The sequence below is a fragment of the Paraburkholderia sp. BR10882 genome (assembly GCF_040948855.1).
Lineage (GTDB): Bacteria > Pseudomonadota > Gammaproteobacteria > Burkholderiales > Burkholderiaceae > Paraburkholderia > Paraburkholderia nodosa_A.
This window is the reverse complement of record NZ_JBFPKP010000002.1, coordinates 170,560-227,477: the sequence shown is the minus strand read 5'-3', so window position 1 is coordinate 227,477 and position 56,918 is coordinate 170,560. Positions and strand designations below refer to the sequence as shown.

At 62.6% G+C, this 56,918-nt stretch carries 50 protein-coding genes and 5 pseudogenes (2 of these 55 only partly in view); 33 read left to right on the top strand and 22 right to left on the bottom strand.

The annotated features are described in order from the left end of the window. The 8 genes in view from AB3X99_RS06000 to AB3X99_RS05965 are tightly spaced (at most 44 nt apart) and all read left to right on the top strand, a layout consistent with a single transcriptional unit that may run on beyond the window. On the top strand, positions 1–476 hold the 3' portion of the coding sequence (locus tag AB3X99_RS06000; protein WP_368616390.1) for a microcin C ABC transporter permease YejB. Its footprint begins 580 nt before the window's first position; 476 of the gene's 1,056 nt are visible here — the last part of the coding sequence; the start codon falls outside the window, past its left edge; the stop codon is at positions 474–476. After that, the gene (locus AB3X99_RS05995) at positions 430–1,542 is read left to right on the top strand and encodes an ABC transporter permease (protein ID WP_069261315.1); all 1,113 of its coding nucleotides are present in this window, start codon (positions 430–432) and stop codon (positions 1,540–1,542) included. The genes AB3X99_RS06000 and AB3X99_RS05995 overlap by 47 nt, the downstream gene beginning before the upstream one ends. After that, positions 1,542–3,173 carry an ABC transporter ATP-binding protein gene (locus AB3X99_RS05990; protein WP_368616389.1) on the top strand — a complete coding sequence of 544 codons (1,632 nt, stop codon included), beginning with the start codon at positions 1,542–1,544 and terminating at the stop codon, positions 3,171–3,173. Before AB3X99_RS05995 ends, AB3X99_RS05990 begins: the two co-directional genes overlap by 1 nt. Beyond that, positions 3,170–4,606, top strand: coding sequence for a TldD/PmbA family protein (locus AB3X99_RS05985; RefSeq protein WP_368616388.1), 1,437 nt, complete (start codon positions 3,170–3,172; stop codon positions 4,604–4,606). Before AB3X99_RS05990 ends, AB3X99_RS05985 begins: the two co-directional genes overlap by 4 nt. Next, on the top strand, positions 4,606–5,967 hold the full coding sequence (locus tag AB3X99_RS05980) for a metallopeptidase TldD-related protein (RefSeq protein ID WP_368616387.1): 1,362 nt from the start codon (positions 4,606–4,608) through the stop codon (positions 5,965–5,967). The genes AB3X99_RS05985 and AB3X99_RS05980 overlap by 1 nt, the downstream gene beginning before the upstream one ends. A 44-nt stretch (positions 5,968–6,011) precedes the next feature. After that, a complete protein-coding gene (locus tag AB3X99_RS05975; protein ID WP_368616386.1) occupies positions 6,012–6,539 on the top strand; it encodes a GNAT family N-acetyltransferase in 528 nt (175 codons plus the stop codon). A gap of 5 nt (positions 6,540–6,544) precedes the next feature. Further along, positions 6,545–7,102: a GNAT family N-acetyltransferase gene (locus AB3X99_RS05970; protein ID WP_069261310.1), complete on the top strand. Its 558-nt coding sequence runs from the start codon at positions 6,545–6,547 to the stop codon at positions 7,100–7,102. Positions 7,103–7,118: 16 nt separating this feature from the next. Then, entirely contained in the window at positions 7,119–10,271 is a 3,153-nt protein-coding gene (locus tag AB3X99_RS05965) for a multidrug efflux RND transporter permease subunit (protein WP_368616385.1), read from the top strand. Positions 10,272–10,343: 72 nt separating this feature from the next. Here AB3X99_RS05965 and AB3X99_RS05960 read toward each other — a convergent pair whose 3' ends face one another. Beyond that, on the bottom strand, positions 10,344–10,916 hold the full coding sequence (locus AB3X99_RS05960) for a cupin domain-containing protein (RefSeq protein ID WP_069261308.1): 573 nt from the start codon (positions 10,914–10,916) through the stop codon (positions 10,344–10,346). Between the two features lie 1,201 nt (positions 10,917–12,117). After that, positions 12,118–13,080 carry an NmrA/HSCARG family protein gene (locus AB3X99_RS05955; RefSeq protein WP_368616384.1) on the bottom strand — a complete coding sequence of 321 codons (963 nt, stop codon included), beginning with the start codon at positions 13,078–13,080 and terminating at the stop codon, positions 12,118–12,120. Positions 13,081–13,219: 139 nt separating this feature from the next. Between AB3X99_RS05955 and AB3X99_RS05950 the strand changes: the two genes are divergently transcribed. Further along, positions 13,220–13,570, top strand: a complete 351-nt coding sequence (locus AB3X99_RS05950; RefSeq protein WP_256094432.1) for a helix-turn-helix domain-containing protein — start codon at positions 13,220–13,222, stop codon at positions 13,568–13,570. Positions 13,571–13,715: 145 nt separating this feature from the next. On the opposite strand, the pseudogene AB3X99_RS05945 reads toward AB3X99_RS05950, so the two are convergent. The 6 genes and pseudogenes from AB3X99_RS05945 to AB3X99_RS05920 form a co-directional block, all read right to left on the bottom strand. Beyond that, positions 13,716–13,919 (bottom strand): annotated as a pseudogene (locus tag AB3X99_RS05945) (molybdopterin-dependent oxidoreductase); the annotation flags it as partial. A gap of 104 nt (positions 13,920–14,023) precedes the next feature. Then, the gene (locus AB3X99_RS05940; RefSeq protein ID WP_368616383.1) at positions 14,024–15,742 is read right to left on the bottom strand and encodes an ABC transporter substrate-binding protein; all 1,719 of its coding nucleotides are present in this window, start codon (positions 15,740–15,742) and stop codon (positions 14,024–14,026) included. Positions 15,743–15,906: 164 nt separating this feature from the next. After that, the gene (locus tag AB3X99_RS05935; protein ID WP_368616382.1) at positions 15,907–16,866 is read right to left on the bottom strand and encodes an ABC transporter permease; all 960 of its coding nucleotides are present in this window, start codon (positions 16,864–16,866) and stop codon (positions 15,907–15,909) included. Continuing rightward, positions 16,859–17,887, bottom strand: coding sequence for an ABC transporter permease (locus tag AB3X99_RS05930; protein ID WP_342947049.1), 1,029 nt, complete (start codon positions 17,885–17,887; stop codon positions 16,859–16,861). The genes AB3X99_RS05935 and AB3X99_RS05930 overlap by 8 nt, the downstream gene beginning before the upstream one ends. Further along, positions 17,884–19,497, bottom strand: coding sequence for a sugar ABC transporter ATP-binding protein (locus AB3X99_RS05925; protein WP_368616381.1), 1,614 nt, complete (start codon positions 19,495–19,497; stop codon positions 17,884–17,886). The genes AB3X99_RS05930 and AB3X99_RS05925 overlap by 4 nt, the downstream gene beginning before the upstream one ends. Further along, positions 19,494–20,516: a sugar ABC transporter substrate-binding protein gene (locus AB3X99_RS05920; RefSeq protein ID WP_368616380.1), complete on the bottom strand. Its 1,023-nt coding sequence runs from the start codon at positions 20,514–20,516 to the stop codon at positions 19,494–19,496. Before AB3X99_RS05920 ends, AB3X99_RS05925 begins: the two co-directional genes overlap by 4 nt. 885 nt (positions 20,517–21,401) lie before the next feature. Between AB3X99_RS05920 and AB3X99_RS05915 the strand changes: the two genes are divergently transcribed. From AB3X99_RS05915 to AB3X99_RS05905, 3 genes are read left to right on the top strand one after another with little or no spacing between them, the layout of a single operon-like run. After that, positions 21,402–22,340, top strand: a complete 939-nt coding sequence (locus AB3X99_RS05915; RefSeq protein ID WP_342920198.1) for an aliphatic sulfonate ABC transporter substrate-binding protein — start codon at positions 21,402–21,404, stop codon at positions 22,338–22,340. Between the two features lie 17 nt (positions 22,341–22,357). After that, on the top strand, positions 22,358–23,269 hold the full coding sequence (locus AB3X99_RS05910; protein WP_368616379.1) for an ABC transporter permease: 912 nt from the start codon (positions 22,358–22,360) through the stop codon (positions 23,267–23,269). Beyond that, positions 23,266–24,051: an ABC transporter ATP-binding protein gene (locus AB3X99_RS05905; RefSeq protein WP_368616378.1), complete on the top strand. Its 786-nt coding sequence runs from the start codon at positions 23,266–23,268 to the stop codon at positions 24,049–24,051. Before AB3X99_RS05910 ends, AB3X99_RS05905 begins: the two co-directional genes overlap by 4 nt. Positions 24,052–24,263: 212 nt before the next feature. On the opposite strand, the gene AB3X99_RS05900 is transcribed toward AB3X99_RS05905, so the two are convergent. Then, entirely contained in the window at positions 24,264–24,410 is a 147-nt protein-coding gene (locus tag AB3X99_RS05900) for a hypothetical protein (RefSeq protein WP_176732800.1), read from the bottom strand. After that, positions 24,407–25,132 carry a FadR/GntR family transcriptional regulator gene (locus tag AB3X99_RS05895; protein ID WP_069261270.1) on the bottom strand — a complete coding sequence of 242 codons (726 nt, stop codon included), beginning with the start codon at positions 25,130–25,132 and terminating at the stop codon, positions 24,407–24,409. Before AB3X99_RS05895 ends, AB3X99_RS05900 begins: the two co-directional genes overlap by 4 nt. Before the next feature lie 231 nt (positions 25,133–25,363). Between AB3X99_RS05895 and AB3X99_RS05890 the strand changes: the two genes are divergently transcribed. From AB3X99_RS05890 to AB3X99_RS05845, 10 genes and pseudogenes are all read left to right on the top strand, one after another. Continuing rightward, complete coding sequence (locus AB3X99_RS05890; protein WP_368616377.1) at positions 25,364–26,914, top strand: sugar ABC transporter ATP-binding protein; 1,551 nt, start codon at positions 25,364–25,366, stop codon at positions 26,912–26,914. Continuing rightward, positions 26,907–27,938 carry an ABC transporter permease gene (locus tag AB3X99_RS05885; RefSeq protein WP_069261268.1) on the top strand — a complete coding sequence of 344 codons (1,032 nt, stop codon included), beginning with the start codon at positions 26,907–26,909 and terminating at the stop codon, positions 27,936–27,938. Before AB3X99_RS05890 ends, AB3X99_RS05885 begins: the two co-directional genes overlap by 8 nt. 53 nt (positions 27,939–27,991) lie before the next feature. Beyond that, positions 27,992–28,939, top strand: a complete 948-nt coding sequence (locus AB3X99_RS05880) for an ABC transporter substrate-binding protein (RefSeq protein WP_342947057.1) — start codon at positions 27,992–27,994, stop codon at positions 28,937–28,939. 82 nt (positions 28,940–29,021) lie between these two features. Continuing rightward, on the top strand, positions 29,022–30,038 hold the full coding sequence (locus AB3X99_RS05875) for an aldo/keto reductase (RefSeq protein WP_368616376.1): 1,017 nt from the start codon (positions 29,022–29,024) through the stop codon (positions 30,036–30,038). Between the two features lie 134 nt (positions 30,039–30,172). Beyond that, positions 30,173–31,183, top strand: a complete 1,011-nt coding sequence (locus AB3X99_RS05870; protein ID WP_342947059.1) for a zinc-binding alcohol dehydrogenase family protein — start codon at positions 30,173–30,175, stop codon at positions 31,181–31,183. 31 nt (positions 31,184–31,214) lie between these two features. After that, entirely contained in the window at positions 31,215–32,375 is a 1,161-nt protein-coding gene (locus AB3X99_RS05865; protein WP_368616375.1) for a mannitol dehydrogenase family protein, read from the top strand. Beyond that, positions 32,372–33,898, top strand: a complete 1,527-nt coding sequence (locus AB3X99_RS05860; protein ID WP_368616374.1) for a UxaA family hydrolase — start codon at positions 32,372–32,374, stop codon at positions 33,896–33,898. Before AB3X99_RS05865 ends, AB3X99_RS05860 begins: the two co-directional genes overlap by 4 nt. Before the next feature lie 207 nt (positions 33,899–34,105). Continuing rightward, positions 34,106–34,444, top strand: a complete 339-nt coding sequence (locus AB3X99_RS05855) for an L-rhamnose mutarotase (RefSeq protein ID WP_368616717.1) — start codon at positions 34,106–34,108, stop codon at positions 34,442–34,444. Between the two features lie 595 nt (positions 34,445–35,039). Then, the gene (locus AB3X99_RS05850) at positions 35,040–36,245 is read left to right on the top strand and encodes an alginate lyase family protein (RefSeq protein ID WP_083244963.1); all 1,206 of its coding nucleotides are present in this window, start codon (positions 35,040–35,042) and stop codon (positions 36,243–36,245) included. A 98-nt stretch (positions 36,246–36,343) separates the two neighbouring features. Next, positions 36,344–36,418: pseudogene (locus tag AB3X99_RS05845) on the top strand (adenylate/guanylate cyclase domain-containing protein); the annotation flags it as partial. 115 nt (positions 36,419–36,533) lie between these two features. Here the strand turns inward: AB3X99_RS05845 and AB3X99_RS05840 are convergent. Beyond that, positions 36,534–36,698 (bottom strand): annotated as a pseudogene (locus AB3X99_RS05840) (phenol degradation protein meta); the annotation flags it as partial. Positions 36,699–36,738: 40 nt separating this feature from the next. Further along, a pseudogene (locus AB3X99_RS05835) lies at positions 36,739–37,161 on the bottom strand (flavin reductase family protein); the annotation flags it as partial. A gap of 355 nt (positions 37,162–37,516) precedes the next feature. Here AB3X99_RS05835 and AB3X99_RS05830 point away from each other — a divergent pair. Together AB3X99_RS05830 and AB3X99_RS05825 are read left to right on the top strand one after the other, a co-directional pair. After that, positions 37,517–38,230, top strand: a complete 714-nt coding sequence (locus tag AB3X99_RS05830; RefSeq protein ID WP_368616373.1) for a DUF4396 domain-containing protein — start codon at positions 37,517–37,519, stop codon at positions 38,228–38,230. A 166-nt stretch (positions 38,231–38,396) separates the two neighbouring features. Then, the gene (locus AB3X99_RS05825) at positions 38,397–39,407 is read left to right on the top strand and encodes an alpha/beta hydrolase family protein (RefSeq protein WP_368616372.1); all 1,011 of its coding nucleotides are present in this window, start codon (positions 38,397–38,399) and stop codon (positions 39,405–39,407) included. Positions 39,408–39,463: 56 nt separating this feature from the next. Here the strand turns inward: AB3X99_RS05825 and AB3X99_RS05820 are convergent, their stop codons facing one another. The 4 genes and pseudogenes from AB3X99_RS05820 to AB3X99_RS05805 all read right to left on the bottom strand — a co-directional run. Beyond that, entirely contained in the window at positions 39,464–39,664 is a 201-nt protein-coding gene (locus tag AB3X99_RS05820) for a DUF1289 domain-containing protein (RefSeq protein ID WP_342947065.1), read from the bottom strand. 3 nt (positions 39,665–39,667) lie between these two features. Further along, the gene (gene dmeF / locus AB3X99_RS05815) at positions 39,668–40,951 is read right to left on the bottom strand and encodes a CDF family Co(II)/Ni(II) efflux transporter DmeF (RefSeq protein WP_368616371.1); all 1,284 of its coding nucleotides are present in this window, start codon (positions 40,949–40,951) and stop codon (positions 39,668–39,670) included. A 7-nt stretch (positions 40,952–40,958) separates the two neighbouring features. Next, positions 40,959–41,231 (bottom strand): metal/formaldehyde-sensitive transcriptional repressor, encoded by a 273-nt coding sequence (locus AB3X99_RS05810; RefSeq protein ID WP_368603373.1) that lies wholly within the window; start codon positions 41,229–41,231, stop codon positions 40,959–40,961. Positions 41,232–41,372: 141 nt separating this feature from the next. Beyond that, positions 41,373–41,495 (bottom strand): annotated as a pseudogene (locus AB3X99_RS05805) (glyoxalase); the annotation flags it as partial. A 193-nt stretch (positions 41,496–41,688) separates the two neighbouring features. Between AB3X99_RS05805 and AB3X99_RS05800 the strand changes: the two are divergent. Next, complete coding sequence (locus tag AB3X99_RS05800) at positions 41,689–42,132, top strand: hypothetical protein (protein ID WP_368603374.1); 444 nt, start codon at positions 41,689–41,691, stop codon at positions 42,130–42,132. Positions 42,133–42,419: 287 nt separating this feature from the next. Here AB3X99_RS05800 and AB3X99_RS05795 read toward each other — a convergent pair whose 3' ends face one another. Both AB3X99_RS05795 and AB3X99_RS05790 read right to left on the bottom strand, forming a co-directional pair. Beyond that, positions 42,420–42,692, bottom strand: coding sequence for a hypothetical protein (locus AB3X99_RS05795; protein ID WP_368616370.1), 273 nt, complete (start codon positions 42,690–42,692; stop codon positions 42,420–42,422). An 803-nt stretch (positions 42,693–43,495) separates the two neighbouring features. Beyond that, positions 43,496–45,025: a CHAD domain-containing protein gene (locus AB3X99_RS05790; RefSeq protein ID WP_368616716.1), complete on the bottom strand. Its 1,530-nt coding sequence runs from the start codon at positions 45,023–45,025 to the stop codon at positions 43,496–43,498. A gap of 302 nt (positions 45,026–45,327) precedes the next feature. On the opposite strand from AB3X99_RS05790, the gene AB3X99_RS05785 reads away from it, so the two are divergent. Next, the gene (locus AB3X99_RS05785; RefSeq protein WP_342947184.1) at positions 45,328–45,531 is read left to right on the top strand and encodes a hypothetical protein; all 204 of its coding nucleotides are present in this window, start codon (positions 45,328–45,330) and stop codon (positions 45,529–45,531) included. Between the two features lie 214 nt (positions 45,532–45,745). On the opposite strand, the gene AB3X99_RS05780 is transcribed toward AB3X99_RS05785, so the two are convergent. Genes AB3X99_RS05780 through AB3X99_RS05770 form a run of 3 tightly spaced genes read right to left on the bottom strand, consistent with a single transcriptional unit; the run spans position 45,746 to position 48,695 of the window. Further along, the gene (locus AB3X99_RS05780; RefSeq protein ID WP_368616369.1) at positions 45,746–46,687 is read right to left on the bottom strand and encodes an electron transfer flavoprotein subunit alpha/FixB family protein; all 942 of its coding nucleotides are present in this window, start codon (positions 46,685–46,687) and stop codon (positions 45,746–45,748) included. 2 nt (positions 46,688–46,689) lie between these two features. Beyond that, positions 46,690–47,463 (bottom strand): electron transfer flavoprotein subunit alpha, encoded by a 774-nt coding sequence (locus tag AB3X99_RS05775; protein WP_368616368.1) that lies wholly within the window; start codon positions 47,461–47,463, stop codon positions 46,690–46,692. Positions 47,464–47,507: 44 nt separating this feature from the next. Further along, a complete protein-coding gene (locus tag AB3X99_RS05770) occupies positions 47,508–48,695 on the bottom strand; it encodes an NAD(P)/FAD-dependent oxidoreductase (RefSeq protein WP_368616367.1) in 1,188 nt (395 codons plus the stop codon). Positions 48,696–48,878: 183 nt separating this feature from the next. On the opposite strand from AB3X99_RS05770, the gene AB3X99_RS05765 reads away from it, so the two are divergent. After that, entirely contained in the window at positions 48,879–49,844 is a 966-nt protein-coding gene (locus tag AB3X99_RS05765; RefSeq protein ID WP_342947072.1) for a LysR family transcriptional regulator, read from the top strand. Between the two features lie 314 nt (positions 49,845–50,158). Here AB3X99_RS05765 and AB3X99_RS05760 read toward each other — a convergent pair whose 3' ends face one another. Then, entirely contained in the window at positions 50,159–50,761 is a 603-nt protein-coding gene (locus AB3X99_RS05760; RefSeq protein WP_368616366.1) for a helix-turn-helix domain-containing protein, read from the bottom strand. A 258-nt stretch (positions 50,762–51,019) separates the two neighbouring features. On the opposite strand from AB3X99_RS05760, the gene glnT reads away from it, so the two are divergent. The 6 genes from glnT to AB3X99_RS05730 form a co-directional block, all read left to right on the top strand. Then, entirely contained in the window at positions 51,020–52,408 is a 1,389-nt protein-coding gene (gene glnT, locus AB3X99_RS05755; protein WP_368616365.1) for a type III glutamate--ammonia ligase, read from the top strand. 12 nt (positions 52,409–52,420) lie between these two features. Then, on the top strand, positions 52,421–53,329 hold the full coding sequence (locus AB3X99_RS05750) for a class II glutamine amidotransferase (RefSeq protein ID WP_368603380.1): 909 nt from the start codon (positions 52,421–52,423) through the stop codon (positions 53,327–53,329). Beyond that, positions 53,317–54,006 (top strand): protein glxC, encoded by a 690-nt coding sequence (locus AB3X99_RS05745; RefSeq protein ID WP_342947074.1) that lies wholly within the window; start codon positions 53,317–53,319, stop codon positions 54,004–54,006. Before AB3X99_RS05750 ends, AB3X99_RS05745 begins: the two co-directional genes overlap by 13 nt. A gap of 26 nt (positions 54,007–54,032) precedes the next feature. Then, positions 54,033–55,394, top strand: a complete 1,362-nt coding sequence (locus tag AB3X99_RS05740) for an FMN-binding glutamate synthase family protein (protein WP_069266158.1) — start codon at positions 54,033–54,035, stop codon at positions 55,392–55,394. Between the two features lie 77 nt (positions 55,395–55,471). Continuing rightward, positions 55,472–56,905 carry an APC family permease gene (locus tag AB3X99_RS05735; protein ID WP_069266157.1) on the top strand — a complete coding sequence of 478 codons (1,434 nt, stop codon included), beginning with the start codon at positions 55,472–55,474 and terminating at the stop codon, positions 56,903–56,905. After that, a protein-coding gene (locus tag AB3X99_RS05730) for a bifunctional protein-serine/threonine kinase/phosphatase (protein ID WP_368616364.1) crosses the window boundary here: on the top strand, positions 56,906–56,918 show its start. Its footprint extends 1,805 nt past the window's final position; 13 of the gene's 1,818 nt are visible here — the first part of the coding sequence; it begins with the start codon at positions 56,906–56,908; its stop codon lies off the right edge, out of view. It begins immediately after the preceding gene.

Sequence of the window (56,918 nt, the reverse complement as noted above, 5' to 3'; positions counted from 1 at the left end):
CCGATGACTTCGCTGACCTGAGCCTCGCGGGCAAGGTGCTCGACTACCTGTGGCACATCGTCCTGCCGGTAACGGCCTCCGTGGTCGGCAACTTCGCGATCGTCACGATTCTCACGAAGAACACGTTCCTCGAAGAGATCGGCCGCCAGTATGTGCTGACCGCGCGGGCAAAAGGCGCGCCCGAGCGCGATGTGCTGTGGAAGCACGTATTGCGCAACGCGGCCATTCCGCTCGTCACGGGCTTGCCCGCCGCGTTCATTGGCGCTTTTCTCAACGGCAATCTGCTGATCGAAACGCTGTTCTCACTGGACGGCATGGGCCAGCTCTCTTACGACTCGGTTATCCGCCGCGATTACCCCGTCGTGCTTGGCTCGCTGTTTCTATTCACGCTGATTGGCCTCGTAACCAAACTCATTGCTGACGTCTGCTATGTCCTCGTCGACCCCCGCATCCAGTTCCAACGCCTGGACGGCTGAAACCGCCGCCGTTGCCCACGCGCCGTCGGTCTCGCCCTGGCGCCGCACGTGGCAGCGCTTTCGCGCGCAGCCGCTCGGCTATTGGAGCCTTGTCATCTTCGTCACGCTGTTTGCGATCAGCATGCTCGGCGAGGTGCTCGCAAATGACCGGCCGCTCGTCGTGCGTTACGACGGTCAGTACTATTTCCCGATCGTGAAGGATTATCCGGAGACGATCTTCGGTGGCGACTTTCCGGCGAGGACCAACTACCTCGACCCGTATATCCGGCAGCGCCTCGAATCGAACGGCAATTTCGCGATCTATCCGCCCAATCATTTTCATTACGATACGATCGACTACTTCGCGGCGCGACCGTATCCGTCCGCGCCATCGGCCACGAATTGGCTCGGCACCGATCAGTTCGGTCGCGACGTGCTTTCGCGGTTGCTCTACGGCTTCCGGCTTTCCGTGCTGATGGCTCTGGCGCTAACGGTATCCGGCGTCGCATTGGGCGTGTTGACGGGTGCGGTGCAGGGCTTCTATGGAGGACGCACCGATCTCATCGGGCAGCGGCTCATCGAAATCTGGAGTTCGATGCCGGACCTCTACCTGCTCATCATCTTCGCCTCGATCTTCGAGCCTACGCTTTGGCTGCTGTTTATCCTGCTTTCCATGTTTGGATGGCTGGTGCTTTCCGATTACGTGCGCGCTGAATTCCTGCGCAACCGCTCGCTCGACTACGTGAAGGCGGCGCGCACGATGGGTCTATCGAACTGGCAGATCATGTGGCGCCACGTGCTGCCCAACAGCCTGACGCCGGTCATCACGTTCCTGCCTTTTCGCATGAGTGCGGCCATTCTCTCGCTCACCAGTCTGGACTTCCTCGGGCTCGGTGTGCCGCCGCCCACGCCAAGCCTTGGCGAGCTACTCCAGGAGGGCAAGAACAATCTCGAGGCTTGGTGGATCTCGCTCTCGGCTTTTGCGGCGCTCGTCATTACGCTGCTGCTGCTCACGTTCATGGGCGATGCACTGCGTAACGCACTCGATACGCGCAGGCGTGGCTCGGCGTTCGGCGGAGGTAAATAATGAATTGTCCTTTACTGGAAATCGAGCGCTTCAGCGTGCGCTTCGGCGAGAAACAGGCGGTGCGCGAACTGAGTCTCTCGATTGAGCGCGGCGAACGCGTGGCGCTCGTCGGCGAATCGGGCTCGGGTAAGAGCGTGACGGCGCTGTCGATCCTCGGCCTCGTCGAGCATGCAAGATTCACTGGGCGCATGCAGTTCGACGGCGAGGATCTGCTGCAGAAAACCGAGCAGGAGATGCGCGGCATTCGCGGAGCCGATATCGCCATGATCTTTCAGGAGCCGATGACCGCCCTGAATCCGCTGTACACGATCGGCAAGCAAATTGCCGAAAGCCTGCGTCTGCACGAGGGGCTCAGCGCCGGCGCGGCGCGTGAGCGCGGTATCGAGTTGCTGCGGCGGACCGGCATTCCCGAACCGGAGCGCCGCATCGACAGCTTTCCGCATCAGCTGTCCGGCGGACAGCGCCAGCGTGCGATGATCGCGATGGCGCTCGCGTGCCGCCCGCGCCTCTTGCTCGCCGACGAGCCCACCACGGCGCTAGACGTGACCGTCCGCCAGCAGATCGTCGATCTGCTGATCGACCTGCAGGAGCAGGAGGCGGCAGCGCGTGGCATGGCCATATTGCTCATCACGCATGACCTGAACCTCGTGCGACGCTTTGCGCAACGCGTCGCGGTAATGGAAAAGGGCGTCCTCGTCGAAACGAACACGACCGCGGCGCTTTTCTCGAACCCGCAGCATCCCTACACGCAGCGCCTGCTCGATAGCGAGCCGCGTCGCGAGGTGGCGCCAGTCGCGGTGGATGCGCCGCCCATCCTCGACGTGAAAGGCCTCGCCGTGGATTACCGCACGGCGGTCAAAGGCTGGCGCTCGGTGTTCGGCAGTTCGACTTTCCGTGCCTTGCACGAAGCGAACCTGACGCTGCGGCGCGGCGAAACGCTCGGTATCGTCGGCGAGTCTGGCTCGGGCAAATCGACGCTCGCGGCCACCGTGCTCGGCCTGAAAAGCGCGGCAGCGGGCGAGATCCGCATCGACGGGGTCGCGCTCTCGGCGCAACGCAAGGCGAGGGCCCGCCGCGCACTGTACTCGCGCATGCAGGTGGTGTTTCAGGATCCATTCGGCTCGCTTTCTCCGCGCATGACGATCGAGCAGATAGTCGGAGAGGGGCTGGCCGTGCACAGACCGGAGGTTGACGGACCGGCGCGACGTATGCGTATCGCATCGCTGCTCGAGGAAGTGGGCCTGCCCGCCGATTCGATGCAGCGGTACCCCCACGAATTTTCTGGCGGACAGCGCCAGCGTATCGCCATTGCCCGTGCACTGGCGGTGGAACCGGAACTGATCGTTCTCGATGAGCCAACCAGCGCGCTCGACGTCTCGATTCAAAAACAGGTGCTCGCGCTGCTGACGAACTTGCAGAAGAAGTACGAGCTGAGTTATTTGTTCATCACGCATGATCTGGCCGTCATGCGCGCGATGGCGCATCGTGTGATCGTGATGAAAGCGGGCCGCATCGTCGAGCAGGGTGACACGCTCGACGTGCTGCACGCGCCGTCTCATCCTTACACGCAATCGCTGCTGGCGTCGTCGATGCTGGACGAGCCGGCGGTGCTACAGGAGAAGTTCGCATGATCGAAGAGCGTTGGCTGCAGGGCGCGCGCACGCTGAAGAGCAGCGCCGATTTCTGGTCGCTGCGCATGACGGGCGAAGTTGTCGAGGACCACGTGGTGCGCAACGACGTCGCGCAGCCGCTGCGTGTGGTGCGCGAGCGGGGCGCAATGCTGACGGCCTGGACCGGCGCCGGTGCCGGCTATGCGGCGACGGCCGACCTCAGTGCAGAGGGGCTCCAGCGTGCGCTCGACATCGCCACGGCGCGGGCGTTCGCATGTGCGCAAGTCTCGTTGATCGATTACCGCCGCATTGCCCGGCCCGTTGCGAGCGGCAGCTATGCTTCGCCGAACATCGACACGCCGCTCCCCACCCGCCGTGAGTGGCTCAGCCAACTCGCGCACGAATGCGCGTCGGCGAACCTCGACTCGCGCATCGTCGAGCGCGTGGCGAGCATGCACGTCGCGCACACGGATCAACGCTATCTCACGAGCGACGGTGTGAGCATCGAGCAGCGCTTTCGCTACCTCATGCCAGGGCTGAGCGTGGCCGCGCATGCGAACGGCGACACGCAGGTGCGAACACTTGCCGGCGACCACGGCGCGCTCGGGCAGGGAGGTCTGGAGATACTCGCACGGCACGGCTTCAATGGCGCTGGCGCCCGTGTGGCGAACGAGGCGCTGCAACTGCTCGCGGCGCCGAATTGCCCGTCGGGCACGCGCGACCTGCTGCTGATGCCGGACCAGATGATGTTGCAGATTCACGAATCGATCGGTCATCCACTCGAACTGGACCGGATTCTCGGCGACGAGCGCAACTTCGCTGGCTGGAGCTTCGTGAAGCCGGAGATGTTCGGCAGCTATCAGTACGGCTCCCCGTTGCTGAATGTGACGTTCGATCCGGAGCTGCGCGAAGAAGCCGCTACCTACGCGTTCGACGACGAAGGCAGTTCGGCGAGCAAGCAATACCTGATCCGCAACGGGGTGCTGGAGCGGCCGCTCGGTGGGGCACTCTCGCAGCAGCGCGCCGGGCTGCCGGGGGTCGCGAACTCGCGCGCGGCCAACTGGAATCGCCCGCCTATCGACCGCATGGCGAACCTGAACATCGAGCCCGGTACCGAAACACTCGCCGCGATGATCGCAAGCATCGACAACGGCATTCTGATGACTTCGAATACGTCCTGGTCGATTGACGACCATCGCAACAAGTTCCAGTTCGGTTGCGAATATGGCCGGCTCATCGAGAACGGCAAGCTCACGCAGGTCGTCAAGCGGCCTAATTATCGCGGCATTTCGGCGAGCTTCTGGCGCAGTCTCGTCGCCGTAGGCGACGCGAGCACCCGAGAAGTCTACGGCACGCCTTATTGCGGCAAGGGAGAGCCCGCGCAGGTCATTCGTGTGGGGCACGCGTCACCGGCGTGCGTCTTCAGCAACGTAGACGTTTTTGGAGGCGCCTGATGAGCGACGTACTCTTTGCAAGCGAGCGTGTGGCGGTAGATTGGCACTCGCATTTCATGATGCTCGCCGATGCGATCGACCGGTTGTTGCTGGCTGGTGAAACGGCGCTCACTTCCTTTGCCGGAGAGCAATCGGATTTCATTCGTTTCAACGGCGGCAAAGTCCGGCAAATGGGACTCGTCTCCCAAGGCAAGCTCACGCTTCGGATGATCGATGGCGCGCGCCAGGCGTATTCCACGCTCGACATCTGCGGCAACGCTGATCAGGATCTGCGCGATGTGGGCGCGACGTTGCACACGCTTCGCTCGGACCTGCGTGATGCACCTGATGATCCCCATCTGCTCTACGACACGACAGCGTGGCAGCGTTCGACGCGGCGCACGGGACGGCTGCGGGATCCGCATGCCCTCATCCATGTGGTGGCCGAATGCGCGCGCGGGCTCGACTTCGTTGGCTTCTACGCGGGCGGCATGCTCGCGCGCGGCTTCGCCTCCAGTTGCGGCAGCCGCGGCTGGCACGAAGTCGAAAACTTCTGCTTCAGCTGGTCGCTCTATCTTCCGGGCGGCCGCGCCATCAAGACGACCTATGCGGGCGAGAACTGGGACGACGCGAAGTTTGCCAGCAAGGTGCAGGAGGCGGCGGCACGCCTGCCCGTGCTGGCGCTCGCGCCGCGAGCGCTCGGGCCGGGCCGGTACCGTGCATGGCTCGCGCCAGCGGCGCTCGAAGAACTGCTGGGCGTTGCTGCGTGGGGCGGCTTTTCGGCGCGCGCGCAGGCGACGTCGCAGAGCCCGCTTTACCGGCTGCATGGCGGCGAGCTTTCGCTCGACGCGCGCGTCTCGATCACTGAAGAGCTCGGACTTGGTATTACACCTGCCTTCAACGACGACGGCTATTTGCGCGAAAGCGTGCCGCTCGTGCGTGAGGGGAGGAGCGTCGCGCAATTGACAAACGCCCGGACGGCGCGCGAGTACGGCCTGCTCCCTAACGGTGCACTGGCGAGCGAGGCGCCGTCGTCGCTTTCGATGCCGGGCGGCGACCTCGCGGACGCGGATGTGCTCGCGGCGCTGGGCACGGGTCTGTACGTCGGCAACCTCTGGTACGTGAACTTCTCGGATCGCATGGGCTGCCGCCTGACCGGCATGACGCGTTTTGCGACGTTCTGGGTGGAGGAGGGGCGTGTCGTTGCGCCGGTAGACGCGATGCGCTTCGACGACAGTCTCTACGGCATGCTGGGCGAGCGCCTCGAGCGTCTCGGTGCGCAGCCCGAACTGCGCCTGTCCGAAGACACGTGGGGTCAACGCGCGACAGGCGGCATGCAGCTTCCCGGGGTGCTGGTGAAGTCGTTTGAACTGACGCTGTAGCCTGCCTGACCGACCCTGACGTCTCAAACAAGAAGGAAACAACAATGCAGTCGCGCTTACCCGAGGGGCTCGTCGTGCGCGCATTGCGCCCCGGCGATGCCGAAGCGTTGCATGCGCTGGGGCACAGCCCGTCAATAGTGCGGGGCAATGCAGAGCCACCGTATAGTTCGGTCGCGCAGACCCGTGAGCGGATCGCTAACGTGGTATCGCCGGCCGTCATCATCGGCGCGTTGGTGGGCGAGACTATCGTGGGCGAAGCTGAGCTGCATCCGCAGAAGTTGCGCCGCGCGCACGTCGGCGAGATCGGCATAAACGTACACGACGATTGGCAGCGTCGGGGCGTCGGAACGTTCCTCATGGAGCAAATCCTCGACTTCGCCGACAACTGGCTGGGCCTACGGCGGCTCCAACTTCACGTCTACACCGACAATGCTGCCGCGATCGCGCTCTACCGAAAGTGCGGTTTCGAAGTCGAGGCGCGTTTGCGCGGCGCAGTATTGCGCGAAGGAATACTCGCCGACTTCTTCTTGATGGCGCGCCTGCACGATCCGCTGCCCCTCACCCCGGAGTGATCCCCATGCACGTCCCGACACCATCGCCCGCGTTCGCGTCACCCGGTACTATCCGCGTGCGCACCTGCGAGCCCGCCGATTTCGAGGCGATCGCCGACTTGATGAATCAGCCAGGTGTGCGCCACGGCACGCTATTGAGCGGGTGGCGCACCCCCGAATCCTTGCGTGCGTGGTATGAGAGCCGGGCGCCCGGCTGCATCACGATTTGCGCCGATATCGACGGACGCGTGGTGGGACAATCGCAGCTCGATGTCGCGAAGGCGCGCCGCGCACACTGCGCTTGCGTGGGCTTCGGCGTGCACGACGCCTGGCAGCGTCGTGGCGTGGGCAGCGCGCTGATGGCGGCGATCGTCGCCTGTGCCGACCATTCGCTGGGCCTGCGCAGGCTCGAACTCGAAGTGTTCGCCGACAATGAAGCCGCGATCGCGCTCTATCGCAAGTTCGGCTTCGTCGTAGAGGGCCGCTCGCGCGGTGCCGCAATGCGCGCCGGCGTACTTGCCGATACGCTTCATATGGCGCGCTACGCGGAAGCACCACCGTTCGCTTCCCCCTTGTTCCCCTAACCGTACCGGCGAGCGCGTGCCCTTCTTTTTTATCGACAGGCCGGTCTTCGCATGGGTCATCGCGCTCGCGATAATGGTCGCGGGCGTGCTCGCGATTCCCATGTTGCCGGTCGCACAGTATCCGCAGCTCTCGCCGCCGCGCATCGTCATCAGCGCGGAATATCCGGGTGCGTCGGCGGAGGAGGTGGGCAACAACGTCGCGAGCGTGATCGAGGAGAGCCTCGATGGCGCCGAAGGCCTGCAGTATTACGAAACGACGAGCGATGCGCTGGGGGACCTGGAAATCGACGTGACCTTCACGTCGGATACCAATCCCGACATCGCGCTCGTGGACGTGCAGAACCGTCTGAAGCAGGTCGAGGCGCGGTTGCCGCAGCAAGTGGTGCAGCAGGGCATCGACGTGGAGAAGGCGTCGAATACGTTCCTGATGCTCGTCGCGCTCACGTCCATCGACGGCACGCGCGATTCCGCGCAACTCAGTGACTACCTGAACCGCTTCATCCTTCGCGATCTCAAGCGTGCACCGGGCGTTGGCGCGGCGGAGCTCTGGGACGCCGACGAGGCCATGCGCATCTGGCTCGATCCGGTGAAGCTGCGCGAATACGGCCTCACGGCGGCCGAGGTCAACGCGGCCATTGCCGCGCAGAACTCGCCGGTGACAGCGGGCACGCTCGGGAACGCGCCGTTCGTGAACGGGCAGCAAATCACCGAGTCGGTGAGCGTGAAGGGGCAACTCGAAACGCCCGACGAGTTCGGACAAATCGTGCTGAAGGCTAAGCCGGATGGCTCGCTCGTGCGCTTGCGCGACATCGCGCGCGTGGAACTGGGCCGCGCCGACTACTCGTTCTACTCGCGCCTGAACGGCAGATCGGCGGCGACCGTGGGCATCCATCTCGGCCCACGCGGCAACGCGCTGGAAACTTCGAACAGGATCCGTGCGCGTCTCGCGGAGCTGTCCAGACGTCTTCCTCCGGGCGTAGCGATCGAAATTCCATTCGATACCGCATACTTCGTGCGCGTGGCGATTCACGAAGTGGTGATCACGCTCATCGAAGCCGTGGTGCTCGTATTCGCGGTGATGTGGCTATTCCTGCGCGACCTGCGCTCCACGCTCGTGCCCACGGTGGTGATCCCCGTTACACTCATGGGCGCATTCGTGGCGCTGTATTGGGCCGGGATGTCGATCAACGTGTTCACCATGTTCGGCCTCGTGCTCGCTATCGGCATACTCGTGGACGATGCGATCGTTGTCGTGGAGAGCGTGCAACGCATGATGCACGAGCGCGGGCTTGCACCGCGCGAAGCCACGCGCGCCGCGATGAAGCGCATTGGCGGTGCGATCGTCGGTGTGACGGCGGTGCTCACCGCCGTATTCGTGCCGATGCTGTTCTTCAACGGCAACGTAGGCGGCATCTACCGGCAGTTCGCAGTGGCGATGATCGCGTCGATGCTGTGTTCGTCGTTCATGGCGCTCACGCTAACGCCGGCCCTTTGTGCAAGTCTGCTAAGGGTGCCGAAGCGAACGCCGAAGCCCGAGCGCGGTTTGACGGCGCAAGCGGCGCGGGCCTCGCGCGGCTACCGGGCGGTCGTGGCTGCGCTACTGCGGCGCGGCCCGCGTGTGCTAGCGATCTACGTGGTGCTGTGCGCGGTTGGTGCGCTGTTGTACTGGAAGCTGCCGCAGGGCTTCCTGCCGAGTGAGGACGAAGGGCAGTTGCAGGTGATGATTCAGTTGCCCGCGGGCGCCACGCAGGCGCGCACGCTCGACGTGGTAAAGCGCGTGGAATCGATCCTCGGCAAGCAGCAGGCCGTCGGCAACGTAACGAGCGTGGTGGGCTGGAGCTTCGCAGGCAGCGGGCAGAACGTGGCGATGGCGTTCGTCGAACTCAAGCCGTGGGGTCGGCGCGGCAAGGACGAGATAGACGCGCAGGCTGTGCGCGACACGCTAAACGAGCAATTCGGCACCATCCTCGACGGCGACGTGCAGGCTATGCTGCCTTCCGCGGTGCCGGGCATCGGCCACTCCGAGGGCTTTACGTACCGGCTGGAGGATCGCGGGGGCGTCGGCATGGACGGATTGAAGGCCGCGCGTGACCAACTGATCGACGCGGCCGGCAAGAGCCTCATGGTGGCGCAGGTCCACTCGGAGGACCTGCCTGACGGGCCGCGCGTGGAACTCGAAGTCGACCGCGAGAAGGCCTACGCATATGGCGTATCGTTCGACCGCATCGCGGACGTGCTGGGCAGCACGTTCGGCTCCAGTTATGTCGACGACTTTCCAGCAGGGGGGCGCATGCGCCGCGTCATCGTCGCCGCCGACGCACCCACGCGCATGAACGCCAGCCAGCTGCTCGACCTGCCTGTGCAAAATACATTCGGCGGGTCCGTGGCGATGTCGTCGATCGCGGCCACGCACTGGACGCTCGGCCCCGTGATGCTGAGCCGCTACAACGGTTATCTGTCGCTCGACGTGACGGGGCGCGCGGCGCCGGGCCATAGCTCGGGTGAAGCGATGGCCGAAATGGCGCGGCTCGCGCTTGCTCTGCCCGAAGGCGTGTATGGCGAATGGACCGACGCCGCGTTCGAAGAAGTCCAGGCGGCTCGCCAGACTCCGCTCCTCATCGGCCTCTCGCTGCTAGCGGTGTTCATGGTGCTGGCGGCGCTCTACGAGAGTTGGATCACGCCGCTTTCCGTGCTGCTGGTCGTTCCGCTCGGTGCGCTCGGTGCAGTGAGCGCGATGCTCCTGCGCGGGCTGCCCAACGACATTTACTTCAAGGTCGGAATGGTGACCGTAATCGGCCTTGCGGCGAAGAACGCCATCCTGATCGTGCAGGCCGCGAGCTTGCGCCGCACGGGCGGGTTGCCGCTGCGCGCCGCAGTTGTGGGCGCGAGCGTCGAACGGCTGCGGCCTATCGTGATGACTTCTGCGGCGTTCGTGCTCGGCGTGCTGCCGCTCGCGTTCTCGCGGGGCGGCGGCGCGCAAGGCCGGCACGCCATCGGTACGGGAGTCCTGGGCGGCGTGATTGCGGCGACGCTGCTTGGAATCGTGTTCACACCATTGCTCTACTACGCGGTGGTATCGCGGGTGACGGCGAAACCTGTGCATCGGGTACCGCGGCGCCGAAGCGAGCACACAGCGCAGGCTAAAGAGGCCGAAACGGAGGCGCCCTGACCTCCCCATGCACCTATGGCTGATCGGCCGCCGCGCAGCAGGCGGATGGTCCAATGCGCGGGTGGGCGGAAATCAGAACAGACGCGGCGTGCCCACCCAGAGCAGTACGGTTTCCTGATCAGACGTATTGCTCCAGGCGTGCGGCACTGTCGATTCGTAGTGCGCGCTGTCGCCCGCGCGGACCACGAATGTCTGTCCTTCCAGCGAGAGGGTCATTTCACCGGAGAGCACATGCAGGAATTCTTCACCCGCGTGCGTGGTGACTTCGCTGGAGCGCTCGCCGGGCGGCATGCGCACGAGAATGGCTTCGAGCTGGCGACCGCCGGACGGATTGGTCAGGCGTGCGTAAAGGTCGGCAGAATTGGCAAAGCCGAAAAATTTCAGATCCTGCCCACGGCACACGCAGCCCGCTTCGGTGGGCGCGTCGACGAAATAGCTTACCGGCACGCCCAGCGCCTTCGCGATGCTCACGAGCGAGGTGATCGAGGGGGTGGCGCGATCGCGTTCAACCTGAGAGAGAAACGGCTTTGAGAGCTGCGCAGCGCTGGCGATGTCATCGAGCGTACGGCCCTGTCTCTGGCGCAGTCCGCGAATCTTGCTGCCTACGGAAACTACGCTCAGTGATTCAATTGGTTTCGAAACCATGACGGAATATTGTTGTCTGTTGAATATGTTTTAATCCGAAAACCGGACTGGGCGAAAGCCCGATCTTGTCGTGCACTTTGGGTCTCCATTCATTTCCATTGCTCCGGCACGGTCTATATCCTGCGATTTCAGAGACAAACCGGCCGACAAGTAATGGAATATGCCGATTACCGCCGGGATTGCAATTCGAATTCCCCCTGCGTACGTCGGCGATCATGCCTTGACGCCAGTTGACGGAAGCGCCGTTGCCGTGGCGCGCCGTCTGCGGCTCATAAACGATAGCATGAAAGCCGCAGCGTACCATTGTTCTGCAACGTGCTAAAAAGAATCCGTCATTTCAAGCACCCTTTCGATTCTCGTTTCCGATTATGGAGGAATGCTGAAAGAGTGGCGCCATGGAAAAGCGCTTTGTTCGCTTGCGGTTAATCGCAAGCCGTGAGATGGTGGATCACGAGCACCGGGTCGGCGATGCGTGGGATCAGTCGCGGTGAAGGCATGTGCGGGCTCAGCGTCCGTCGAGCGACGCGGCGATGCGGTCGGAGAGGCCTATCTGACTCGCAGGGGAGGTGAGCCGATGTGGGCTGCCGACCGTGCATCGAACCGGTGCGTCGCGCTCGACGTAACCGTCCTTCTATCCGGGGGATTCGCTATTAGGGACAATCGCAGAAGTCGTTTCGCAACGACCCTATGCGATTCATGCGAGGACTACGACAGGTCGCTGCGCTGCGTCCGGGGCGGCGAGCTGTCGGTCATGTCTGAACGGGCTCGCGAACCAGCTTGACGACTGTGCAGATAACGTCCCAATGAGCAACGCGAGAATATTTATTCCGCTTCTTACGTTCTGAGCGATTCTTGGTTCCGTATCGCGGTTGTGTTTCCTATGCTGTCAGACTCGACGAGTCTGATGTGTTCTGCACCCGCGCTCGCCGCCGCGAGGACCCCGCCGGCCTCGCCGGCGCCGTGTGCTGCTCGATCGCCAGGTAAGTGCCGTTAGCTGGCCGCGGGAATCCGGCGAACGCAGTTGCTTTTGGAGGGATTTCATCATGCCGGAGGATTCGAACGCATCGCCTCGTGCATCGAGCGGAGCGATCGTGAAGGCGTCCGCTGGGGCTTCGATATATATTTTGTGGTTGCTCGTGCAACCATATTGACGAAGCCGTGGTGGCGAGAAGGCGCATCGCGGATGCGCCTTCGGGAACTGTCAGCGAAGCGCGATCGGCGCGTCGTTTGCGCGACGCGCGTCCTCAAGAAGCGGCTTGCCGGGGCCGGCCAGCCATTCGTCGAAGCGAAGAAGCGGACCGAACTCGCGGTCGAGTGCCCGGATATCCGCGTGGCCGGTGAGCCGATCTTCGTCAATCAGGCTCGCCAGTCGGCCAAGGAACGGGTCCTGTTCCAGCAGACTGTCCGCAAAGCGGTGATAGGCGATCGGTGTGCCTGCGGCGCGGCTAAGGCTTTCCCGCAGGCGCGCGGCGGTGAGTTCGTCGCCCGCGATTTCGATGGTCCGTCCAACGTAGCGTTCCGGCGCAGAGAATATCGTGGCGACGATCTTGCCGATGTCTTGCACGGCAATGATCTGTCCGCGTTGCTCCTCGCGAAGGAAGAACGTGAAGATGTCCTTGTCTAGACCCATGCCCGGCAGCATCAGCATCTCCATGAATCCGGCGGGACGCACAATTGTGCTGTTCAGATCAAGACGACGGATGTGCGCTTCTATCTCCGATTTGCTGTCGAAATGACCCATTCCGGTCTTTTCTTCGCCGGCCGCATTGACCGACGTATAAACCAGGTGCTCGACACCCGATTCCAGCGCAATGTCCGCAATGGCCTTGCCGTAGCGGATTTCCTCCTCGTCGGACACCCCGTACACTGCGCCTTGCCCTGAGCTTGGCTGCACGCTGAAGACGCCATAAATGCCTTTCATCGCGCGTCGGATCGACGCGCTGTCCGCCAGGTCGCCCACCGCCATATCCGCGCCTAGCGAAGCCAGCGACTTCGCTCTGGCGCTGGCAGGATCGCGGACGAATGCCCTGACTGCCCATCCATTCGCCCTGAGCGCGGAGGCGACCGCGCCTCCCTGTTGTCCCGTTGCGCCAAACACGAGCACGGGGTTCCCGCCGACACGGTTCCTGGAGACCGGGCCGCCGGTTTTCGGATTGACTGACATATTCACTCTCCTCGTTATCAGAGGTGATTCATGGTATAGATTTGAAACCTGAATGCAATTACGCACCTGAACGCTACCAGGTACCCCGGAGGATCCCATGTCCGCGTCATCCCATGAAGACCTCGAACTGAATCGCTTCGTGCTTGAAGAGATCACGAGCAAGTGGTCGCTGCTGGTTCTCGATTGCCTCTGCAGTGGCCCGATGCGATTCAACGCGCTGCGCAGGGCGAACGAAGGCATTACGCAGAAGTCGCTGACGCAATGCCTGCGCCGCCTGGAATTTAACGGCTTCATCAAGCGGACGGTCGTCAGTACCGCTCCGGTGGCCGTGACCTACGAAATCTCGCAACTGGGGCGCTCGCTCGAACCACATCTGCGCGCGATTCTGGAATGGGCAGAGCAGCATCGGCACGCGGTCGAGGCCGCGCGGCAAGCTTTTTCTGCGGCGCAAGGCCCGGTTCAGGGGGAAGGAGGTTTTTCGACGCAGTAGATGCGAAGCGTCATCGCAGGTTTCACCTCGGATGCCCGGCCGTAATGAATCGACCGTGAGGGCGCTGTCTCGATCGGGACGGCGCGAGGCATCACAGCGCGCCGGGGCGCGGATCGGGCACGAAGCCGTCGCGGTTGGGCATGTATAGCAGGCCGTGCGTGAACTGGACGGGCAGCCCGCTCGGGCCGTTCCATTCGTTGCCGGTGTTGCCCGAGCATTCGAGAAAGTGCACGCGCGACTCGGACGGGAAGCGCACGAGGCCGTCCATCGTGAAGAGTCGTGGCTCGCGCACGAGGCCATGCACGACGAGGCGATGCTGGTCGGGATCGATGGCGGGCACGCCGGCATGGGGGATTACGTGCGCCACATTCGAACGCCGCGACCTGACAACCTTTGACCGATTCGCCGATCGCTGTTCGCGCCGCAGACGGATTGAGAGGGCTGCGCACTCGATCAGGCGTCTACATAGAGCCCGGCCAGATTGCCGCAGAGTCCGTCCGCCGTGACCGTGTGTCCATGCACCCGCTTGTTGTAGAGCGTGACCTGCTTGAGTGTGATGAGGTTGTAGACCGGCAGATCATCCGCCACCTTCAGCTGAAACTCCTTGAAGATCTCGATACGCTTGTTCCGGTCGACCGCCACCGCGGCCGCTTCCAGAAGCCTGTCCGCGTCCGCGTTCTCGTAATGGCTGGCATTGGAGAAAGGCACGCCGGGCTTGAAATTCTTCGACCAGTAGATGCGCTGGACACCCACAGTCGGGTCGAAGGTGTTGCCCATGAAATTTGCGTCGATATCGAACGCACGATCCGTGAACACACGTTTTACGTAAGTCGGGAAGTCTTGCGAGCGAACCGTTGCGTCGATACCGACACGTCTGAGCGATTGCCTGAGAAACTGTGCGAGTAGCTGAAACGACGGATCGTACGGGTTGTAGTCGATTGTCAACGGGAAACGGAATGACTGCCCCTCTCCCTTACGCCGATAGCCCGCGTCATCCAGCAGCTTCTCCGCGAGTGCCGGATCGTATGGATAGGACTTTACGGCGGGGTCGTAGAACTGGCTCAGCAAAGGGCTGATCGCCGCCGGCGAGGGCACGCCGTAACCATAGAAGACGGATCGCAGGATCGCCTGGCGATCAATGGCATGACCGATGGCGTGGCGGATGCGTACATCTTTCAGATACGGGTTGTCGAGGTTGAAAACCAGTTGAGTCAATGCGGCATCGTAGCTGTAGCCGCGCGTTTCGAGTTGCAGATGCGGCTCCTTCGTGAGCCTGGCGATGTCCGTCAACGGCACGGGGTTTTCGCCGGCAAGATCGAGCTCTCCGGTTTCGAGCGCGGCAGCGCGTGCGGCGGCATCCGGAATGAACGTCAACCAGAGTTCATCGACATACGGCTTCGGTGCATCCCAGTAGTCGGGGTTGCGCACCAGACGGACATGACTGCCGCGCACCCACTCCTTGAACAAATACGGCCCGGTGCCGATTGGCTTCGTATTGTTAGGATGATTAAGCGGATCGCCCTCGGCATAGAGGTGAGCCGGAACGATCGGCGACTCGGACGCAGCCAGCGCATAGAGCAGATAGGGCGCAGGGCGGGAGAGTCTCAGCACGGCGGTATGAGCATCCGGCGTATCGACACCCGATACGTTCGCGAAGGTGGCGCGGCCACGCGGGTGATACGTCTGCAGGAGCTTGATGGACTGCGCGACATCCTGCGAGGTGAACGGCTTGCCATCGTGCCATCGCACGTTCTCACGAAGATGAAACGTGTATTGCAGGCCATCGCTGCTGATTTCCCACTTCGTCGCCAGTTGCGGTTGAGGTTGCACGTCGAAGTCGTAAGCGAGCAGACCTTCCGTTATCTTGGGACTCGCCTTGTCCTCCGCGCCTGCCGTCGTCGCGAAGTTGACCAGCACGTTCGGTTCCGGATTGACCAGCAGCGTCACGCGGCCGCCGCGCCTGGGCGCAGGTGATCCGGATGGTTTGCCGCCGACTTGCTGCGCGTACGCGGCGGATGGCGTGCCAATTGCTGACGCCAGTACGGTGGCGCCGGCGGCGGCCCCGATTCCCTGGAGGAAGGCGCGGCGTTTCAGAGCGTGATGGCCATTCGACGACGCGAGTGCATGTTTGGATGGCGGTGCGGAAGTGGGTTTTCCTGCTTTGCGGCGCATGACGAACCACTCGGTAATTGGGGCGATTTAGTGTAGGCACGCCTCAATTGTGAGGTGAACCATTCGATCATCCGATGCTTATGATGAAAGCGATTACATGCATATGGTTGTGCTCGGAGTGTTGCGACGTCACACCTCGTTGACGGGGGCGAGCCCCAGAACAATCACGCCAGCTGCTCTCCGCGCGGTGCGAAGCTCAGCGCCAGCACAGCGAAGATCAGCACGCCGGTTGCGACCTGCTGCCAATAGAAATTCCAGCCAATCAGCAACAGGCCATTGGCCACGAGGCTGATCAGCAGAACGCCGAGCAGCGTGCCGGTCACGCCTGGCCGTCGGCTCGGCGACAGCGTGGTGCCGATGAAGGTTGCGCCGATCGCGTTCAACAGATAACCATTGCCCGCCTGCGGGACGTACGCCTTGACCGTCGACGACAGCAACACGCCGACCACGCCATAGATTAACGCGCTGGCAATCAGCGTCCACGACACGATCGCGCCGACGGGCAGCCCCGAGTAGCGTGCGACGCCCGGTTGTGCGCCCAACGCGGCGGCCTGCCGTCCAAACACCGAGCGTGCCGAGGCCGCGTGAACTGCGCCCGCCAGTATCGCGACCAGCCACAGCGGCACAGGAATTCCGGCGATTGCGCCGTGTGCCAGCTCGCTGAACAACGGCGACAGCGGGACATTGAGCAAATAGACTGGCTGTCCGCCGTCGGTCGCCAACTGCTGCACGGTTTGTCCGATGAACAGCGTGCCGAGCGTGGCGAGAAACGGCGCGATGCCGAAGCCGGCGATCAACACGCTGTTGAGCGCGCCGACCGCCAGCGCTGCCACGAATCCGCCCAGTATGGCGAGCGGCAGCGCCGTCTGATGTGCGCTGAGCAGCACGAACGCGAGGCTCGCAACGTCGATCGACGTGCCCAACGATAGATCGATCGCACCGATTGACAACGCCAGCGTCATCCCCAGCGACGCGATCGCGAGCAACGCGAAGTTGTTTAGGAGCACGTTCGCCAGATTGTCGGCGCGCGCGAAGCCGGGCGCGACCGCCGAGAAAAATGCAAACACGGCGAAGAGTGCGACGATCAACGCGTAGCGCTGCACCCGGGCGATCCGGTTAGTCATTTGCATGGTTCCCGGTGTGGCGTCGGCGCATCACAGCGGTGGTGGCGACGACGAACAGGATCAGCGCGCCCTCGACACCGTTGACCCAATAACTCGACAGATTGTCGAGCTGGAAGCCATTGTTGACGAGGCCGACAAACAGCACGGCAAGCAAGGTGCCCGGAATGGTCGGCACGAGCCGCCGTGAGAATACGACGCCCAATAGTGCCGCCGCGATGACCGCCAGCAGATTCTCGCCCGCGCCTGGCGAACTTCCGCTCAGCAGCGCAGAGGATGCAAGGGCCGCCAGCGCGGCCGAGAGACCGCTGACCACATAGCTCGAAGCAACATACCGGTCTGTGCGGATTCCCGCGGCGCGCGCGGCGTCGCGATGCGCGCCGGTCGCGCGCAGGCGCAAGCCGAATGCGGTGTAGTGGATCAGCAACGTGAACAGCACGGCGACGCCTATGAGCGCATACGCGAGATGCGGCACGTCGAACGGGCCGCTATCCAGCAGGAACGTCATCAGCGGCGAGGCGACCGGGACAGACGTATTCTGCGTCAGCACCAGTTCGAGGCCTGCGGCGATATTCATCGTCGTCAACGTGGCGAGCAACGGGAAGATGCCCAGCGCGATCACCGCGAATGCGTTCAACGCGCCGATCGCGGCACCTGCGGCGAGCGTCAGAACCAGCGCGGCGCTTTCCGGCAGACCGTCGCGCAAACTCACGGCATAGACCGCCGCGCACCAGCCCATGTTCGCCGCGATCGACAGATCGAGTCCGCCCTTGATCGGATCCGCGCCGCCGCCGATCAGAACGGCCGTCAGCCCAAAGCCGAGAATGCCTACCACGACCGATTGCTGCAGTACGTTCGCCAGATTCGCGATGCTCAGGAATAGCGGAGAAGTCGCGGCGAAGACCGCCGCCACCAGCGCAAACGCCAGCACGGCGCAGCCGCGCAGCCAGAACTGCGCGCCGAACCATCCGGACGGCAACGCAACGCGTGGGCGCTCCCGTGTATCGTCAAGTACCTTGCTCATGCGGCGCGCTCCGTACGGCGCGCGCGCGGCGGCGCGGCTGTCGCCTCGCCGTTGGATCCGGTGCGAGCGCCAGTGGCCCATGCAAGCACCTCCTGACTCGAGGTTTCGCGCGAGATCAATTCCTTGACGATGCGCCCTCGCGTCATGACCAGCACGCGATCGGTCACTTCCAGCAGTTCGATCAGGTCGCTCGAAAACAGCAGCACGGCCGCGCCGTCGTTGGCGAGCCGCTCGAGCATCCGGTAGATCTCGGTCTTTGCACCGATATCGACGCCCACAGTGGGTTCGTCGAGCAGATAGATTCTCGACCCCGGTCCGGCGCCGCGAATCAGCCATTTGCCTAATGCGACCTTCTGCTGATTGCCGCCCGACAGATGACGCACCGGCGCTTCCGGGCCGGGTGCGCGGATGCTGAACGCGTCGATCGCCTGCCGCACGGCCTGGCGCTCGTCGCGTCGCGCCAGCAATCCGAAGCGGCTGAAACGCGCGAGGCTCGACAGCGTGAGGTTTTCGCGCACGCTCAGCGACGGCGCGACACCATGCGCGCGACGGTCTTCGGGCACGAAGGCGATGCCGGCGCGCACCGCGTCGGCGGGGCGGCGCAGTCGCACGGGCTTGCCGTCGAGTTTGATCGCGCCGCGAACCTCGCGTTCGAGTCCGAACAGGCTGCGCACCAGTTGCTTGCCGCCCGAGCCCAGCAGCCCGGTCACGCCGACGATCTCGCCGCGCCCGAGTTCGAACGAAATCTGCTCGAAGCGCTTGTCCGCGTGGAGCTCGTGCACCGACAGAAGCGGGGCGCTTGCGGTTCGCGGCGCACGCGCTGTGCGGGTCGTCGCATCGGTGCCGATCATCGCGCTGACCAACGCTTCGGTCGGGGTTGTGCGAGCGTCGACGTGCGCGACGTCCTTGCCGTCGCGCAAGACCGTGACCCGATCGCAGATCGCCGCGATTTCGTTCAGATGATGAGACACATACAGGATCGTCAGGCCGCGCTGCCGCAGGCGATCGATCGTCTGAAGCAGACGCTCGACTTCGCGATTGACGAGCGCGGCAGTCGGTTCGTCGAACACCAGAATGCGCGGCTCGCGCATCAACGCACGGGTGATCTGCACAATCTGCTGTTCGGCCACGCTCAACTCGGCGATCAGACGGTTGGGCGCGAGATCGATGCCGAAATGCGTTGCGACCGCTTCGCGCGCCTCACGCTGCATGCGCCGGACGTCGAGTATGCCCAGAGGAGAACTGCGCCGATCGAAGCGCGTGCGGCGCGTGCCGAGAATCGGCTCGTTGCCGCTTAGCAAGGCTTCGGCGACCGTGAAGGTGGCGGGCAGTAGCCGTTCCTGATGAATGAAGCCGATCTGCGATAGCGGCTCACGCGACGCGCTTCCGTTCGGACCCCGGTCCACGCCGTCCACCGCGATGGTCCCGCCGTCGGCATGGTGAATACCGGCGAGTATCTTGATCAGCGTCGATTTTCCCGCGCCGTTCTGACCGATCAGGCCATGCACGGTGCCGCGCCGCACTTCCAGCGATGCGCCGCGCAGCGCGGGCACACCGTTGAACTGCTTGACGACGTCACGCAGCGCGAGCGCGGGAATGTACTGCGTCATTTCGATGCGATGCTGCCGTTCGGTGCCGTTTGCCCGAGCGTCTGCTGAATGGCGCCGGCGTTATCTTTCGTGACAAGGATCGACGGCACGTAGGTGTATGGCGCCAGATTCTTCTCGCCGGCGAGATAGCGCGCAACGTTGTCGACCGCGGTTTTGCCGATCAGCGCGGGCTGCTGCGCGACCACGGCGGCCGCGCTCGAATTCGGGTCCTTGACGAGGTTGACCACGTCCGGGCTGCCGTCTACCGCATAGGTTTTGATTTCCGTGCGGTGCGCGGCGTCGATAGCCTGCGTCGCGCCGACTTGCGGCACGTCCCAAGCGGCCCAGATCGCGGCGATCTGCCCCTTCGGATATTTGGTCAGCAACTGGCTGATCTGCGCATACGCGCTTTGTACGGTGTTCGGAATCACATCGCGCAGTTCGGGCTGGATGATGTGCACCTTCGGGTAGTACTTCAGCACGGCTTTCAACTGGTCATAACGGATTGCGCACACCGGTACGCCATAAAAACCGTTGAACACGAGAATGTTGCCTTCGCCGTGAATGTCGTTGACGAGTTTCAGCGCCAACTGTTCGCCGATGAAGAAATTATCCGACGTGGTGTCGTTCAGGCTGGACGGCGAGGCCGTATCGATTGTGAAGAGCGGGATGCCTGCCTGGCGGATTCTCTGCAACCAAGGCTCCAGCACGCTCGCCGTGCCCAGTTGTTCGACGATCGCGTCGGGCTTCTGCGCGATCAGTGTCTGGATCTGCGCGATCTGCCGATTGTCGTTGCGGCCCGCATCGAGTGCGATCGGCGTACCGCCCAGCCGTTTGACTTCGTCGACCGCACCTTGATAGGCCTTCAGGTCCCAGTAGTGATCCGTGCCGGCTGCCGTAATGCCGATCCGCTTGCCTTTCAGCGACGGCACGTCCTTGTCGGCCGCGTCCTGCGCGTGTGCGCCGATACCGGCTCCCAGAAGAGAAAGCGTGACGAGTGCCGGAAGAAACTGCCTCAGTTTGCTATGGATTTTTTTCATGTCGTCGTGGAGTCGAAGCGGGTGAAGCGATCCGACGACTTTAAACAACAACACGACGCTGGAAACGAACAAATCCCGCTAAGGTTATCAGGGGGATGTTGCGGTGCTTAGTACGAATGGCGCAGATCGCTGGGACGAGTCCAAAGGATCGAACCGTAGCCAGGCCAAAAAGGCGTTTGCGCGCCACGCCAATCTGACGACTACCTCGGTCACGCTGTAAGGGATCATCGGTTCAGGTCTCGGCGAAGTGAACAACCAGGGTGGCCAATCGAACGTTCAGGCGACTTCAGGCGGGCTATCGGGCAGCCGGTTCGGATTCCGGCCTCACGCGCAACCAGCATTGCGCAGAACCGCCAGGGAACACGGCTCATCGCGTCTGTTCGCGACGACCCTGGTTGCTCTGTCGACGCAATGAATCAAGCCGGGCGGGGACCATCGGCGGTCCAGCGCCCCGTTGAGTCGACTTCGATCGGCACGACGGCATTTAGCGGCATATCCGGATGCAGCGACGAGAGCTCCGTGGGAATGCGTCGAGCAGCATGACCGGTACGCGGCCCTTGTTGCGAGTCCGGATGACGCGCAGCGCGCGCTCGCTGGATTCCCGCCGATCAGTAACCGACCTCCTCAGTCCAGCGCGGCGCGCAGGGATATTCGTTCCGCTTCTTTCGATCTGACCGATTCTTGGTTCCGTTTCGCGGCAGTGCTTTTTATGCTGGCAGGTTCGATGAGTATGCTGCGGCACACGCGGCCCCTCACGCCACACGCTAAAAGAGGGAAAAGCACATGCAGAACCAAAAGACGAAGATGCCGCTGCGGCGGCATATCGGCCAGTCGCTGCGCGCCTGGCGCAAGCCGGCCGCGCTGTGGCTGCTCGGCCTGGTCGCGATGATCGCCGCGCCGGCATGGGCGGCCGCCGCCGCACCCGCGGAACTCAAGATCGACTACGCGTACTACTCGCCGGAAAGTCTGGTGATCAAACGCAATGGCTGGCTCGAGCAGGAGTTCGCGCCGGATCATACGCAGGTGCGCTGGGTGCTGAGCCTCGGCAGCAACCGCGCACTGGAGTATCTGAACAGCGGCGCCATCGATATCGGCTCGACCGCGGGCCTCGCGGCCGTGCTCGGCAAGGCGAACGGGAATCCGATCAAGACCGTGTATATCTTCTCGCGCCCGGAGTGGACGGCGCTGGTTGTGCGCAAGGATTCGCCGCTGAAGTCGCTCGCCGACCTCAAGGGCAAGAAGATTGCCGCCACGAAGGGCACCGATCCCTACCTCTTCACGCTGCGCGCACTGCATACCGTCGGCCTGACGAAGGATGACGTCGAGATCGTCAATCTTCAGCATCCGGATGGCCGCACGGCGCTGATCAACGGTCAGGTCGATGCGTGGGCCGGGCTCGATCCCCACATGGCCGCCGCGGAAGTCGACAACGGCGCGCGTCTGCTGTACCGCAATGTCAGCTTCAACACGTGGGGCTTCCTGAACGTGCGCGAAGTGTTCCTGAAACAGTACCCGGACACCGTCACGCGCGTGCTGAAGGTCTATGAGCGTGCGCGGGAATGGATTGGCGCGCACCCCGACGAGGCGGCGCAAATCGTTTCCGAAGACTCGAAGGTGTCGCTCGCGGTCGCGAAGCTGCAACTGAGCCGCAACGACTTCAGCCACCCGCAGCCGGGTGCGGAACAGATCAAGGCGCTGGAAGCTGCCGCGCCGATCCTGGTTCAGGAGCAACTGGTCAAGCCGGGCACCGATCTGAACCAGGTGATCGAATCGCTGATCGACGCGCAGGCGGCGCAGCCGGCGCTGGCATCGGCGCAACATTAATAACCGGGCAGGCTGACATGGCAGTGGAAGAAGCGGCAGCACGCTCGCTGGCGCAGTCCGGTGAGGTTACGGCGGGGCGAAGGACTGAGGCTCCCGCGTATGGCGACACGCAACGCACCAGCGCGCCGGTGCGGGAAGCGGGTGCCCCGCAAGAGCGTGCGCCGCGCGCCTGGCGCATGGCGGGCTTGCTGCTGCCGGTCGCCTTCCTGCTTGTCGTGGAAGTGCTCGTGCGTGCGCAGGTGCTACCGGACAATCTCGTGCCCGCGCCTTCGGAGATCGCGCAGGCGCTCTGGCAGCTCGGCGGCGCAACCCTGCTGAAGCACATCGTGCAGAGCACGGCGCGCGTGGCGGCCGGGTTCGCGTGCGGTGCGCTGTTCGCGGTAATCGTCGGCGCGGCGATGGGCTTGAGCCGCCGGCTCGACGCAGTGCTCGATCCGAGTTTTCAGGCGCTGCGTGCGATTCCGTCGCTCGCATGGGTGCCCGTGCTGCTGCTCTGGATGGGCATTGATGAGGCGCCAAAAATCACGCTCGTCGCGATTGGCGCATTCTTTCCGGTGCATCTGAGCGTGCTCTCTGGAGTCCGAAACGTCGATCGCAAGCTCGTCGAGCTCGGTGCCGTCTATCGGCTGTCTTCGTGGCGCTTGTTCGTGCGCATTTTGCTCCCGGCCGCGCTGCCTCATATTTTCACAGGGCTGCGCACGGGGCTGGCGGTCTCGTGGATGTTCGTCGTCGCGGCCGAGCTGATCGCCGCAACGCGCGGGCTTGGCTACCTCCTGAGCGACGGCCGCGAGACGGGCCGGCCCGATATCGTGTTTGGCGCCATCATCCTGCTGGGATTGCTCGGCAAGTTGACCGACAGCGCAATGAAGGCGCTCGAGGCACACGTGCTGTCCTGGCGCGACACCAGTGTCGAGGGAGCGCGCACATGATGGCGGCTTCGTTGACCAGCACGGCGCGCGAGACGTATCCGCCCCTCGTCGATATCGACATCCGCCAGAAGCGCTACGGCGAGCGGCCGATTCTCGACAGCCTGCGGCTCACGCTCGCGCCCGGCGAGATCGTGGCGCTGCTCGGCCCGAGCGGCTGCGGCAAGAGTACGCTGCTGCGCATTGCGGCGGGGCTGGATCGCGACTACGCGGGCACCGTTTCGTACAACGGCGAAGTGCAACGCGGGCCGTCGCCGCTCGCGGGCGTGATCTTTCAGGAGCCGCGCTTGTTGCCATGGCTGCGCGTGGCCGATAACGTGTGCTTTCCGCAGCGCGCTCGCGGCGACGCGCTCGCACGCGCGCAGTCGCTGCTCGAAGAGGTCGGCTTGCGTCCCGAAGACGGCGCGCTCTGGCCGAAGCATCTCTCGGGAGGCATGGCCCAGCGCGTGGCGATTGCACGCGGCCTGTTCACGCAGCCGCAGCTGCTGTTGCTCGACGAACCATTCAGCGCCGTCGACGCGATGACGCGTATGCGCCTTCAGGACCTGCTGCTCGCCATCGTGGATGCCCATCGAACGGCCGCGCTCGTCGTTACGCACGATATCGACGAGGCCCTGCATCTAGCTGATCGGATCGTCTTGCTGGAGCCTGCCGGTGGAGCACGGACACGACCTGCCAGCCGCATTTTTGAATTGGGCGGCGCACGTCCGCGCCGGCGCGAGGACACGGCCCGCTCGGCATGGCGCAGGATCCTGTTCGAGGGGCTGGAGACATTGGTGCGGTGAAGAACCGTTTCCTCCGCTCACACGTACGCGCGCGTCTGGCGCGACATCGCTGCAATGAAAAATCTGGATCTCGAACTTCTGCGCACCTTCGTGGCGGTGGCCAAACGCGGTCGCGGATTACTCGAATACCGGGCTGCGCCGCCTTCAGGAAACGTTCGATGGTGGTTGGGCAGAGGTTGACGAACCGACATTTGCCCGTCAGATCGTAGAAGTCATTGACCTCCGCGATATTCGACAGCGCCATGCGTCATGGCGAGACCGTAGGTGCCGACGGCATTGCGCAGGTTCCCCTTAATGCAGACGATCTTCAGCGTGAAGTCGAGCAGTCGAGCGAATTGGCGGGTACCGAGCCCAGTCATGCATTTTCACTTGCTTGCCCTGTACCGGAATCTTTTTTCAGCGCACCGCTGATCCATCGCTCCCCGGAAGCCTTGAGATGAGCACGCATCGCTGTCTGCGCCGCGATGGGATCGCTGGCCTGCAGGGCCCTCAGGATTTCTTCGTGCTCGCATACTGCCTCGGTCCAGGTTTGAGGACTTTCCGTATGACCGCGCATGGCGGCCGCGATCGGATCGTGGCGGCTATCGAAGAGTTCGCCGACGAAACGACTCAGTACGGAGTTACCAGCCGCCTCCGCGATCAGCATGTGGAATTGCCGGTCCGCTTCAACGGGGGATTTGCCCGCTGCTGCAAGTCTGCGCATCCGCTCAATTGAGCGGCGCAGGCGATCGAGCGTGGCGGCGGTCATGCGCGCAGCGGCGAGCACCGATACGCTGCCTTCGATCGCAGCGCGCGCCTGCATCAACTCGGACGGGCTATCGCCGAGCGATCCCACCGCGCTCTCATCATCGATACCTGTCTCACGCACGTAGACGCCGGATCCGACACGGATCTCGACCTTGCCACCGATCTCCAGCGCAATAAGCGCCTCACGTAGGGAGGGCCGCGAGACGCCTAGCTTGATGGCGAGTTCCCGCTCCGGCGGCAGGCGCTCGCCCGCCGGGAATTCACCCTGACGAATCAATGTGAGGATCTGGGTAGCAATGGATTGGTAAAGCCGCTTGGGTTCGGTTGATTTCACGATGAGGTTCGGTGCCTGCCAGCTTCCGACAAGTTGAACGGCTCATAGAGTCTAGCATTTCGGCTGAAGTACCGTGGGACAAGCGTTTGCGCCCGTCCCAGGGTTTTCCTGATGGGTAAGGCCAGTTAATAAAAATCATATTGGCTTGACCAATAACTGAGTTTGCCGTCTAATCCGTCTCAATTGGACTGACCAGCGCGAAGCCAGGTCGGCCATGTCAAAGGAGACGAGATGAGCGCGCCCAACGGGCTGCCCAGCCTGGATGCAGAACTCCATAAGCCACCGAATGAGGAGATCCTTCGCCTCGAAGGGATCGGAAAGCGCTTCCCGGGTGTGACCGCGCTCGATGGCATCAACCTCGATCTGCGCTGCGGAGAGGTCCACGCCATTTGCGGCGAAAACGGGGCGGGCAAGTCCACGTTGATGAAGATCATCAGCGGGCAATACCGACCGGACGTCGGTCTGATCCGCTATCGCGGCGAGGCCGTGCAGTTCCTCTCGACTTCCGAAGCGCAGACCGCAGGCATCGCGATCATCCATCAGGAACTGAACCTGGTGCCGCATCTGAGCGTGGCGGAAAACCTCTATCTGGCGCGGGAGCCTAAACGCGGGCCCTTCGTCGACACGCGCAGGCTCAACGCGGATGCAACGCGTTGTCTTGCACGCATCGGGCTGGATGTGGCGCCCACGACGCTGGTCGGGACGCTCTCGATCGCGCAGCAGCAGATGGTCGAAATCGCCAAGGCGCTTTCGCTCAACGCTCAGGTACTGATCATGGACGAGCCCACGTCGTCCCTCACGGAATCGGAAACAGTCCAGCTTTTCCGGATCATCAAGGAACTGCGCGCCGAAGGCGTGGCGATTCTCTACATCTCGCATCGGCTCGACGAGATGGCGCACATTGTCGATCGCGTCACGGTTCTGCGCGATGGCCGCCACATCTCGACCGATGACTTCGCTGCGCTGAGCGTCAACGATATCGTTGCGCGCATGGTCGGTCGCTCGCTCGAGGACGCCTATCCGGCCAGACAATCTTCTCCTGCCGAAGAGGTGCTGCTGAGCGTGAAGGATCTGCACCGCAACGGTGTGTTCGGCCCTGTTTCTTTCGAGCTGCGCAGAGGCGAGATTCTCGGATTTGCCGGCCTCATGGGCGCTGGCCGCACCGAGGTTGCGCGCGCAATCTTCGGCGCTGACAGGCTGGATAGTGGAACGATCACGCTTCATGGTCAGCCGGTGAGCATCCGCTCACCGAGAGAGGCCATCCGGCACGGGCTCGCCTATCTGTCCGAAGACCGGAAGAGGGAGGGCCTCGCCCTGATGATGCCGGTTGCCGCGAACATCACGCTGGCAAATGTGCGCGCCATTGCGTCACGCACGGGCTTCCTGCGCTTTCGGGAGGAACACCAGGTCGCCGAACGATACGTCAAGGAACTGGCGATCCGGACACCATCGGTCAATCAGATCGTGCGCAATCTTTCCGGCGGCAACCAGCAAAAGGTCGTGATCGGCAAGTGGCTCTATCGTGGCTCAAAGATCCTCTTTTTCGACGAGCCGACACGCGGTATCGACGTTGGCGCGAAGTTCGCCATTTACGGGTTGATGGACCGGCTTGCCGCAGAGGGCGTCGGGGTCGTGCTGATCAGTTCCGAGTTGCCCGAACTGCTCGGCATGACGGATCGGATTGCCGTCTTCCATGAGGGCTGCATGACTGCGGTTCTCAATACCGCACATACCAGTCAGGAGGAAATCATGCACTACGCTTCGGGGCGCACCCATGCTTGAAATGACATCAGACTCGACCCAGGCCGCGAGGCAGACCGCCCAGCAACGGCGCCGCGACCTTATCCAGAAGTTTGCTGCATTGGGCAGCCTGATCGTGCTCCTGGCGGCATTTTCTGTAACGAGTTCGGCATTCTTCTCGGTCGGCAATCTGATGACCGTCTGCCTGCAGGTGACGTCCATCGCCTACCTCGGCGTTGCGGCTACGTGTGTCATCATCACCGGCGGCATCGACCTCTCGGTCGGCTCCGTTCTTGCGCTCGCGGGAGTTTCCGCAGCACTACTGACAAAGTCTGGCGCGCCCGTGCCGGTTGCGATGCTGTGCGGGGTACTGGTCGGCGCGCTGTGCGGGACCGTCAACGGAATCTGCGTGACACGTATGGGGTTGCCGCCGTTCATTGCGACACTGGGCATGATGCTCGTCGCGCGGGGTCTGGCGCTGCAGATCACCGGCGCGCGCCCGGTTTCAGATCTGGGCGACGCGTTTGGAGCACTCGGAAACGGGGCGCTGTTTCGCGTCTCCCATATTGGCGCAGACGGATTTCCGGACACAACGTTTCCGGGTATCCCTTATCCAGTCGTCATCATGATCGTCCTGTTCGTCGCAGTCTCGGTGTTGCTGTCAAAGACCTCGCTTGGCCGCCACATATACGCGGTGGGCTCGAACGCGGAAGCAGCGCGGCTTTCCGGCGTGAACGTTCAAGGCGTGACGCTTTTCACGTACGTCCTCTCCGGCGCCATGGCTGGGGTGACGGGCTGTGTGTTGATGTCCCGACTCGTCACCGGGCAACCCAACGAGGGTGTCATGTATGAGCTCGACGCGATTGCCAGTTCGGTCATCGGCGGCACTTCGCTGATGGGCGGTGTGGGGACGATCTCGGGAACGGCAATCGGGTCGTTCGTCATCGGTGTCCTGCGCAACGGACTCAACATGAACGGCGTATCGAGTTTCATCCAGCAGATCATCATCGGCGTCGTCATTCTCGGCACTGTCTGGATCGACCAGTTGCGAAATCGCAAGCGGTAATCACACGTAGTTCAACCACCATACGAAGTTCAACCACAAGAGAGGAGCGAGACATGCGAAAGCTTTCCCTGCTGACGGTATCGGCGATGTTGTGTGCAGCGTTCAGTACCGGCGCATATGCTGCAGGCGGCGAGATCGCCGTGATCGTCAAGACGGTCAACTCGAACTACTGGCAGAACGTGCAGAAGGGTGCGAACGCGGCGCTTGCCGAAACGAAGGGCTATACGATGACCTTCCAGGGGCCGGCCGCCGAGTCGGACATCGCCGACGAGGTAAACATGGTCGAGAACGCGGTCAACCGGCACGTGGCAGGTATCGTGCTGGCGCCTTCCGATCCTGACGCTCTCGTGCCTGCCATCAAGAAAGCCTGGGAAGCACATATCCCGGTGGTGCTGATCGACTCGGCAATCTCGGACTCAGGCAAACCGTATTACCAATCGTTCCTCTCGACCGACAACGAGAAGGCGGGCGAACTATGTGCCCAGGCATTGATCGCTCGCGTAGGACAGACGGGCAAAATTGCAGTCATGTCGTACGTGCCCGGCGCCGGATCGGAAGTTGGCCGGGTAGGCGGCTTCCGTAGATACATCGCGGCCCATTCGAAGCTGCAGATTGTCGGACCTTACTACTCGCAGTCGCAGATGGCGACAGCGCTGAACCAGACGACCGATGTGCTGTCCGCGAATCCGGATCTGAAGGGCATCTTCGGCGCGAACGAACCGACCGCGGTCGGCATGGGACGCGCGCTCAAGCAGGCAGGCAAGGCGGGCAAGCTGGTGGCGGTCGGTTTCGATGGCAATGAGGATCTGCAAGGCTTCGTTCGCGACGGCACCATCCAGGCGATTGCCGTTCAGGGGTCGTGGCAGATGGGGAGCAAGGGAATCCAGACGGTGGTCGGCGTCATCGAACACAAGCCTGTCGCGAAGCTGGTCGATACCGGTGTCGTCATGGTCGACAAACCGAACCTCGACTCTCAGGAAGCGAAGAACGTCCTCTACTGATGGTGGCCGATCTGCGACGAAGCCATTTGGCCCGTCGCAGGGAGCCTTCACGGTATTCCCCTGACACCTGCCTCCCCGGTTTATGAACGCTTCCGAAAAACGCGCCTTACCGCGCAGCGGCCTCGAACTGACCAGGCTTGGCCTTGGTTGCTCCCAGCTTGGCGGGCTCTACCGTGCCATGTCGGCCACCGATGCCTACGCATTGGTCGACGCCGCCTGGTCCGCAGGCCTGCGCTACTTCGATACCGCGCCGTATTACGGCTATACACTCTCCGAACGGCGCGTCGGGCAGGCACTCGCGGCGCGTCAGCGCAACGCTTTCACATTGAGCACGAAAGTGGGCCGTTTGATGCGCCCCGATGGCGGTGTCGAGCCCGGTGACGATGGCTGGGCCGAACCGCTGCCGTTTCGTCCCGTGTTTGACTACAGCTACGAGGGCATCATGCGCTCGTACGAAGACAGCCAGCAACGCCTCGGCCTCGCGCAAATCGATATCCTGTATGTCCATGACATCGGCAGTCTGACTCACGGCGATCGACATACGCACTACTGGAGCCAACTTACGGCCGGCGGTGGGTTTCGCGCGCTCGAGGAGCTACGCGCAGGCGGCGAAGTCCGCGCAGTCGGCCTTGGCGTCAACGAGTGGGAAGTCGCCGTTGATGCTTTGAACGAAGCGCCGCTCGACGTCATTCTGCTGGCCGGCCGGTACACCCTGCTCGAACAGGGCGCGCTGGAGCCGCTGCTCGATCGCTGCGCCCGCGTTGGCACAGGCGTCGTCGTGGGCGGGGTATTCAATTCCGGCGTACTCGCTGGCAACGGCAAGTTCAACTATTCGGATGCGCCAGCCGAAGTCGTCGGGAAGGTGCGTCGCCTTTCCGCTCTATGTGAGCGCTTCAATGTTCCACTTCCTGCGGCGGCGCTGCAGTTTCCATTCGCGCATGACGCTGTCGTTTCCTGCGTGATCGGTGCGCGTAGTGTTTCGCAGCTGCAGCAGAACATCACGTGGCTCGAACAACCCGTGCCGGCGGACTTCTGGGGCGCGCTTGGCCAGGAAGGGCTGATCGTCCCAGATGCGCCGGTTCCCGGGAGTCGTCAATGACGCCGCGCGTCGACGCACACCAGCACGACGGGTGCAACGAAGCACGTGCCGGCCACTGGCCTCCACGCGACCTGGATGCGATCTATCGGTGCACACCGAGCCACCATACCTGACCTGATCGTGAGGATATCAACATGCTTAGCGTGATCTGCGAATCACCCGGGGTACTGCGCGCCGAGGAGCGTGATCTGCCCGCGCGGGGTGACGGCGAAGTACTGATGCGGGTCAGCCGTGTCGGGATTTGCGGTACCGATCTGCATATTTTTACCGGCAGTCAACCCTACCTCCAATACCCGCGCGTAATGGGTCATGAGCTGTCTGCAGTGGTCGTCGAGGCGGAACCTGACTCGGGGTTCGCGGCTGGCGACGGCGTCTACGTCATGCCCTATCTGTCGTGTGGACACTGCGTCGCATGCCGTCAAGGCAAGACGAACTGCTGCGTCAACATCCAGGTGCTGGGTGTGCATCGCGATGGCGCACTGACCGAGTATCTCAGCGTGCCTGCGCAGTTCGTGCACAAGGCGCAAGGGGTGTCGCTCGATCAGGCGGCCATGCTCGAATTTCTTGCCATCGGCGCACATGCCGTGCGGCGTGCCGATGTGTCGCCCGGTCAACGGGTGCTGGTGGTCGGGGCTGGCCCGATTGGCATGGCGGCGATGATCTTTGCCAGGCTGCGCGGTGCCACGGTCGTTTGTCTGGACACGCGCGCGGACCGCCTTGAATTCTGCAGGTCGCATCTGGGCGTCGATGCAACGGTCGCGGTGGGGCCGGACGACGTGGCGCAACTCGCATCGCTCACGCATGGCGAGTTTTTTGATGTGGTCTTTGACGCGACCGGCAACATCGACGCGATGAACCGCGGCTTCGCCTTCGTCGCGCATGGCGGGAAATACACCCTCATCTCGATCGTGCCGGGTCAGGTGACATTCTCCGACCCGGAATTTCATAAGCGCGAGACCACGTTGCTTGCAAGCCGCAACGCTACCGCCACCGACTTCGAAACCGTGCTGGAGGCGATGCGTGCGGGCCGCATTCCTGACCAGGCGTTGAATACGCACCGCATGCGCCTTGACGAGGTGCCCGACGCATTTCCGCGATTGCTGGAACCCGGGCAGACCGTTGTCAAGGCGTTGGTCGAATGTTGAATTGCACTGCGAAACAATCAGGACAGGCAGCATGAGCACACCCATTCTTCAGTTTGGCACCAGCCGGTTTCTGCTGGCCCATGTCGCTTTTTTCGTATCGCAGGCCCTTGAGCGCGGCGACGCGATTGGCGCAATCGCCGTTGTGCAGACCACGGGCAATCCGTCGAGCCGAGCGCGAATTGCCGCACTTGCGCATACACGCAGTTATCCCGTCCGCATTCGGGGCAGGGAAGGCAGTGTGGCGGTCGATCGCGTCGTCGATTGCCACGCCGTCCAGAAGGCGTGGGTCGCCGATCTTGACTGGGCAGACATTCGTCGCGTCATGATCGAGGAGGTGCGGGTCATTGTCTCGAACACGGGCGATGCCGGTTACCGGCTTGACGACCGGGATTCGGCGGACATGCTTGTTGGCGACGAACAGGTGCCGCACAGCTTTCCGGTGAAGCTGATGGTTCTCCTGCATGCACGTTGGCAGGTGCGTCCCGATGATGGTGTGTCGATCTTTCCCTGCGAACTTGTCGAGAACAATGGCAACACGCTTCGCGATATCGTGCTCGGCGTGGCACGGCGATGGGGAATGCCGGCGACGTTTATCGGGTATCTGCAGCATAGCTGCGTCTGGGTAAACTCACTGGTCGACCGGATCGTGTCCGAGCCGATCGACCCGGTCGGCGCGATCGCGGAACCGTATGCGCTATGGGCCATCGAGCGGCGTACAGGCATGGAGTTGCCATGTGTGCACGAGCAGATTGTCGTGACAGACGACCTGCGTACCCATGAGCGTCTGAAGCTCTTCTTTCTCAATCTCGGCCACAGCTGGCTCGCCGATCGGTGGATCAACGAGCGCCGCCCGTCGAATGAAACGGTGCTGGTGGCGATGAGCGATCCCCGACTTCGGGACGGTATCGAAGGAGTCTGGCACGAGGAGGTCCTGCCGGTGTTCGACGCATTGGGCCTGCACAGTGCCGCGGCGCGCTACATCGAAAATGTGCGCGACCGGCTGCTCAATCCCTGGTTGGCTCATCGTATCGCGGACATTGCGACCAATCACGGAGAAAAGGTCAGACGGCGAATAAAGCCGTTGATCGAACTCGCGGATTCGTTGTCGCTTACGTCTACACAGCCGCGCTTGCGAAGCATGCTGGCCGCGCAGAACCGCCTGGACGCTATAGAAGGGAGGCACGCATCATGAACGCGGAGACGTTTCTGGTGCTTCACCGTGAAGACAACGTTGCAGTTGCGCTTCGCGCACTGGATGCAGGCACGCAGATCGATACGAATGGGCAGCAGGTTCAGGTCTTGACGCCCGTGCCAGCCGGTCACAAGGTGGCGATACGGAACATCGCCCGCGGCGCGTCCGTGACAAAGTATCAGCAGACGATTGGCGTTGCGCTATGCGACATCGCTGCGGGCGAACACGTTCACGTACACAACGTCGCCATGCCTGAACGTCATGGGAGTGGGCAGTCGGGCCACGAAACGGCGCTTCGGGCTGCAGAGATCGACCGCTCCGACACGTTTCAGGGATTCGTGCGGCCGGACGGTCAGGTAGGAACGCGCAATTACATCGGCGTTATCGCGAGCGTCAACTGCTCGGCCAGTGTTTGTCATGCGATAGCGGATGCGTTCCGGGGGGCAGCCATGGAGGCCTTCGGAAGCGTGGACGGTGTTGTCGCGATTACGCACCAGAGCGGATGCGGGATGTCGGCCTCCGGTGACGGAATCGCGATATTGCGTCGGACACTGGCCGGTTATGCGCGCAATCCCAATTTTGCGGCCGTGCTGTTTGTCGGACTGGGTTGTGAGGTCAATCAGGTCGAGGATCTCGCGGCATCGTTGCGAGCGGGCCATGACGGGTCGATCAGAACGCTCGTCATCCAGGACGCAGGCGGTGTCCGCGAGGCGGTGACGCGGGGAACCGCGATCGTACACGAACTGCTCGAAGTGGCAGATCGGGCCGTGCGCACAACAGTACCTGTGGCGCGGCTAAAAATCGGGCTGCAGTGCGGCGGTTCGGACGGGTACTCGGGGATCACCGCCAATCCCGCGCTCGGCGCGGCGGTCGACCTGATCGCACGCAATGGCGGCACCGCAATCCTGTCGGAGACGCCGGAGATTTACGGGGCAGAGCATCTGCTGACGGCACGGGCAGCGTCGGATGACGTCGCCGCGCGTCTGCTCGCAAAATTGCGGTGGTGGGAACGCTACGCGGCAGAAAATGGCGGCGAAATGAACAACAACCCGTCGCCCGGCAACAAGGCAGGTGGCATCACAACGATTCTTGAAAAGTCACTGGGAGCAGTCTCGAAAGCAGGCGGCACCGTACTGAACGCGGTCTACGACTACGCAGAGCCGGTATCTGAAAGCGGCCTCGTATTCATGGACACGCCGGGCTACGACCCGGTGTCGGCTACGGGGCAGATAGCGGGAGGGGCCAACCTGATCTGCTTTACGACTGGACGCGGCTCGGTCTTCGGTTCCAGGCCGGCTCCCACCATCAAGATCGCAACCACTACGCATCTGTTCGAGCGAATGCGCCCGGACATGGACTTCAACAGCGGCGACATCGTCGACGGTCGTCTGAGCGTCGAGGAAGCAGGGATGCAACTGTTCCAGTTCATTCTGGAGGTCGCATCGGGAAGGCGAACGCGCAGCGAGGAAAACGGAATCGGTGATCGCGAGTTCGTTCCCTGGCTGCGGGGAGCGATCATGTAACGGGCGATGCCCGGGTATGGTATGCGGGGAGCGGAGATGGACTTCACCTCTTACGGCGATTCGGCGTTAGCGCAGCGCTTAGCAATGCGACTGTGAGAGATGAGGTTAGCGATTCATTTGACGGCATGCATGGAACGCCATGCGGCAGCAAGCCACGCAAGGCGTGATCCCAGCTGAATGACTGCGGCACTTAAAACAGGAGTGATCGTGCGTTACTGCTTCGCCCTGGACCTGAAAGAAGATCCTGAGCTTATTACCCGTTATGAAGAACTTCACCGCCAGGTTTGGCCTGAAGTGATCCGGCACATACGAGACCAAGGCGTTCTGGACATGGAGATTTACCGTCTGGGAACCCGATTGCTCATGGTGATGGAAACAGACGACGCAATATATGACGCTGCCAGGATGGCGACTGCTGCTCAAAATAACCCCGTGGTCCAGCGGTGGGAGACGTTGATGTGTCAGTTTCAGGCGCCCACACCGTGGACGCCGTCCGGACAGAAGTGGATGGCGATGAGCCGGATACTCGACCTGGCACAGCAATAGAATCGCCGGAGAACGTGGCGCGGCGAAGGAATAAGAAGGAATAAATCAGGCTCATCGAGGACAGTGAACATGCCGTGGACAAACGGTGAGGCGCGTACGACGGGGGAACGGTATGTTCAAAGGCTTGACTTTCCGATCCAGCGTTACGCATGTGCGTGCCGCGTTCTTTGCGATTCCCCATGCTACCGCGTCAGCCGACCTCTCTTACCTGTGCTGATTCAGATGTGGATCGGAGAGGAGGGACTCTGGCTGCACCGTCAATGCTGCCTGTGATTCCAACCTCATGCAGGCCTTGGGAACGATGCGTCGACTGACCTCAGTCCAGTGTGCGAAACACAAACGTTTTGGAGCGCATCCAAACGCAGTAAGGCCGTGCCACGCGGCCCCGTGGATTATCGATTGCCCGACGGCCGGACGTCGTGACGCCTCGCTTGTTTGTGCTCCGTGTTCCGACAGTGTCAACGCTTTTCTCGAATTCTCGTTGATTTAGTACGGGTTCAGCCTTCGCAACAAAGCGGGGGTAGCCATTCATTCAAGACTTGAGCTTCCTCTGCTGATGTCCAGAAAATCGATACTCATCGCATCAATCGGCGCCATGAACATCCTCGCGGCCTGCGTCTCTCAACCGGTTAACCACGACGCTAGCGGAGACGCGAAGCACACTGTGGTGGCCGTGCAAACAACGACTGGTATCGAGACGAAGCCGTTCGCACATCCGGGCCTGCTGCACAGTGAACAGGACTTTCAGCGCATGCGAGTCAACGTGGCGCAGGGAAAGCAGCCATGGCTGCAAGGTTGGCAGCGCTTGATCGCCAATCGTCACGCGTCGCTGGACTGGAAGGCAAGTCCCCAGGATGCGATCTATCGCGGCGAGGATCCCGAGCATGCGCAGAATTATTCGTCTTTGTTCAACGATGCAGCAGCGGCCTATGCGCTCGCGCTGCGCTGGAAAGTCTCGGGCGACGATGCCTATGCCGGCAAGGCCATCGCCATCCTGAATGCCTGGTCGCATAGCCTGAGGAAGATCGAGGGGAGTTCGGACAAGTTCCTCGCCTCCGGGATCTACGGCTACGAACTGGCTAACGCCGCGGAAATCCTGCGCACGTCGCCGCAATGGCAAGCGGCAGATTTTCATCGCTTCCAGTCGATGATGATTACTGTGTTCTATCCGATGAACCAGGACTTCCTGACCCGTCACAACGGCACGAAGGTCGATCACTACTGGGCGAACTGGGATCTTGCCAACATGACATCGATGCTGGCGATCGGCGTGCTCACCGACCGTCGGGACATCTATTCCGAAGCGGTCGAGTATTTCAAGCACGGCGCAGGCAACGGTTCCATCGAACACCTCGTCTGGAAGTTGTATCCGAACGGGCTCGGTCAGGTTCAGGAAAGCGGCCGCGACCAGGGACACACCATGCTCGACATCGCATTGGCGGGCGCGTTCTGTCAGATGGCCTGGAATCAGGGAGACGATCTGTTCGGATACGACCACGATCGTCTGCTGAAGGGAGCCGAATACGCTGCCCAATACAACCTGGGACATGAAGTGCCTTACACCCTGTATTCCGACAGTCTCGCGACACAGCTCGTGATTTCGCCTGCATCGAGAGGCAATACGCGGCCAATCTGGGAGTTGCTCTACAACCACTACGTGGTGTTGAAGAAACTCAAGGCGCCGGGCGTTGCCGAACACGCGCAGCGGGTGCGTCCGGAAGGCGGCGGTGGCGACTACGGCTCGACCAGCGGCGGCTTCGACCAACTTGGGTATGGCACGTTGACGTACACCCTCAAGTAAGTGATCCGCTTGCGTTTCCCGGCTCAGATCTAGCGTGAATTTTCCGGGTTTGTCCCACTTGGGTGTGCCCAAAGACTAGTCCAGGTGATGGCTAGGGCCTCCAATTGCGTATTGGCATCAATAGCGGACCCGTGGTCGCCGGTGTCATCGGCAGGCGAAAGTTCATCTATGACTAGTGGGGCGCTGCAGTCATCAATCCGGCATTTAGCCGATCTCACGTCTTCTGCGGTCGATCTTCGTACGTGGGTTTATATAGCCCGCGTCGCGCGGGCAGCAGCGGCCAATTCACTCGAGGTACTGCGTTGCATACCAGCCGGACCCCGCCGGCGGTGCACCATCGAGGAAGCTCGTGAAGCCGAGGTTGACGTTGGGCAGGTCGCCCGCTATTGCCGATCCGCTCAGGACTCCAGAAAGAGCGAAGCAGAGCAGCATGCGGGACGTGGGGTGCTTCATGGCGGCAAACCTTATAAATATGTAATGCTAAATAATATGATTAAATTAATGCCGGATTATTGGTTACCGCGCCGTACTGCCCGGAATGGAAGACCAGCGGCGCGTGGCCCTCTGCTTCGAAATGCTCGATCTGCCCGATAAAGATCAGGTGATCGCCGCCTTCGTGCTGCGCCAGGTTGCGACACACGAAGTGCGCGCTGCAGCCGTCGAGCACCACGGTGCCACCAAGGCTTTCACGGCAGGCGACGCCGACGTACTTGTCGGGCGACGGTTTCGAAAAGCGGCGCGACAGGTCGGTCTGGTCTTCGGCAAGCACGTTGATCGCGAAGTAGCCGGCATGGACGAAATCCGCGCAACTGGGTGAAGTCTTGCCGAAACTCCAGATCACGAGTGGTGGATCGAGCGACAGTGACGCGAACGAGTTTGCGGTCAGACCAATCTTGCGGCCATCCCGTGCCTCGCAAGCCGGAAGTCCAGGCCCCGAGCCCTACAAGCGTTCGTGGCGAGCGCGCAGTGGGATAGCTATCCAGACCGACGACAATTTGGCACTCGCGGCTCGGAACAGCCCCCATAGAAATTGGCGAGAAAACGAGCCCGCTGTGAGCGCGCAGTATTCTGGGCAGGCAGGCGCGTCATTCGTTCGCAAAGGCCGCGGTCGCGCGTCAAGTGTGGGCCGGTGCTGCTCGATGTGCTCTGCTGCGACTCTGTGGAAGAAACGTCGGGAGTGCGCTGTGCGGGCGCAAGACGGCACACCGGTTCGCAGGCACGGAACGCGCCTTGCTGCCGACTTCGTATCCGACCGGCCGGCACAGACAGCGATGACTTACGGAACCTTCCCAACTTGGCTTGACACGCTTTCACTCGCCTGGATCATTTTGGGCGCTATTTGTGCTGTTGCTATCGTGGTCGACGAAGTTCGACACCCCCAGAAGATGTGGATCATGAATGTCGTCTGGCCCCTAACGGCGTTATTCGGCAGCGTCCTATGGATTGCCGCCTACTACGCGTGGGGACGGAGTGTCGGCGACGCTCGACGCAGGAGCGACGCCCAGCCGTTCTCCGCGACGGTGATGAAAGGAACGAGTCACTGCGGCGCCGGCTGTGCACTCGGCGACATCATCGTCGAATGGACCGCATTTGCCTTTCCCGCATTGGCAGTCTGGTTCGGATGGCACACAGTGTTTGACGACAAGACGTTTGCGGTCTGGATCCCGGACTTCCTCGTCGCCTTTCTGCTCGGCATCGTGTTTCAATATTTCACGATCAAACCCATGCGCGGGCTGTCGGCAACCGAAGGCGTGGTCGCGGCAGTCAAAGCGGATATCGCGTCGATTACGGCGTGGCAGGTCGGCATGTCTGGACTTATGGCCATCATCCAGTTCCTGTGGTTCAAGCCGGCCTACGGGATGGTCGCGAACGTTGGGACTGCTGAGTTCTGGTTCGCCATGCAGCTCGCGATGCTCGCAGGATTCGCAACCAGCTACCCTGTCAACGTGTGGCTGATCCGTTCTGGGGTGAAGGAAAAGATGTAATTCTGCATTGGATCTGCGGCGGGCCTCGCCCGGCCGGTGCAGATATATTGCAATGAACGCGTCCTGATGTTTTCCAGCAGTCGGGAAGCTTCCACCGCGTCAAGACCAGGCACGTAGCGCGTTCTGATATCCTCGCCTCTCATTCTGGCTGTCCAGGAGTAGCGACATGCGTTGGATAGTGACCGTTGTGTTAGCAATCGTATGTACGTGTTCCACGCTGGCCGATCCGGCTACTTTTAACGCAGGGGTAATCCGTCTCACGGTGGTGGGCGATGCTGCTCCTTTCGACACCGTTGTCTTTTACCCTACGCATGAGCGCGAGGTGCCATGGCAAGCGGGTCCATTCACTGTCGAGGCGACACTCAATGCTCCGCCTGCACTGGATAGCCGGTTCCCGGTTGTATTGATTTCGCACGGACGAGGTGGAGGCCCGTTAAGCCATCGTGAATTGGCGACCGCTCTGGCTCGCGCCGGATTTATCGCGGTCTTGCCGACGCACGTGGGGGACGCTTCGGGCTTTCCCCGCGCGCCGTCCCAAGCCCAGATTCTGATCGACCGCCCCCGACAGGCAGAGGCCGCGCTTAATGCAGTGCTCGGAGATCCACGGTTTTCAGCAAGCGCCGATGTCAGCCGGATTGGCATGATTGGATACTCGGCTGGCGGCTACACCGCACTGATCCTGGCGGGAGCGAAACCCGATTTTGCCTATGCCAGTGCGTACTGCGCAAATCACGATGATCCGGGGTCATGTCCGCGTTCAGCAACCAGCAATCGTGCGCACGGCACTCAGGTTAAAGTAGCTGTACCTGCTGAACTGATAGCTTGGCAACCGCCCGTTGATCACCGCCTGAAGGCCCTGGTGCTGATGGATCCACTGGCCATGATGTTTGGGGCACCTGGCTTGTCCGCTGTGCGCGTACCGACCATGCTCTATCGCCCGCAGGATGACAGCTACCTTGGTTCTGCGAGCAACTCTCTTGCTGTCGTCTCAAGCTTGCCTACACCGCCTGCGGTTCACATCGTGCCAGGCAATCACTTCGTTTTCATCGATCCTTGCCCGGCCTCGGTCGCAACCAATGGGGCGCTGATCTGTCAGGACGCGCCCGGGATTGATCGCGTGGAGATCCATCGTCAGATCGACCATGAGGTCGTGGACTTCTTGCATGCAAATCTATAACGCATCAGGTCGACCCTGTGTTGCGGATCGTGACACCGCGATAGGGTGTGCGGTCTTCAGTCCTGCTCCGACGCCCGCGTCGCTTCACGTCCCAGCTTTGCCTCTCGCCGGGACCTTTCATTGAGGATCTGATGGCGCCGGTGGTCCGTCATCTTTTTCCAGCCGCGGGCTTCCTCACGCGTCCGGTAGCAGCCCGTGCAGAACCCCGTCTTGCCATCGAACGCACACAGGTCGATGCAGGGCGATTTGGCAGCCATGGTTTACGTGGCGGCCCGAGGGGCGTTCACTTCGACCGTCACATGGGACAGCCCCTTAAAGCGCTTGAGCGCCGCGTGATAAAAGCCGGGGCTGCGTTGTGCTTCACTGGTGACGACTGACACCACCGCACTCATGTGGCCCGGACCGACCCGCCAGACATGGAGATCAAGCACGGCGTCACCGTTGTCTTCAATAATGTGACGAACGTTTTCGGCCATGCGCTTATCCAGATTCATGTCGAGCAGAATGCCTCCCGTATCGCGCATCAGGCCCCACGACCAGTTAGCAATCACCAGGGCGCCGATCACGCCTGCGAGCGGATCCATCCAGACCCAGCCGAACGCACGGGCCAGCAGAAGGCCGATGATCGCGAGCACGGAAACTGCCGCGTCTGCGATGACGTGAATGTAGGCCGAGCGGATGTTGTGGTCGCGGTTCGCGGCAGCATGTGCGTCTTCGTGACTGTGATCGTGCTCTTCGAATTCGATTGACTGCTCGCCATCGGGCAAGCCGACAATCGCCCTGAATGCATGCGGCTCGGGAATGTCATCTTTCGACTCCAGATAGCTCCCACGGTCGGCAAACGCGAAGGTCTGACGCGAACCGTCGGGGCGGACCGTCGTGACTGATACCGCGTCGGCGGTCAGGTTCGAAGAAGCCGTCTCAGGCGTAATACGGAAGACGGGTGGCACGCCATCTTCGAAGATCGACACGGCGAAAACTCCAGCAGTACCGAAGATGCGATGCGCCTCTTCATCATGGCCGTGTTCGTCTTCATGTCCGTGGCCGTGGCTGTGCCCATGTCCATGACTGTGGCCGTGATGGTTGCCGCTGAGCAGCCAGACACTTGCAAGATTCACCAGCAGGCCAAGAACGGCGATGGGGATCGCCTGGCCGAAGTGAATGGGCACGGGCGAGAGAAAGCGCGAAACCGCCTCGTACCCGATCAGCAGCGCGATCATGGCGAGCACAATGGCGCTGGTAAAGCCCGCGAGATCGCCCAGCTTCCCCGTACCGAATACGAAGCGGCTGTCGCTCGCATGCTTTCGCGCGTACGTATACGCGAGCGCAGCGATGAGCATCGCGCCGGCGTGTGTTGACATGTGCAGGCCGTCGGCAACGAGCGCAAGCGAGCCAAAAAGACTTCCGCCGACGATCTCGGTCACCATCATCGCGCTGCACAGCGCAATCACCATCCATGTCCTGCGCTCGTTCTCTTCGTGGGCAGCGCCCAGGAAGATATGGTCATGTCCCGCCCCGAAGGCGGCATCCTCGAATTGACTCATGCTTCTCTCACTTGAAGTAGCTGTGGACTACTTCGATCAGTTGCTCTGTTCCGCTGCCATGCTCGTCGTCCGGTTCTGCATCGACGAGATGGGTGCGAATGTGGTCCTCGAGCACGACGGCGAGCAGCCCGTTCATGGCGCCACGACAGCTCGTGACCTGTTGCAGCACGGCCATGCAACCGCGTTCTTCTTCCAGTGCCCTTTCAATCGCTTCAACCTGCCCTTTAATCCGGCGAATGCGGTTAAGCAGCTTCTGCTTTTCGCGAATCGTATGGCTCATACCTGTTCTCCCGTTTGCGGGCGAAGTCTATCACCGATAGGGTAAGGGGGTATACTAAAAATCACTTGTGGATCGCGGCAGCATGCATTTGACAAGCGCCGCGCGCTTCGGGGAATAGCCGCTCCGGACGCGATGTTCGCTGCTGCCGAAGCGCGACTGAGCGGCCTGGGAGAGCGGCCACAAGGCGAAAGTGTTTGCGCCTGGCAGACTCTCCGTATGGAGATAGCCGCCTTTCTCTTCCTTGAAGGGAATACCGAAGGCCCGACTGCAGCCCGCCCAACCGCTTACGCATTCGCAGTGGCAATGGCTCTCTCAGGACCACAACTCCCCATCCAGGTATCGCCCGCTGAACCTGTTGCCATCTCCGAGGCACGGAATAAACCGGCTAGCGAACTGTTGTAATAAGCAACCGTTCGCGACAGATGCTTTGAGTCCGACAACACTCGTGGAGACTTTCATGGCGAAAGAAAAGTGGAGCTTGTTTCGCTGGATTCCCAAGCAGCACGCAGCCGCCGCGGTGGAGAAAAAGCTCATGTCGCATAACGGGTCAGCGCTGTGGGTGTTTGACCTTGAGCAGTCCTATCGGCCAGGGCGGGCAATTTCCGGGAATGCCTGGTTAGTGGCCTACGATCTCGACCGAACTGCCGAATCCAATATCAAAACGCGTCAGCATATCGATTTCGAGTCGGCGGGCTTCCGTGGGGAGGCGGCTCATCCCGCAGACGTCATCATCAAGGAAAACGAGAAGGGCGCCTATGGTATCGGGCGAATGCGCCAGAGCACCACCAAATTTCACGTTACCGCCCGGTTCGCCACGAAGAACGAGGTCGCCAGCGCCCTCGGACTGGACAAGAAGGAAGTTACCGATGGTTATCGTCCGGGCAGGACCTGGCCGACGTGAGCTTCCAGGAAGTCGTCGAAGCCACCAGAGTGACACGCTGTCACGCCGGTACGGTTGATCACACAGGGGCTTGGCCGCGAGTGTCTGTGCTCTGGCCGATGACGGTCGGCGCGAAGTTCGGTAACGACATCCTTCCCTTCGGCTGTGAGTTAGCCCGCAAGCGGACGTTGGCCATCGACCGCTCCTGGGTCAGTGGGCGTCGCTCCAAGTCCGTTGAATGGCAACGAGGCCAGCAGCAGCTCTGCGGGCTGCGTCTGCGGTAGGGATCGGGGGTCGCGCAAAGCCGATCAGCACTCGCCTTTTTTGGCGTGTCCCGGAGGGCAGTGCCATCCTTTGTCGTGATGGTGATGTTTTTCCCAGTCATCGCGATTCCAGTAGCGATGTCCATCCCAATATCGGTCGTCGTGCCATCCAGGCGTGACGACCACGGCAGCGGGTGGGGCAACCACGACAGGCGCGCCTACATTGATGCCGACATTGACATCAGTCGCGTGGACGGCACTGGTGGGGCTGACTGCAGCGGCGGCGAATGTCAGATGCGCGAGCGCGGGATTCTTCATGAACCAGTCCTCAAAATATGAACGCGTGCACGAGTCGGAACTTGCCCGATAACAGGAACAGGGCGTCTTCCGACGGAATGTTGCGCCTCGTTGCCCTGTTTCCGACAACGATTCTGCTCGTGTGCGGCATCATTTTCGCAGAATCCCTGCGATTCTGATCGCCGACGCCATGCAGTAGCCTTTGCGGGACCAGGACCGCGACACCATAAGGCAGCCTTAAGGCTGCCTCCTATACCATCTTCGATTCGAGTCATTCAAGTGATGCGACGCATCATCCACTGACCGTCTTCGGCCTGTCCCTGCTCACGCCGTGTCTCATGCTGCCATTGTCGACGTTCACCCTGAGAACTGCACGACGATTTGTTGCGTTGCGCATGAATTGGTTCAATCGCGTGCCACGGGAGCGATAGAGAACGTGCCTATTACGACCCCAAACCGGTGGCTGCTTCTCGGCGTGCTGCTGCTTGGCGCTTCGCTCGGCCTTCTTGTTGCTGTGCTGCTGGGCATCCGGATCTGGCCATGAGGCGAGCCTTGCTTCAGGATGGCCGTTGCGCAATGGAGCGCACAGCATCAAGGGGACTTTCGCGCACGCCCATTTCACGCGCGAGCGCCGCAACCTTTGCCGGTCCCTTCCGCTGCGTGGCCGATCTGATGCTCGCCAGGCGGTACGCTGCTCTCGGCGGCGACAACGCGCGGTAGTCGCAGGTAGCCGTGGGACGATGCTGCGCTGCGCGCCGTTTGCAGCGCATCGGACCCGATGCCGAATCGGACCTCAGGTGCCGTTTCACCTGTCGCGCGCCGACTCAATGCGGTGGCGGGAGGCGTCTGAAACGATTCCATAGCTTCTTTAGCGTTTGATGATCTGCAGCGACGCGTGAAGAGAGATAGCCTCGGGCATAAGCCGCGCCTGGCGCTGCGTCCCTCGACCTGCGCGAAACGGTCCGCAGAAGCTGATCGGCGACCACCGCATCGTTACGCCAGCCGAGATCGTCCTGAAGTGCAGTCAGCGCTTTCACGTAGTGCTGCACGGCCCGTTTCGAGAACAACGACGCAAAGAACTCTGTCGCATACCGAACCTTCTTCGCCGCGATACGCGCGCGGTGCCGGCGGTGATCGTCGAGATCGGCGAGGCCCTTGCCACGCTTGATCAGCCTGCTGTGCCTGCGCCGCAGCACCTTGTCGGCGAACTGCCTCGCGGGGCTGTCAAGCGCTGCGCGTTGTTTGCCGGTCATATCGTCGCGCCATTTTTTGCAGGCCAGCCACAGCGCGAGTTCGAGCACCAGACGCGTGTAGCGAACCGACTCGACCGCGGCCGCCGCACGCTGCCGGTTGTCGACGGCGACCAGCGTGCACGCCTGCCGCACCGGCATGAGTTCGTCTGCATTGCCGTCCGCGCCCGCCCGATCGAGTGTGGCCCCGGCAAGGACCTCCCAGTCACGCGCGGCGCCGAGTTCCGCCGCGATCCAGCGCAGTTCGTCGTCGAGCCCGGAATAGGGAGGAATCGCCTTGGCGAACAGGTCCAGCGCCGAGCGCAAACGTCGCAGTCCGACCCGCATCTGATGAACGCTTGACGGATCATGACCGGACACGACGCCGCGCTCGTTGGCATGCACCTGCGAGAGGCAGTTATGGACGATCGTACAGAACACGTCCTCAATCGAATTGTCTTTCGACAAGCGCACGGGTTCGGCCTTCACGGGCGCGGCGTGCTCGGCCACGAGCAATTCGTAGCCGATATCGGCCTTGCTGCGATGGTCGATGCTCAGCGGTACGGTCTTCAGAAGTTCGAGCGCCGTCGCGTGGAGCGCCTCCGGCTTGCCCTGTTTCAGTTCGAGTTCGACAGCGGCGAGCGGCACCGAGCGCGTTTGCGCGTCGACAGTTCCCTCGTCGAGCGCTATTTCGAGTTCGTCTTCCGACGGCAGGTGCAGCGCGATTGCAGTGCGATGGATGCGTGTGACGAAAACAGGAGCGAGTTGCGCGGCGACGGCCTGATCACGGATCAGCCTGCCGCAATCGCTATCGGCCGATATGGCGTCATAGAGCAGCGCCAGATCGGGCGTGTCCCTTTTGATCGGCATTTCATATTCGGGCCTGTCGAACACACCGGCCTCCACAGCGCCCTCGAGCTTCAACGTCTGGATTCGCCGCTTTCCGACGGCGCGTACGCGCAGCGAGGCTTTGCAACGGTGGAGGGCCAGTTCCGGCGTGTCGAAGTACGTGCTGTTCAGGAATTCCGGTCGATCGGCAGTGGCCTGAGCGCGCGCCAGCAGCGGTGCGCCACGAAGCTTGCCGAGGTCCTCCGGGGCGATTCGTAGCTTTAACTCCCGTTCCATGATTGCCTCCATGCCGCGCGCCGCATCATCACACAATCCCGGACGCGCAAGTTTCGGTCCGCATCGATTACGGGAAACCAGGCTGCCCGGTAGCCAAATCAGTCTTTGGTCGAGCGGCCGTAGATGGCCGCACTGTGTCGCACGATCGCCTGTGGCGGTCATCACCGTGTTCGATAACACTGCCCTGCAGGCACGACAGGTGCGCTACTCGAATGGACCGGATCCGCACGACGTCCTGTGCAGCGGACCACCCCTTTCGAAAATAGACCATGAAAAGAACACTTCTCACTTTTGCGATCGTTATGTCACTTCCAGTGATTTCACCGACGTCAGCGGTGGCGGCTGGCTGCATGAAAGGCGCTGCCGTGGGTGGCGTTGCGGGCCACGTCGCGGGTAAGCACGGCACGGCAGGCGCCGCGGCTGGGTGTGCCGTCGGACACCACGAGGCAGCGAAGAAGCAGAAGGCGGCGAGTGAAGCCGCGGCGAGCAAACCTGCGAGCCAATAGTTGGCGATCTCGGTAACCTCGCGGGGCCATCGAGGGTCGCCATGCTCGCGCGCCACGGCGCGGCACCGTGCTGATCCGTTCCGCGCGCGAGGGTGCGCGTCGTGCCTGCGCCATTGGCGCAGGGCTCGGGCGGCAGACGCGTGCCGTCGATGAAACGCACGGCGCAGACTTCGGCGGCGCTTGCATCAGCAGAAAGAGCGAGGCAGGCGTGCGTTCACGCGCTCGTCCCCGCACTCTGCACGTGAGATTCGAGCGCGCCGACCACGTCGAACAGGTCGCCGACAAGCCCCACATCGGCCACCGAGAAGATCGGCGCGTCCGGGTCCTTGTTCACGGCGACGATGAACTTCGAGTCCTTCATGCCGGCGAGGTGCTGGATCGCGCCCGAGATGCCGAATGCCACATACACGTCGGGTGCCACGCTGCGGCCGGTCTGTCCGACCTGCGCGGCGTTCGGCGCATAGCCGGCATCCACGGCGGCGCGCGAGGCGCCGAGCGCCGCGCCGAGCTTGTCGGCGAGCTTGCCGAGACGCGCCATGTTCTCCTGCGAAGCGAGGCCGCGTCCACCCGCGATCACCACGCGCGCGCTGCCGAGGTCTTGGCCGCTCTGCCCGGCGGCGCGGCGCTCGATTAGCCGCGTGGCTGTGAACGGCGCACCAGGTGCGAGCGCAACGACCTGCGCCGCGCCACCTTCCGCCTCGACCGGTGCGAATGACGAAGTCCGCACGCTGGCATAAGTGCGCGCCGTGGCGCTCGTCACCGTCGCGATCACGCTGCCCGCATAGAGGCCGCGCACGAACTGCGTGCGCTCGCGAATGGCGATTACGTCGGCGATAAAGGCGTCTTCGGTGAGCGCCGCCGCGCGCGGCAATGCAGCGCGGCTGGAGGCGCGGTGCGCCGCGAGCACCGCCGAATACCCTTCAGCGAGGGCGTGCAATTGCGCCGCGATCGTTTCCGGTGTGAGCGCATCGGCTGCGCCAGCGGATGCGACCAGCACGCGCTCGACTCCACTCACATGCGCCGCCGCTGCTGCGCTCGACGCATCGAATACGAGCAGATCGACGGGTTGCCCCAGTTGCAGCGCCGCGCCAATCACGCGCAGCGTGACATCGGAAATCGATCCCACGTCGGCATCGGCCAGAACCAGCGTTCTCATAGTCAAACTCCCACGGATTCAAATACGCGTCGATCGGCGAGTGCGGCGAGCAGCGCGTCGACACTGTCCACCTTCACACCAGGCTCGCGTACGGGCGGATCGTTCAGTTTCAGCACGTGGCTGCGGGCGCTCGACACGCCGCCGAGCGCGTCCGCCTCTCGCGTGGCGAGCGGCTTTTGCTTCGCCTTGACGATGCTCGGCAGTGTCACGCGGCGCGGCTCGGCCAGGCGCAGATCGGCGCTGATCACGGCGGGGCCGTCGAGTTGCCACGTGGCGGTGCCCGCATCGTCGCCGCAGCTCGCGCGCCAGCCGCCGTCGATGGCGTCGAGCGCGCTCGCATTCAGCGCCTGCGGCCAGCCCAGCAGTGCGGCGAGCATGGCGGCCACGCCGCCCACGTCGCCGTCGATGGCCTGCTTGCCGCACAGCACGAGACCGTAGTCGACCTCGTTCATGTGTGCGGCCACGAGCCGCGCAACGGCGAGCGAATCGAGCGTGGCCGTGGCGGCCCCCGTGTCGATCAGCACCGCTTCGTCGGCGCCCATGGCGAGCGCGGTGCGCAGCACGTCCTGGTGCGCGGGCAGGCCGCAGGTCAGCACCGTGACGTGCGAGGCCACCCCGGCTTCCTTCAGTTGCAGCGCTTTCTCGAGCGCGCATTCGTCGAACGGATTGAGCGACATCTTGAGCCCTGCTGTTTCGATCGCGCCGGCGCTGCTCACGCGCACGCGCACGTTCGGGTCGACCACGCGCTTGACGGGTACGAGAATGCGGACAGTCACCTGTTTTCTCCTGTTTGCATGAGAAAGCACATTGCGCGCTGGTGTTACGACACCGCGCCGAGACCGTACTTGCCGGTCAGCAGCGCGCCGCTCGCAAAGCGTTCGAGTGCGTACGGTTCGAGAGAGACGTCGGTGGCCAGGCCGAGCGCGTGCTGGGCGAGCAGCTTGCCGATGCCCGGCGAGAGCTTGAAGCCGTGACCCGAGAAGCCGAAGCCCACCGTGAGGCCTTCCACGTCGGCAACGTTGCCGAGCACGGGGTTCCAGTCGGGTGTGACGTCGTACACGCCGGTCCACGACGAGGCGAGCCCCGCCGTTTCGTAGGCGGGAAAGTGTTCGGCCACCTGTGCGCCGACTTCGGCCACATAGTCGAGGGAGATCTCGCCCTGCTCGGTCTCGGGCGCATTGAGCGTTTCGCCCACCACGCCTTCGGAGACCAACATCTGGCTGCCGCCGTAGCTGCGGAAATAGAGCATCCCCGGCGAGCCGAGGTCCTTGAATGCGGGCATGGCGAACGTGTAGGGGGCGGCTTCGCATTCGAGCGCGAGCACGGTGTGGCGCTCGGGCTTGACCGGCAGCGGCACGCCGATCCATTCGGAGAGTTCAGGGGTCCAGATGTTTTGCGTGCTGACGAGCGTGCCGCAACCAAAGCGTCCCGCCGACGTTTGCACCCCCACCACGCGGCGGCCTTCGCGCACGAGGCCGGTCACGCGCACCCCTTCCATGATCTTTACGCCGCGGCGGCGCGCAGAGCGTGCGAAGCTGGTCGCGACGAGATAGGCGTCGGCGAAGCCGGCTTCTGGCTCGAAGCCGATCAGCGCGGCGTCGTCGAAGGTGGCGATCGGCAGGCGCGCCTGCGCCGTCTGGCGGTCGAGCAGTTGTACCGCGATGCCCATTTCCTGCTGGGCGCGCAGCGAGGCTGCCAGCGGGTCGAGCTTGTCGCCCTCGGGCGCGCTGATCATGTAGCCGCATTTGACGAGGCCGCAGGAGGCTTCGTCGTCCCCGAGATAGTCGGCGAAATTGTTGAAGGCCCACCAGGAAGCGCGGGCGAGTTGGACGTTCTGGCGCACCGAGTAATGCGTGCGCAGCAGCCCGGAAGACTGCGAGGTGGTGCCCGCCCCGATCGTCCCTTGATCGAGGACGAGAACGCTGTTCGCGCCGAGCGCGGCGAGATGGTGGGCGACGGACGTGCCGATGACGCCGGCGCCTATCACGACATAGTCAAAGTGGCTCATGGGGCCCTCGTGGGTGAACGATGGGCAAATTCTGCGTCCCGGCTGCCCGCCATTATTTTGTATTAGGCAAACTTATGGTTCATCGACGCAATTGCTCATCGTCCGTGTGTTGAGCCGTCCGGGCGGCACCATGTGGAAGACGACGCGGCAGCGTCATTTGCGCAGACTTCCGCGGAGCTCCTCATGAGACGTACCCAGGCGCCAATCGACCTCAACGCCTTGCAGGCTTTTCTCGCGGTGTGCGAGACCGGCTCGATGACCGGCGCGGCGAAGCAGCTCGGCGTGAGCCAGAGCGCGGTGAGCCAGGCCATCGCGGCGCTCGAGCGAGATCAGGGCGTGGTCCTGTTCGATCGCGAAAGCCGGCCTCCCCGGCCGAACGTCGCGGGCCGCGCGCTGCTCGAACTGGCAGGCCCGCTGCTCGAGCATGCGCAGATGGTCAGCGCGCGCATCGGCGACACATCGAACGCGGGCAGCTTGCCCGTGCGGCTTGGCTGCGTGGATTCGTTCGCGGCGACCGTGGGCCCGGAGCTGATTCGCGCGGTGTCGGGCTCGGCACGGCAGATTGCGTTGTGGTCCGGTTTGACCCCCGGCTTGAGCAAGCAGTTGCACGATCGCGAGCTCGATCTCGCGGTATGCACGCAGACGACGCTCAACGACGCGCGCATCGTCGAGGCGCCGCTCTTTTCGGAGGCGTTCGTCGTGGTCGTCTCGCGCGCCTTGATTGCCGAGCGCGGGAACATCGATTGGCGCACGCTTGCGCTCGAAATGCCGATGATCCGCTATACCCCTCGCTCTGTGATCGGACAGCAGGTCGAGCGCTATGCGCGGCACCTCGGCATCAACAGTCCGCGCCGCTATGAATTCGACGCGACCGATCCGCTCCTGAGCCTAGTCGCGGCCCGGCTCGGCTTCTCGATTTCCACGCCGTTGTGTCTCTGGCAGGCGCGCCATTATTTGCCTGAGATCGCCGTGTTGCCGCTGCCGGCCGGACGGCTCGGGCGGCGCGACTTCTTCCTGCTGCATCGACAGGGCGAGTGGGACGCGTTTGCGCACGAGATCGTTGCGTTGACGCGGCGCGTGCTTGACGCCTCCATCAGGCCGGCACTCGCGCGCGCGCTGCCGCAACTGCCCGAAGACGCATTGATGTAGCGGATCTGCAATATTTTTTACGAGAGGCGGCGCTCGACGCGTTAAGGCGCTCGCACCGACGCTCGTGCGTTCATAAGTATTTCTGATAACCGAGCGTAAGCCCGCGTCCCGATTCAGTGCAGCAGCGCACGGCAGGCAGGAAAACCGCGCACCGTTAGAAGGCAAACGCCGATGCGAACGAATCGGCAAGGTAAGCGGCATAGGGCCGGCGTGCGTGCCAGATGTTTATCTGCAGGAATTTTTAGTTCATGAAGATAAACATGGCACGGACGTTGCATAAGAAGCAGCACAGGCGAGATTGCAAGGCTTGCGCCTCAGTCGGCGGTTCCCGGCGGATAGATGAAGATCGACAGGAACTGGATGGGCGTCTTGATGAGGCGCTCGGGGCCGTGAGGAATATCGGCCTGGAAAGTAAGCGTGTCGCCGGGATGGAGGATGTAGGTTTGCTGGCCGTGGCGGTATTCGATCACCCCCTTGAGCATGTGGATGAATTCGGTGCCGGGGTGTTCGAAGGTCGGGAAGCGTTCTGCTTCGTCCTCCATGGTGATGAGGAAGGGCTCGAAGGCTTTGCGCGGGCCCTGGTCGTAGGCGAGCAGATGGTAGGTATGGCCGCGTTTGGTGCCCTTGCGAACGACTTCCATGCCCGCGCCTTTCTTGACGAGTTGCGCGTCGCCTTGCGGCACGTCGAAGTTGCGAAAGAGCGCGGAAAGAGAGACGCCGAGCGCCTGGGCGATGCGGTGCAGGACGTCGAGTCCCGTTGAGGTCTGCGCGTTCTCGATCTTCGAGAGCATGCCGCGGCTGACGCCGGCCTGGTCGGCGACCTGGGCGATGGTCAGGTCGTGGCGCTGGCGCAAGTCGCGAATGGTGGCGCCCAGAAAGCGCTCGAGCGCAGTTTTGCTGTCGTCCCCAGTGTGCATGATCGGCCTCGGTAGAAATGCTTGACGCGTAGCTGGCCGGCACGCAGTGGCGCGCGCCGGCTGTTTCGCGCCATGAAGCATTGTTGCATGGCAGGAAAAGAAGTTCCAGACGGAGCGCGTAACGAGAAGTGCAACGAGTGCGCAATGGCGGGTGCGCATGAGCGCCCTGAACGATGGCCAGCAAGTCCCCGGAACCGGCCCAGGCACGATGTGTCCAGCCTCTTTCAACCGCAAACGGAGTTGGTGCAAGGAGTGACGATGAATCTGAACGACGCGAGTAAGCTGCCGCTCAGCGAGCCCGGAAGCGTGCCCCGTTTCGACTCGGCAGAAAACGCGCAGGGCTGGCTTGCTCAGCAGGGCGTGAAATACGTTTTGGCGCAGTTCGTCGACATCCATGGTGTCGCAAAGGCCAAGTCGGTGCCGGTCGCGCATTTGAAGACGGTGCTCGAGGCGGGAGCCGGCTTCGCAGGGTTTGCGATCTGGGGTGTCGGCATCGAGCCGAACGGCCCCGATTTCATGGCCGTCGGCGATCTCGCGACGCTCACGCCCGTTCCCTGGCAGCCGGGCCTCGCACGCATCGTCTGCGAGGGGCACGTGAACGGCGAAGCGTGGCCGTTCGATTCACGCGTCACGCTCAAGCGCCAGGTAGCACGCCTGACCGAGCGCGACTGGACCCTTTTCACAGGACTCGAGCCGGAATTCTCGCTGCTGCGCCGCTCCGCTAGCGGAACCCTCGAACCGTGCGACCCCAGCGACACGCTGGCGAAGCCGTGCTACGACTATAAGGGGCTATCGCGCACGCGGGTGTTTCTCGAGCGGCTCACCGAAGCACTGCGCTCGGTCGGCATCGACGTCTATCAGATCGACCACGAGGACGCCAACGGCCAGTTCGAAATCAACTACACGTACACCGACTGCCTGACGTCGTGCGACCACTACGTGTTCTTCAAGATGGCCGCGTCGGAGATTGCCAACGAGCTAGGCATGATCTGCTCGTTCATGGCGAAGCCGTTCGCGAACCGGCCCGGCAACGGCATGCACATGCACATCTCGATCGGCGACGGCAAGCGCAATCTGTTCGCCGACGGCGGCGACCCGCTGGGCATGGGCCTGTCGAAGCTTGGCTACCAGTTCACCGCCGGCATTCTTGCGCACGCCCCCGCGCTCACCGCGCTGTGCAATCCGACCGTCAACTCGTACAAGCGCCTCGTGGTGGGGCGCTCGCTCACCGGCGCGACGTGGGCGCCAGCCTATGTGAGTTATGGTGACAACAACCGCTCGACCATGGTGCGCATGCCCGGCGAGCGCATCGAACTGCGTCTGCCGGACGGCTCCTGCAACCCGTACCTCGCAACGGCCGCCGTGATTGCCGCGGGGCTCGACGGGATCGACCGGCAACTCGATCCGGGCGCGCCGGCAAACGAAAACCTTTACGAGTGGTCGTCCGAGCGACTTGCCGCGCACGGCATTGCGGTGTTGCCGCAAAACCTCGAGCAGGCGCTCGACGCGCTCGAGGCGGACACACTGATCTGCGAAGCGCTCGGCCCCCTGGCCGGTGAGTTCCTCAAGCTCAAGCGCATGGAATGGCTCGAATACATGCGGCACGTGTCCGACTGGGAACTCAAGAGCTACCTCGAATTTTTCTAAGGAGAACACACAATGTGTGGAATCGTAGGGTTGCTGGTGAAGACGCCGGCGCTACGCGAGCGGCTCGGCGAGCTGATGGTGCCGATGCTGATCGGCATGACCGAGCGCGGACCCGATTCGGCGGGGCTTGCGGTGTTCGGCAGCGAGGTGGATGCGAGCCAGCGCAAGCTGAGCCTCTACGCGGGCTTCACGGACGAGGGCGCGCAATTTCCCTGGGCCGCACTCGCCGACGCACTCAACCACGCCATGGACGTCACCGCGCGCTTCGACGTGAAGGGCAATCATGCAGTGCTCACGCTCCAGGGCGATGCGGAGCGCGTCAAGGTGTGGTTGCGCGAGCACTATCCGAAGCTCTATCTGCTTTCCACTGGACGCTCGATCGATCTCTACAAGGACATCGGCTCGCCGGCCGAAGTGGCCGCGCGCTATGACTTCGCGAACCTCAAAGGCTCGCACCTCGTCGGCCACACGCGCATGGCCACGGAATCGGCCGTCACGCCGGACCGCGCGCATCCGTTCACGGCGGGAGAGGACTTCTGCCTCGTGCACAACGGATCGCTTTCGAACCCATATGGCGTGCGGCGCAAGCTCGAGCCGCTCGGCATCCGCTTCGATACCGACAACGACACCGAAGCCGCTTGCCGTTTCATCGAATGGCGTTTGCGCGAGGGCGATGCGCTGCCCGAGGCGCTGCAAAAAGGCTTCGAGGAGCTGGACGGCTTCTATACGTTCCTGATGGGCACGACGACCGAGCTCGCGCTGATCCGCGATCCGTTCGCGTGCAAGCCGGCTGTGGTCGCGGAGAACGACGACTACGTAGCGATTGCCTCTGAGTTTCGCTCGCTCGCGCATCTGCCCGATATCCGCAATGCGAAGGTCTTCGAACCCGCTCCCGAGGAGATGTACGTATGGAAAGCCTGAATTTCGACCTCGAGACGCAGACGGTCCGGGACCTGAACCAATACCTGCACGGCGACACCGCGGCGCTGGCGGGGCAGCGCATCGCCGTCACGTCGCCGAATGGGGCACACAACATCGCCGTGGGCGTAGATGCCGACCTGCATGTGACGATCAAGGGCCACGCGGGCTATTACGCCGGCGGGATGAACCAGCAGGCGACGATCGTGATCGAGGGGAGCGCCGGCACGGGCGTCGCCGAGAACATGATGAGCGGCAAGGTGCATGTGCGAGGCTTCGCCTCGAACGGCGCGGGCGCTTCTGCGCACGGCGGACTGCTCGTGATCGACGGCGACGCGGGTCTGCGCTGCGGAATCTCGCTCAAGGGCGGCGACATCGTGGTGGGCGGCTCCGTGGGCAGCTTCTCGGCCTTCATGGCACAGGCGGGCCGGATGGTGATATGCGGCGACGCGGGCGACGCGCTGGGCGATTCGCTCTATGAAGCGGTGCTCTACGTGCGCGGCGAAGTGAAATCGCTCGGGGCGGACGCGCAGTACGAACCGATGAGCGATGCCGATTTCGACGCAGTGCGCGCGTTGCTGGCGGCGGGCGGGCTGGATCACGATCCAGCGTCCTTCAAGCGAATCGCGTCGGCACGCACGCTCTATCACTGGAACGCCGACGCCAATCAGGAATATTGAACACACGCTCTCTGAGAAGGTTCCCAATGGATGCCAAACCCGTTCAATTCGTTCGTTTGCAGCACGAAGAGTCGCACGGCTACGACCGCAAGACGATCGACTATATCCACTCGGCGGCACAGCGAGGTCTCTATGAGATCCGCGGTCTGGGCGCGAAACGCCACGTGCCGCATTTCGACGACCTGCTGTTTCTCGGCGCCTCGCTGTCGCGCTATCCGCTCGAAGGGTACCGCGAAAAGTGCTCGACCCAGACCGTGCTGGGCACTCGCTTCGCAAAGAAACCTGTCGTGCTGGATATTCCGGTCACGATTGCGGGCATGAGCTTCGGCGCACTGTCCGCGAACGTCAAGGAGGCGCTAGGGCAGGCCGCGACGGCGATGGGCACGTCCACGACCACCGGCGACGGCGGCATGACCCAGGAGGAGCGCCGCGCGTCGAAGACGCTGGTCTATCAGTGCCTGCCGTCGCGCTACGGCTTCAATCCGGACGACGTGCGCCGTGCCGACGCGATCGAAATCGTGATTGGCCAGGGCGCAAAGCCGGGTGGTGGCGGGATGCTGCTCGGCCAGAAAGTCAATCCGCGCGTGGCGGCGATGCGTACCTTGCCGGCCGGCGTCGACCAGCGCTCGGCGAGCCGTCACCCGGACTGGACCGGTCCCGACGACCTGGCGATCAAGATCCAGGAACTGCGCGAAATTACTGACTGGAACACGCCCGTGTACGTGAAGGTCGGGGCAACCCGCACGTTCAACGACGTCAAGCTTGCCGTACATGCTGGCGCGGACGTGGTCGTGATCGACGGCATGCAGGGGGGCACCGCGGCCACCCAGACCTGCTTCATCGAGAACGTCGGGATTCCGACGCTGGCTGCGGTTCGCCAGGCGGTGGATGCTCTCGAAGACCTGAATATGAAAGGGCAGGTGCAGCTGATCGTGTCGGGCGGCATACGGACGGGAGCCGACGTAGCCAAGGCGCTGGCGCTTGGCGCAGACGCCGTCGCGATCGGGCAGGGCATGCTGATGGCACTCGGCTGCAATAGCGACAGCTACTTCCAGAACGGCGCACTGCATTCGGCGGCTGCCGACTATGCAGCGCTTGGCACGTCGCCGGGCTTCTGCCACCACTGCCATACCGGCAAATGCCCCGTTGGCGTGACGACCCAGGACGCCGTTCTCGAGCAGCGCGTCCTGCCCGACGAAGGTTCGCGCCGTGTGCGCAACTACCTGAAGACGTTGAACATGGAGCTGACGACGATCGCGCGTGCCTGCGGGAAGCAGAACGTGCATCACCTCGAGCCCGAGGATCTGGTCGCCCTGACCGTGGAAGCCGCAGCGATGGCACGCGTGCCGCTCGCGGGCACTTCGTGGATTCCTGGCTGGAACAATTAAATTCAGTTGGCTGGAATTTTTGACTCTGGGAAATTAAAGCAAAGTCCGTTAAATCACCAATCTTTCAGGAGCCCTACATGAGTACGCAAAGCACCACACAAGCAGCGCCGGCATCGTCAACCGGCCTGCGTGCCGGTACTTTAGGTTTTGCCGAGGTGATTGGCCAATCTATCGCAAACGTTTCGCCAACCTTTACTCCTTCGATCAATGTGACCGCGATCGCGGCGCTGGCGGGCGCGGGGACCTGGCTGATTTATGGACTTTCGACGCTCGGGCTGCTGCTGGTCAGCATGAGCATCATCGCGCTCTCGAGCCGGATTGCAACCGCTGGATCATTCTTCATCTATATTTCGCGCGCGCTCGGGCCGATGGCAGGGGGCATGGCCGGCTGGGGGTTGATCGCGGCGTATGTGGGCACCGCGATGGGGGTAGGTGCCGCAGGTGTGGTTTTCGTGCAGAATGCCTTCTCTTCCTGGGGCATCAATATCCCGTCGTGGGCGGTCTACACCGTTTTCATTGCTCTCGCCTGGTTCTTCTCCGCACGCGACGTGAAGCTTTCCTCGCGCCTCTCACTGGCGATCGAGGCAACTTCGGTGGTGATCGTGGGCGGCGTGCTGATCTACGTGCTCGCCCTGCATCCTGACCATATCATCGACCATACGCAATTGAGCCTGCAGGGCGTGAGCGGGAAGGGTATGGCGCAAGGCATGGTGCTCGGCATCTTCTCGTACGTGGGCTTCGAAAGTGCTGCCTCGCTCGGCCAGGAGACCAGGGACCCGCTGCGCATCATTCCGCGCGCCGTGGTCTGGAGCGTGATCCTGTCGGGCCTTTTCTTCATGTTCGTCGCCTATTCGATGACGATCGCCTACCACGACGACACAGCCAAGCTCGGCGCCGATTCGGCCGTGCTCAACACCTTGCTTGCGAGCGTTGGCGCCTCGCCGCTCGGCCCGGTGTTTTACCTGATCGCTTCGGTCAGCGCGTTCTCGTGTGTCCTTGCGTGCATCAACTCGTCCAGCCGCCTGCTGTACTCCATGGGGCGCTACCAGTTCGTGCACCGCTCGATGGGAATGATTCACCGCACGCACCAGACGCCGTATCTCGCTGTGGCGTTTTCCTCGATCGTGACGCTCGTTGTGTGCATCGCGATGCTTGGCGCCGGTCCGCTCAATACCTTCGGCTACACGAGTACGTTCGCCACCTTTGGCTTTCTGGTGACCTATTTTCTCGTCGCGGTTTCCGCGCCTCTCTATCTGAAGAAGATGGGCGTGCTCAAGCCGGTCAACGTGCTGTGGAGCGTGCTTGGCGCGCTGGCGATGGTCGGCGCAGTGATCGGCAGCGTGTATCCGGTGCCGGATTATCCGTATAACATACTGCCGTATCTGTTCGTGGCGTACATGCTGGTCGGCACGGTCTGGTTGCTCATGCTGAAGAAGCGTTCGCCCCAGGTGCTCGAGAAGATCGAGCACGATCTGGAAACCAGCGACGTGATGACTCACGGCAAAAAGTAAATGACTGAACCGC

Excerpts from the sequence above, each read along its gene's own strand:
- AB3X99_RS05795 (WP_368616370.1), bottom strand. The coding sequence starts at position 42,692 with ATGAAGAATCCCGCGCTCGCGCATCTGACATTCGCCGCCGCTGCAGTC.
- AB3X99_RS05955 (WP_368616384.1), bottom strand. The coding sequence starts at position 13,080 with ATGTCAGTCAATCCGAAAACCGGCGGCCCGGTCTCCAGGAACCGTGTC.
- AB3X99_RS05770 (WP_368616367.1), bottom strand. The coding sequence starts at position 48,695 with ATGAGCCACTTTGACTATGTCGTGATAGGCGCCGGCGTCATCGGCACG.
- AB3X99_RS05980 (WP_368616387.1), top strand. The coding sequence starts at position 4,606 with ATGAGCGACGTACTCTTTGCAAGCGAGCGTGTGGCGGTAGATTGGCAC.
- AB3X99_RS05735 (WP_069266157.1), top strand. The coding sequence starts at position 55,472 with ATGAGTACGCAAAGCACCACACAAGCAGCGCCGGCATCGTCAACCGGC.
- AB3X99_RS05915 (WP_342920198.1), top strand. The coding sequence starts at position 21,402 with ATGATCGCCGCGCCGGCATGGGCGGCCGCCGCCGCACCCGCGGAACTC.
- AB3X99_RS05790 (WP_368616716.1), bottom strand. The coding sequence starts at position 45,025 with ATGGAACGGGAGTTAAAGCTACGAATCGCCCCGGAGGACCTCGGCAAG.
- AB3X99_RS05870 (WP_342947059.1), top strand. The coding sequence starts at position 30,173 with ATGCTTAGCGTGATCTGCGAATCACCCGGGGTACTGCGCGCCGAGGAG.
- AB3X99_RS05905 (WP_368616378.1), top strand. The coding sequence starts at position 23,266 with ATGATGGCGGCTTCGTTGACCAGCACGGCGCGCGAGACGTATCCGCCC.
- AB3X99_RS05830 (WP_368616373.1), top strand. The coding sequence starts at position 37,517 with ATGACTTACGGAACCTTCCCAACTTGGCTTGACACGCTTTCACTCGCC.
- AB3X99_RS05990 (WP_368616389.1), top strand. The coding sequence starts at position 1,542 with ATGAATTGTCCTTTACTGGAAATCGAGCGCTTCAGCGTGCGCTTCGGC.
- AB3X99_RS05970 (WP_069261310.1), top strand. The coding sequence starts at position 6,545 with ATGCACGTCCCGACACCATCGCCCGCGTTCGCGTCACCCGGTACTATC.
- AB3X99_RS05780 (WP_368616369.1), bottom strand. The coding sequence starts at position 46,687 with ATGAGAACGCTGGTTCTGGCCGATGCCGACGTGGGATCGATTTCCGAT.
- AB3X99_RS05880 (WP_342947057.1), top strand. The coding sequence starts at position 27,992 with ATGCGAAAGCTTTCCCTGCTGACGGTATCGGCGATGTTGTGTGCAGCG.
- AB3X99_RS05765 (WP_342947072.1), top strand. The coding sequence starts at position 48,879 with ATGAGACGTACCCAGGCGCCAATCGACCTCAACGCCTTGCAGGCTTTT.
- AB3X99_RS05745 (WP_342947074.1), top strand. The coding sequence starts at position 53,317 with ATGGAAAGCCTGAATTTCGACCTCGAGACGCAGACGGTCCGGGACCTG.
- AB3X99_RS05920 (WP_368616380.1), bottom strand. The coding sequence starts at position 20,516 with ATGAAAAAAATCCATAGCAAACTGAGGCAGTTTCTTCCGGCACTCGTC.
- AB3X99_RS05900 (WP_176732800.1), bottom strand. The coding sequence starts at position 24,410 with ATGACTGGGCTCGGTACCCGCCAATTCGCTCGACTGCTCGACTTCACG.
- AB3X99_RS05890 (WP_368616377.1), top strand. The coding sequence starts at position 25,364 with ATGAGCGCGCCCAACGGGCTGCCCAGCCTGGATGCAGAACTCCATAAG.
- glnT (WP_368616365.1), top strand. The coding sequence starts at position 51,020 with ATGAATCTGAACGACGCGAGTAAGCTGCCGCTCAGCGAGCCCGGAAGC.
- AB3X99_RS05850 (WP_083244963.1), top strand. The coding sequence starts at position 35,040 with ATGAACATCCTCGCGGCCTGCGTCTCTCAACCGGTTAACCACGACGCT.
- AB3X99_RS05975 (WP_368616386.1), top strand. The coding sequence starts at position 6,012 with ATGCAGTCGCGCTTACCCGAGGGGCTCGTCGTGCGCGCATTGCGCCCC.
- AB3X99_RS05910 (WP_368616379.1), top strand. The coding sequence starts at position 22,358 with ATGGCAGTGGAAGAAGCGGCAGCACGCTCGCTGGCGCAGTCCGGTGAG.
- AB3X99_RS05875 (WP_368616376.1), top strand. The coding sequence starts at position 29,022 with ATGAACGCTTCCGAAAAACGCGCCTTACCGCGCAGCGGCCTCGAACTG.
- AB3X99_RS05760 (WP_368616366.1), bottom strand. The coding sequence starts at position 50,761 with ATGCACACTGGGGACGACAGCAAAACTGCGCTCGAGCGCTTTCTGGGC.
- AB3X99_RS05860 (WP_368616374.1), top strand. The coding sequence starts at position 32,372 with ATGAACGCGGAGACGTTTCTGGTGCTTCACCGTGAAGACAACGTTGCA.
- AB3X99_RS05820 (WP_342947065.1), bottom strand. The coding sequence starts at position 39,664 with ATGGCTGCCAAATCGCCCTGCATCGACCTGTGTGCGTTCGATGGCAAG.
- AB3X99_RS05885 (WP_069261268.1), top strand. The coding sequence starts at position 26,907 with ATGCTTGAAATGACATCAGACTCGACCCAGGCCGCGAGGCAGACCGCC.
- AB3X99_RS05935 (WP_368616382.1), bottom strand. The coding sequence starts at position 16,866 with ATGACTAACCGGATCGCCCGGGTGCAGCGCTACGCGTTGATCGTCGCA.
- AB3X99_RS05800 (WP_368603374.1), top strand. The coding sequence starts at position 41,689 with ATGGCGAAAGAAAAGTGGAGCTTGTTTCGCTGGATTCCCAAGCAGCAC.
- AB3X99_RS05740 (WP_069266158.1), top strand. The coding sequence starts at position 54,033 with ATGGATGCCAAACCCGTTCAATTCGTTCGTTTGCAGCACGAAGAGTCG.
- AB3X99_RS05930 (WP_342947049.1), bottom strand. The coding sequence starts at position 17,887 with ATGAGCAAGGTACTTGACGATACACGGGAGCGCCCACGCGTTGCGTTG.
- AB3X99_RS05865 (WP_368616375.1), top strand. The coding sequence starts at position 31,215 with ATGAGCACACCCATTCTTCAGTTTGGCACCAGCCGGTTTCTGCTGGCC.
- AB3X99_RS05810 (WP_368603373.1), bottom strand. The coding sequence starts at position 41,231 with ATGAGCCATACGATTCGCGAAAAGCAGAAGCTGCTTAACCGCATTCGC.
- AB3X99_RS05750 (WP_368603380.1), top strand. The coding sequence starts at position 52,421 with ATGTGTGGAATCGTAGGGTTGCTGGTGAAGACGCCGGCGCTACGCGAG.
- AB3X99_RS05825 (WP_368616372.1), top strand. The coding sequence starts at position 38,397 with ATGCGTTGGATAGTGACCGTTGTGTTAGCAATCGTATGTACGTGTTCC.
- AB3X99_RS05925 (WP_368616381.1), bottom strand. The coding sequence starts at position 19,497 with ATGACGCAGTACATTCCCGCGCTCGCGCTGCGTGACGTCGTCAAGCAG.
- AB3X99_RS05985 (WP_368616388.1), top strand. The coding sequence starts at position 3,170 with ATGATCGAAGAGCGTTGGCTGCAGGGCGCGCGCACGCTGAAGAGCAGC.
- AB3X99_RS05960 (WP_069261308.1), bottom strand. The coding sequence starts at position 10,916 with ATGGTTTCGAAACCAATTGAATCACTGAGCGTAGTTTCCGTAGGCAGC.
- dmeF (WP_368616371.1), bottom strand. The coding sequence starts at position 40,951 with ATGAGTCAATTCGAGGATGCCGCCTTCGGGGCGGGACATGACCATATC.
- AB3X99_RS05995 (WP_069261315.1), top strand. The coding sequence starts at position 430 with ATGTCCTCGTCGACCCCCGCATCCAGTTCCAACGCCTGGACGGCTGAA.
- AB3X99_RS05940 (WP_368616383.1), bottom strand. The coding sequence starts at position 15,742 with ATGCGCCGCAAAGCAGGAAAACCCACTTCCGCACCGCCATCCAAACAT.
- AB3X99_RS05785 (WP_342947184.1), top strand. The coding sequence starts at position 45,328 with ATGTCACTTCCAGTGATTTCACCGACGTCAGCGGTGGCGGCTGGCTGC.